45 protein-coding genes and 1 riboswitch (2 of these 46 only partly in view) are annotated in these 57671 nt (G+C 66.7%); of the genes, 22 read left to right on the forward strand and 23 right to left on the reverse strand.

Translation table 11 applies throughout. The features are described from left to right. Nucleotides 1-115, reverse strand: the 5' end (the start) of a protein-coding gene (locus ACSYAO_RS16470; protein ID WP_032127817.1) for a DnaJ C-terminal domain-containing protein. The gene continues 779 nt to the left of window position 1, outside the view; 115 of the gene's 894 nt are visible here — the first part of the coding sequence; the start codon lies at nucleotides 113-115; its stop codon lies beyond the left edge, outside the window. Between the two features lie 260 nt (nucleotides 116-375). Between ACSYAO_RS16470 and ACSYAO_RS16475 the strand changes: the two genes are divergently transcribed. Both ACSYAO_RS16475 and ACSYAO_RS16480 read left to right on the forward strand, forming a co-directional pair. Next, on the forward strand, nucleotides 376-858 hold the full coding sequence (locus tag ACSYAO_RS16475; RefSeq protein ID WP_049463115.1) for a peroxiredoxin: 483 nt from the start codon (nucleotides 376-378) through the stop codon (nucleotides 856-858). A gap of 29 nt (nucleotides 859-887) precedes the next feature. Continuing rightward, nucleotides 888-1463, forward strand: a complete 576-nt coding sequence (locus ACSYAO_RS16480) for a ferritin-like domain-containing protein (protein ID WP_049421227.1) — start codon at nucleotides 888-890, stop codon at nucleotides 1461-1463. 129 nt (nucleotides 1464-1592) lie between these two features. Here ACSYAO_RS16480 and pbpC read toward each other — a convergent pair whose 3' ends face one another. After that, nucleotides 1593-3974 carry a penicillin-binding protein 1C gene (gene pbpC, locus ACSYAO_RS16485; protein ID WP_149909219.1) on the reverse strand — a complete coding sequence of 794 codons (2382 nt, stop codon included), beginning with the start codon at nucleotides 3972-3974 and terminating at the stop codon, nucleotides 1593-1595. A 64-nt stretch (nucleotides 3975-4038) separates the two neighbouring features. Then, a complete protein-coding gene (locus ACSYAO_RS16490) occupies nucleotides 4039-8946 on the reverse strand; it encodes an alpha-2-macroglobulin family protein (RefSeq protein WP_149909220.1) in 4908 nt (1635 codons plus the stop codon). 502 nt (nucleotides 8947-9448) lie between these two features. Between ACSYAO_RS16490 and ACSYAO_RS16495 the strand changes: the two genes are divergently transcribed. After that, nucleotides 9449-10471, forward strand: coding sequence for a hypothetical protein (locus tag ACSYAO_RS16495; RefSeq protein ID WP_049463112.1), 1023 nt, complete (start codon nucleotides 9449-9451; stop codon nucleotides 10469-10471). Between the two features lie 196 nt (nucleotides 10472-10667). Here the strand turns inward: ACSYAO_RS16495 and ACSYAO_RS16500 are convergent, their stop codons facing one another. From ACSYAO_RS16500 to prpB, 7 genes are all read right to left on the reverse strand, one after another. After that, complete coding sequence (locus ACSYAO_RS16500) at nucleotides 10668-12128, reverse strand: bifunctional 2-methylcitrate dehydratase/aconitate hydratase (RefSeq protein WP_149909221.1); 1461 nt, start codon at nucleotides 12126-12128, stop codon at nucleotides 10668-10670. A 124-nt stretch (nucleotides 12129-12252) separates the two neighbouring features. Then, a complete protein-coding gene (gene prpF, locus ACSYAO_RS16505; protein ID WP_149909222.1) occupies nucleotides 12253-13431 on the reverse strand; it encodes a 2-methylaconitate cis-trans isomerase PrpF in 1179 nt (392 codons plus the stop codon). A 23-nt stretch (nucleotides 13432-13454) separates the two neighbouring features. Beyond that, a complete protein-coding gene (locus ACSYAO_RS16510; protein ID WP_149909223.1) occupies nucleotides 13455-13781 on the reverse strand; it encodes a type II toxin-antitoxin system RelE/ParE family toxin in 327 nt (108 codons plus the stop codon). After that, entirely contained in the window at nucleotides 13768-14025 is a 258-nt protein-coding gene (locus tag ACSYAO_RS16515) for a type II toxin-antitoxin system ParD family antitoxin (RefSeq protein ID WP_032127809.1), read from the reverse strand. Before ACSYAO_RS16515 ends, ACSYAO_RS16510 begins: the two co-directional genes overlap by 14 nt. A 100-nt stretch (nucleotides 14026-14125) precedes the next feature. Then, entirely contained in the window at nucleotides 14126-16744 is a 2619-nt protein-coding gene (gene acnD, locus ACSYAO_RS16520; RefSeq protein ID WP_149909224.1) for a Fe/S-dependent 2-methylisocitrate dehydratase AcnD, read from the reverse strand. 97 nt (nucleotides 16745-16841) lie between these two features. Continuing rightward, complete coding sequence (prpC, locus tag ACSYAO_RS16525) at nucleotides 16842-17999, reverse strand: bifunctional 2-methylcitrate synthase/citrate synthase (RefSeq protein WP_149909225.1); 1158 nt, start codon at nucleotides 17997-17999, stop codon at nucleotides 16842-16844. 36 nt (nucleotides 18000-18035) lie between these two features. Further along, on the reverse strand, nucleotides 18036-18929 hold the full coding sequence (gene prpB, locus ACSYAO_RS16530) for a methylisocitrate lyase (protein ID WP_010482769.1): 894 nt from the start codon (nucleotides 18927-18929) through the stop codon (nucleotides 18036-18038). A 154-nt stretch (nucleotides 18930-19083) separates the two neighbouring features. Here prpB and prpR point away from each other — a divergent pair, with 154 nt between their 5' ends. Beyond that, on the forward strand, nucleotides 19084-20667 hold the full coding sequence (gene prpR, locus ACSYAO_RS16535; RefSeq protein ID WP_149909226.1) for a propionate catabolism operon regulatory protein PrpR: 1584 nt from the start codon (nucleotides 19084-19086) through the stop codon (nucleotides 20665-20667). Nucleotides 20668-20745: 78 nt separating this feature from the next. Here prpR and ACSYAO_RS16540 read toward each other — a convergent pair whose 3' ends face one another. Beyond that, the gene (locus ACSYAO_RS16540) at nucleotides 20746-21093 is read right to left on the reverse strand and encodes a hypothetical protein (protein ID WP_125895329.1); all 348 of its coding nucleotides are present in this window, start codon (nucleotides 21091-21093) and stop codon (nucleotides 20746-20748) included. 9 nt (nucleotides 21094-21102) lie between these two features. Further along, complete coding sequence (gene pdxH / locus ACSYAO_RS16545) at nucleotides 21103-21702, reverse strand: pyridoxamine 5'-phosphate oxidase (RefSeq protein ID WP_032127805.1); 600 nt, start codon at nucleotides 21700-21702, stop codon at nucleotides 21103-21105. A gap of 40 nt (nucleotides 21703-21742) precedes the next feature. On the opposite strand from pdxH, the gene ACSYAO_RS16550 reads away from it, so the two are divergent. Beyond that, complete coding sequence (locus ACSYAO_RS16550; protein ID WP_049461191.1) at nucleotides 21743-22570, forward strand: kinase; 828 nt, start codon at nucleotides 21743-21745, stop codon at nucleotides 22568-22570. A gap of 6 nt (nucleotides 22571-22576) precedes the next feature. On the opposite strand, the gene ACSYAO_RS16555 is transcribed toward ACSYAO_RS16550, so the two are convergent. Next, entirely contained in the window at nucleotides 22577-22780 is a 204-nt protein-coding gene (locus tag ACSYAO_RS16555; protein ID WP_049461193.1) for a dodecin family protein, read from the reverse strand. 99 nt (nucleotides 22781-22879) lie between these two features. On the opposite strand from ACSYAO_RS16555, the gene ACSYAO_RS16560 reads away from it, so the two are divergent. From ACSYAO_RS16560 to mdtD, 5 genes are all read left to right on the forward strand, one after another. Continuing rightward, nucleotides 22880-23422 (forward strand): shikimate kinase, encoded by a 543-nt coding sequence (locus ACSYAO_RS16560; RefSeq protein ID WP_134951195.1) that lies wholly within the window; start codon nucleotides 22880-22882, stop codon nucleotides 23420-23422. Beyond that, nucleotides 23419-24531: a 3-dehydroquinate synthase gene (gene aroB, locus ACSYAO_RS16565; RefSeq protein WP_149909227.1), complete on the forward strand. Its 1113-nt coding sequence runs from the start codon at nucleotides 23419-23421 to the stop codon at nucleotides 24529-24531. Before ACSYAO_RS16560 ends, aroB begins: the two co-directional genes overlap by 4 nt. Before the next feature lie 143 nt (nucleotides 24532-24674). Then, on the forward strand, nucleotides 24675-24914 hold the full coding sequence (locus ACSYAO_RS16570) for a WGR domain-containing protein (protein WP_032127800.1): 240 nt from the start codon (nucleotides 24675-24677) through the stop codon (nucleotides 24912-24914). Between the two features lie 25 nt (nucleotides 24915-24939). Beyond that, nucleotides 24940-26022 (forward strand): uroporphyrinogen decarboxylase, encoded by a 1083-nt coding sequence (gene hemE, locus ACSYAO_RS16575; protein ID WP_149909228.1) that lies wholly within the window; start codon nucleotides 24940-24942, stop codon nucleotides 26020-26022. Between the two features lie 92 nt (nucleotides 26023-26114). Continuing rightward, nucleotides 26115-27524: a multidrug transporter subunit MdtD gene (gene mdtD, locus ACSYAO_RS16580; protein WP_010482759.1), complete on the forward strand. Its 1410-nt coding sequence runs from the start codon at nucleotides 26115-26117 to the stop codon at nucleotides 27522-27524. A gap of 630 nt (nucleotides 27525-28154) precedes the next feature. Here mdtD and ACSYAO_RS16585 read toward each other — a convergent pair. Then, on the reverse strand, nucleotides 28155-31682 hold the full coding sequence (locus tag ACSYAO_RS16585) for a hybrid sensor histidine kinase/response regulator (RefSeq protein WP_149909229.1): 3528 nt from the start codon (nucleotides 31680-31682) through the stop codon (nucleotides 28155-28157). A 96-nt stretch (nucleotides 31683-31778) separates the two neighbouring features. Next, entirely contained in the window at nucleotides 31779-35324 is a 3546-nt protein-coding gene (locus tag ACSYAO_RS16590; RefSeq protein WP_149909230.1) for a hybrid sensor histidine kinase/response regulator, read from the reverse strand. A 165-nt stretch (nucleotides 35325-35489) separates the two neighbouring features. On the opposite strand from ACSYAO_RS16590, the gene ACSYAO_RS16595 reads away from it, so the two are divergent. Genes ACSYAO_RS16595 through ACSYAO_RS16605 form a run of 3 tightly spaced genes read left to right on the forward strand, consistent with a single transcriptional unit; the run spans nucleotide 35490 to nucleotide 37281 of the window. Beyond that, nucleotides 35490-36122: a YceI family protein gene (locus tag ACSYAO_RS16595; RefSeq protein ID WP_049461928.1), complete on the forward strand. Its 633-nt coding sequence runs from the start codon at nucleotides 35490-35492 to the stop codon at nucleotides 36120-36122. 10 nt (nucleotides 36123-36132) lie between these two features. Next, on the forward strand, nucleotides 36133-36705 hold the full coding sequence (locus ACSYAO_RS16600) for a cytochrome b (RefSeq protein WP_005410672.1): 573 nt from the start codon (nucleotides 36133-36135) through the stop codon (nucleotides 36703-36705). 3 nt (nucleotides 36706-36708) lie between these two features. Next, on the forward strand, nucleotides 36709-37281 hold the full coding sequence (locus tag ACSYAO_RS16605; protein WP_010482754.1) for a YceI family protein: 573 nt from the start codon (nucleotides 36709-36711) through the stop codon (nucleotides 37279-37281). A gap of 98 nt (nucleotides 37282-37379) precedes the next feature. Here ACSYAO_RS16605 and ACSYAO_RS16610 read toward each other — a convergent pair whose 3' ends face one another. After that, the gene (locus tag ACSYAO_RS16610) at nucleotides 37380-37610 is read right to left on the reverse strand and encodes a glutaredoxin family protein (protein WP_149909241.1); all 231 of its coding nucleotides are present in this window, start codon (nucleotides 37608-37610) and stop codon (nucleotides 37380-37382) included. 100 nt (nucleotides 37611-37710) lie between these two features. On the opposite strand from ACSYAO_RS16610, the gene ACSYAO_RS16615 reads away from it, so the two are divergent. Both ACSYAO_RS16615 and ACSYAO_RS16620 read left to right on the forward strand, forming a co-directional pair. Continuing rightward, on the forward strand, nucleotides 37711-39093 hold the full coding sequence (locus ACSYAO_RS16615; protein ID WP_024956918.1) for an L-serine ammonia-lyase: 1383 nt from the start codon (nucleotides 37711-37713) through the stop codon (nucleotides 39091-39093). Nucleotides 39094-39214: 121 nt separating this feature from the next. Next, a complete protein-coding gene (locus ACSYAO_RS16620) occupies nucleotides 39215-40210 on the forward strand; it encodes an alpha/beta fold hydrolase (RefSeq protein ID WP_149909231.1) in 996 nt (331 codons plus the stop codon). Between the two features lie 48 nt (nucleotides 40211-40258). Here ACSYAO_RS16620 and ACSYAO_RS16625 read toward each other — a convergent pair whose 3' ends face one another. Genes ACSYAO_RS16625 through metX form a run of 3 tightly spaced genes read right to left on the reverse strand, consistent with a single transcriptional unit; the run spans nucleotide 40259 to nucleotide 43586 of the window. Further along, nucleotides 40259-41326 carry a homoserine dehydrogenase gene (locus ACSYAO_RS16625; RefSeq protein WP_032127793.1) on the reverse strand — a complete coding sequence of 356 codons (1068 nt, stop codon included), beginning with the start codon at nucleotides 41324-41326 and terminating at the stop codon, nucleotides 40259-40261. Further along, the gene (locus ACSYAO_RS16630; RefSeq protein ID WP_032127792.1) at nucleotides 41323-42558 is read right to left on the reverse strand and encodes an O-succinylhomoserine (thiol)-lyase; all 1236 of its coding nucleotides are present in this window, start codon (nucleotides 42556-42558) and stop codon (nucleotides 41323-41325) included. Before ACSYAO_RS16630 ends, ACSYAO_RS16625 begins: the two co-directional genes overlap by 4 nt. Beyond that, on the reverse strand, nucleotides 42555-43586 hold the full coding sequence (metX, locus tag ACSYAO_RS16635) for a homoserine O-succinyltransferase MetX (RefSeq protein ID WP_049401407.1): 1032 nt from the start codon (nucleotides 43584-43586) through the stop codon (nucleotides 42555-42557). Before metX ends, ACSYAO_RS16630 begins: the two co-directional genes overlap by 4 nt. Nucleotides 43587-43663: 77 nt before the next feature. Continuing rightward, a riboswitch (SAM riboswitch) is annotated at nucleotides 43664-43782 on the reverse strand. A 149-nt stretch (nucleotides 43783-43931) separates the two neighbouring features. Between metX and ACSYAO_RS16640 the strand changes: the two genes are divergently transcribed. The 4 genes from ACSYAO_RS16640 to ACSYAO_RS16655 all read left to right on the forward strand — a co-directional run bounded on the left by ACSYAO_RS16640 (nucleotide 43932) and on the right by ACSYAO_RS16655 (nucleotide 49397). Further along, nucleotides 43932-44816 (forward strand): M23 family metallopeptidase, encoded by an 885-nt coding sequence (locus ACSYAO_RS16640; protein WP_121504649.1) that lies wholly within the window; start codon nucleotides 43932-43934, stop codon nucleotides 44814-44816. A 66-nt stretch (nucleotides 44817-44882) separates the two neighbouring features. Then, nucleotides 44883-46487: a peptide chain release factor 3 gene (locus ACSYAO_RS16645; RefSeq protein ID WP_014038155.1), complete on the forward strand. Its 1605-nt coding sequence runs from the start codon at nucleotides 44883-44885 to the stop codon at nucleotides 46485-46487. A 214-nt stretch (nucleotides 46488-46701) separates the two neighbouring features. Next, complete coding sequence (gene trhA / locus ACSYAO_RS16650) at nucleotides 46702-47340, forward strand: PAQR family membrane homeostasis protein TrhA (protein WP_005410682.1); 639 nt, start codon at nucleotides 46702-46704, stop codon at nucleotides 47338-47340. Between the two features lie 83 nt (nucleotides 47341-47423). Continuing rightward, a complete protein-coding gene (locus ACSYAO_RS16655; protein WP_149909232.1) occupies nucleotides 47424-49397 on the forward strand; it encodes an AsmA family protein in 1974 nt (657 codons plus the stop codon). A 492-nt stretch (nucleotides 49398-49889) separates the two neighbouring features. Here the strand turns inward: ACSYAO_RS16655 and ACSYAO_RS16660 are convergent, their stop codons facing one another. From ACSYAO_RS16660 to mtgA, 3 genes are read right to left on the reverse strand one after another with little or no spacing between them, the layout of a single operon-like run. Then, on the reverse strand, nucleotides 49890-50321 hold the full coding sequence (locus ACSYAO_RS16660; protein WP_019336409.1) for a CBS domain-containing protein: 432 nt from the start codon (nucleotides 50319-50321) through the stop codon (nucleotides 49890-49892). Further along, complete coding sequence (locus tag ACSYAO_RS16665) at nucleotides 50281-51300, reverse strand: glycosyltransferase family 2 protein (RefSeq protein ID WP_049401430.1); 1020 nt, start codon at nucleotides 51298-51300, stop codon at nucleotides 50281-50283. Before ACSYAO_RS16665 ends, ACSYAO_RS16660 begins: the two co-directional genes overlap by 41 nt. Before the next feature lie 57 nt (nucleotides 51301-51357). Then, a complete protein-coding gene (mtgA, locus tag ACSYAO_RS16670) occupies nucleotides 51358-52107 on the reverse strand; it encodes a monofunctional biosynthetic peptidoglycan transglycosylase (protein ID WP_049463535.1) in 750 nt (249 codons plus the stop codon). A gap of 77 nt (nucleotides 52108-52184) precedes the next feature. On the opposite strand from mtgA, the gene hslO reads away from it, so the two are divergent. From hslO to ACSYAO_RS16685, 3 genes are all read left to right on the forward strand, one after another. Then, on the forward strand, nucleotides 52185-53078 hold the full coding sequence (gene hslO, locus ACSYAO_RS16675; RefSeq protein WP_032130068.1) for an Hsp33 family molecular chaperone HslO: 894 nt from the start codon (nucleotides 52185-52187) through the stop codon (nucleotides 53076-53078). A 116-nt stretch (nucleotides 53079-53194) separates the two neighbouring features. Then, nucleotides 53195-54043 (forward strand): XOO1806 family protein, encoded by an 849-nt coding sequence (locus tag ACSYAO_RS16680; RefSeq protein WP_049420960.1) that lies wholly within the window; start codon nucleotides 53195-53197, stop codon nucleotides 54041-54043. Between the two features lie 382 nt (nucleotides 54044-54425). Next, the gene (locus tag ACSYAO_RS16685; protein ID WP_049401415.1) at nucleotides 54426-57179 is read left to right on the forward strand and encodes a TonB-dependent receptor plug domain-containing protein; all 2754 of its coding nucleotides are present in this window, start codon (nucleotides 54426-54428) and stop codon (nucleotides 57177-57179) included. Between the two features lie 138 nt (nucleotides 57180-57317). Here the strand turns inward: ACSYAO_RS16685 and ACSYAO_RS16690 are convergent, their stop codons facing one another. Beyond that, on the reverse strand, nucleotides 57318-57671 hold the 3' portion of the coding sequence (locus ACSYAO_RS16690; RefSeq protein WP_006464233.1) for a TetR/AcrR family transcriptional regulator. It continues 249 nt past the right edge of the window; only the last 354 of its 603 coding nucleotides appear in the window; its start codon lies off the right edge, out of view; its stop codon occupies nucleotides 57318-57320.

Raw genomic sequence — 57671 nt, forward strand, 5'->3', positions numbered from 1 at the left:
CCTTGCTGACGTCCGGGTGGTACTTGCGTGCCAGCCGGCGGTAGGCGGTCTTGATCTCCGCCTCGCCCGCGCTCGGTTCCACCCCCAGGGTGGCGTAGTAATCCTTGAATTCCATCCAGCTACCTCGATCTGCTTCGGCCGCGCCGGTGGCGCCGCCCCGGGTTCATTCTACGCGCCGGCATGCTACGCCGCCCCTCGTGCGGCCCCGGTGAGGCCGACTGATCCTGCGCAATGCGGCTGCCATCCCCATGCGCCACGCTGTGGCTGGAAGCCCCCGCCGCAAAGCCTGAAGATGGGGCCTGCACACGGGTTTTCCAATGTCTTGACGCCCCTGTCCCATCCGGCCCACTAGCCTGCCCCAGCAAGGAGTTCCCCATGACCATCCATGTCGGCGACCGCATTCCGGAAGTGACCCTCAAGCGCATCCGCGAGGGCATCGAAACGCTCGATACGCATTCGCTGTTCGACGCACGCAAGGTGGTGCTGTTCGCCGTGCCCGGCGCGTTCACCCCGACCTGCTCGGCGCGCCACCTGCCCGGCTACGTCGAGAAATTCCAGGCGTTCCGCCAGCACGGCATCGATGTCTACTGCATGGCGGTCAACGACCCGTTCGTGATGAAGGCCTGGGCTGCCGACCAGAGCGTGCCCGACGGCCTGCTGATGCTGTCCGACGGCAATGCCGAACTGACCCGTGCGCTCGGCCTGGAGCTCGACGCCAGCGCCTCGGGCATGGGCATCCGCTCACGCCGTTTCGCCCTGTACGTGGTGGATGGCGTGGTGCGTGCGGCCTGGATCGAGCAGCCCGGCCAGTTCGAAGTGTCTTCGGCCGAATACGTGCTGGAGCACCTGCCAACCTGATCTTCCACCGCAAGAGGAAACGGCCAGCCATGTCCACCAAGCCAGCCAAAGCCGCAAAGCCTGCCGCAAAGGTGCCCGGTATCAGTGACCGCAAGACCCTGCGCGAACGCGCCCGTCGCAATATCGAAGACGGTGCGATCACCGACAGCTACAGCGCCGACCGCAAGGTCGTGATCAAGCTGCTCAACGATGCGTTGGCCACCGAGTACGTATGCGTGCTGCGCTACTACCGGCACTACTTCATGGCCAAAGGCATGCTGGCCGACGCGGTGAAAGCCGAATTCCTCGAACATGCACAGCAGGAACAGGCGCACGCCGGCAAGCTGGCCGAGCGCATCGTCCAGCTCGGCGGTGAGCCGGACTTCAACCCCGATACGCTGACCGCACGCTCGCACGCCGAGTACAAGGAAGGCAGCGACCTGCGCGACATGGTCCGCGAGAATCTGGTGGCCGAACGCATCGCCATCGACAGCTACCGCGAGATGATCAACTTCATCGGCGACCGCGATACCACCACCAAGCGCATCCTTGAAGAGATCCTCGCGCAGGAAGAGGAACACGCCGACGAATTCGCCGACCTGCTGGATGGGTGGATCGGGGAATAGCGGCCCCGCATACGCCTTGGTAGATGCCCACCTTGGTGGGCGCATTAATCGCGTGCCAACCAAGGTTGGCACCTACCAGAGCACGGCGGTGTCGTTGGCGTTGGACCGCGCGCCGACCTAGGTCGGCATCTACCGGAGAACGTTGAACCGCACCTGCGTCCACGCGCCATCGGCCGCCAGCGCGGTCAAAGTGTGTGCGCCCGGCTCGGCGAACTCGCGCTGCATCAACTGCGCGCCTCGGGTCTGCGCGATCCAGCGGCCATCCAGCAGCCAGTCCACCGCCTGCTCGCTGCCCAGCGCGCGCAGTTGCAGGCGCACGCCATGCTCGGCATTGGGTGCACGCGCCAGTGCAGCGCCATCATTGAGGCCATCGATGTGCAGGGCCACGCTGGCCTCACGCCCGTCGTCGCGGCAATCCGGCGACAGCGCCGGCAACTGCGAGGCAGCGCGCGTGGCCTTGGGCAGCCACGGTGACAACAACGCCGGCCAGCGCGCGATCTCGCGCGCTACTTCCTCATGTGGATTACGGCAATCGGCCGATACACGCAGTCCGGTCCGCGCGTCGGCCAGGTAACGCTGCCGCCCCGGCTGCCAGCGCCGCGCCTCGCGCTCGGGGAAGGTCGGTGGTGCCGCGCCGTCCAGCAGATAGGCTGGCATCCGCCGTTGGCACAGCGCCGTCGGCAGGCCTTCGGCGCGTTCGCCGGTGGGCCAGCAGATGTCTTCCTGGCTGACACTTGCCGGCATCGGTGCAGCAGCGGAATCGCCGCGCTGGCGCGGCAGGCTGTCCACCACTTCGAACATCAGCGGCAGCGCGGTCACCGCGCCGTACTGGCCCGGTAGCGGTGTGCCGTCCGGCCGGCCCACCCACACGCCCACGGTGTAGTGGCGCGTGCTGCCGATTGCCCACGCATCGCGGTACCCGTAACTGGTGCCGGTCTTCCACGCCACGCGCGGGCGGCCACCGACATCGAACGTACCGACGCTGTATCCCGGGCGCGGGTTCGATTCCAGCATTTCGCGCACGATCCAGCTGGCGCCGGGCGAGGCCAATCGCCGCTCGATCATCGGTTCGTCATCGGTGTAGCGCACGCGTCCGGCAATGCCGTTGCGGTTGAGCGCGGCGAACGCGCCGACCAGATCTTCCAGCCGCGCACCGGTGCCGCCCAGAATCAAAGACAGGTTGGGCGTGCTGCCCGGCGGGAAGCGCAGCTGGATGCCGGAGTGCGACAGGCGCGCGGCGAAGCGCGCGGCCCCGACCCGCTGCAGCAGGTCCACCGAGGGCACATTGAGTGACAGCCGCAATGCACTGGAGGCACCAATCGGCCCATTGAAGGCCATGTCGAAATTGCCGGGCCGGTAGCTGCCGAAACTCTGTGGCGCATCGACCAGCAGGCTTTCCGAATGGATCAGGCCATCGTCCAGCGCCATCGCATACAGGAACGGCTTGAGCGTGGAGCCCGGCGACCGCCAGGCCTGCACCATGTCGACGTGGCCGAGCCGCTGGCGGTCACCAAAGGACAACGTACCGACGTAGGCACGCGCCTGCAGAGTCTGGTTGTCGACCACCAGCAAGGCTGCCGAGGTGCGCTCGGGCAGCGTCGAGAAATAGCTGGCCACACGCTCTTCCAGCGTGCGCTGCAGTCCGATGTCGATGCTGCTCTGGATGCGTGCCTGTCCTGGATGCGCCGAATGCAGGCGCTGCGCAAGCAATGCGGCGTGCAGCGGCGGCCGCAGCGAGCGCGCCACCACGTTCTCGATACGCGCGTCTTCCACCTCTTCCGGCGTCCACGCCCCCAGTTCGGCCATGCGTGACAGCACCTTGTCGCGCGCTTTCTGCGCGGCTTCCGGGTGGCGGTCTGGGCGCAGCCGGCTCGGTGCCTGTGGCAGTACCGCCAGCAAGGCGGCCTCGGCATGTGACAGCTGCGCCGCCGGCTTGCCCAGATAGGCCCAGCTGGCCGCTTCCACGCCCTCGATGGTGCCACCGTAGGGCGCGCGCTCCAGATACAGGGCCAGGATCTGCTGCTTGCTCAGATGCACTTCCAGCTGCACCGCGCGCAGCATCTGCTTGAGCTTTCCCCAGGGCGTGCGCGTATGCGGGTCGAGGATGCGCGCGACCTGCATGGTCAGGGTCGAGCCGCCGGAAACGATGCGACCACCGCGCAGCAGCTGGCCGCTGGCACGCAGGATGGCCAGCGGGTTGATACCCGGATGGCGCCAGAACCAGCGGTCTTCGTAGGTCAGCAGCGCCTGCAGGTACAGCGGCGAGACGCTGTCGATCGACGCCGGATAGCGCCACACGCCCTCGGCATCGGCGAACGCACGCAGCGGCGTACCGTCGGCAGCCACCACCAGGGTGCTGGTATCGCGCTGCTTCGGCAGCGGCGGCGGGAAGGCGAAATCCAGCACCAGCAGCAGCGCCAGCGTGGCGGCCGTGCCCCAGCGCAGCCACGGCCACAGCGGCCGCAACCGGCGGCGCAGGGCCGCCAGCCGGATCGACATCGTCTTCTTCATTGCAGCGTGCCGGATTGGAGCTTGCCAGCAGGACGGGCCGCGCCGTCGCGGCCCGTCCGCGCGGTCACGGCTGTACCACCGTGATCGTGGTCGGGTTGCTGCGGCCGACGCCACGCAGCTGCGGCCGGTACATGTCTTCCACCAGCGGCGGCGGCACCGAGTAGGTACCCGGGGTCACCGCACGCACCAGATAGAACACGTTGGCCTTGCTGCCACGCGAGAGCTTCAGCGCGGCCACATAGCGGTCGTCGCGGAACTCTTCGTGCTTGGTGTCGGCAGCTTCGCTGCGGTCGCTGATGGTGATGCCATCAACCACCACGTCGGCCCACTGCTTGGCATCGCCCAGGTTGAAGTTCTCGATCTCCAGGCCCGCCGGCAGCAGGTCGGTCAGCAGTGCATCGGGCATCGTGGTGTCGGCGGTGACGGTGACGCGCACGATCAGCGCTTCGCCTTCCTTCAGCGGACGCGGCGACCACGGCTTGCCATCGGTGCCGAAGTAGCTGCGCTCAATGCCCAGCACGCTGTTGTCCGGCGCCGGCGCGCTGCGCGGGATACCGGCAACGTCGATGCTGGCGAACATCGGCGGCTGCCCCTGCGGGGTGAAGCGCACGCCGCTGGCCAGTTCGCTGGCACTGAAGTTGCGGCCGAACAGCTTGCGCTCACCGATGGCTTCGGTGTTGCCACCGATCACCAGCTCACCGGCCACCAGCGCCTTCTGATTGGCGGCCAGTGCCTTGCCAAGGCGGGCGATCGCTACCTGTTCCTGCGTGCTCAGCCACATCCAGCCGGCATTGCGGCGCGCATCCAGGCCACGGCCGAGGTCAACCGCACGGGCATCCCAGGCCGGCTTGGCCAGCTTGTTCTCGTGCGTCAGCGCGATCATCAGCGCGTCATCACGGATGGCGCTGCCATAGTCGCCGAAGTATGACGGACGTTCGCTGCTGGACTTGGCGAAGGCTGCGGCCAGCGCCGCCTGACCGCGCTTGGCGTCACCCTGCAGCGACAGCGCCACGCCCAGATGGACCAGCGACAGGCCGCCGACCGCCTTGCTGCGCTCGTTGTCATACAGCGTGCGCAGCGTCCCCAGCGGAGCGCGGTTGACCCGGGCCAGCACGTAGCCCGAATAGGCCTGGTTGGCGAACTTCAGCTTCTCGCGGTCGTCCTGGCCATAGAACTGGTTGCCACCGGACAGCAGATCCTCGCTGAGGCGGTTGAGCGCCTTCTGCAGCACGTTGTCGGGCACCGCAAAACCGGCGTCCTTGGCATCGAGCAGGAACTCGGTGATGTACGGGGTCAGCCACGGGTTCACGTAGCCGTCGTCACCCCACATCGAGAAGTTGCCATTGGCCACCTGCATCGACGCCAGGCGACCGAACGCACCTTCCATGCGCTCGCGGCGGGTCTTGGCATCCAGCCCGTCCGCTCCGAGCATCGACGACGTCGCCTGGTCCAGGATCAGCGCGGCGTAGCCCTTGCTGGTGGTCTGCTCGGCACAGCCATAGGGGTAGTTCAGCGCGCCCTGCAGCGCACTGGCGAACGGAATCGGCGGCAGCGGGCTGACCAGCAGGCGGGCATTCACCGACTCGGACATCAGGCCATCGGTCAGGCTGTTGTCGAGGCTGACCGCCGCCAGCGGATCCAGCGTGCGCACCTGCGAACGCAGCACCTGCGGCCACGCCGCACGCACCGGCAGCTCGTAGCGACGGTCGGCCTTGAAGCCGTTGCCGTCCACACGTACGCGCACCTTGGCCACGCTGTGGCCCTCACGCGCGGACAGCGGGAAACTCAGCGTTGTCTTGGCATCGGCATTCAACTGCACGCTGCGGCTGCCCTCGCCCAGGTTCAGCGGGCCTTCGCTTTCCACCTTCACGTTGAACTGGCCCGGCTTGCCGGTGAAGTTCTGCACGTCCAGGGTCACGGTGCTGCGGTCGCCCGGGGCGAGCACGCGCGGCATGCTGGCTTCGGCCAGGATCGGCGCGCGCACCACGGTTTCCACATCGCGCTTGCCGTACTGGTCATCGCTGTAGACCAGTGCCGACACCCGCAGGGTGCCGTTGAAGTCCGGCACCTTCAGGCGGATGCGGGCGATGCCCTTGGCATCGAGCTGCACCGGGCCGGAGAACAGGTCCACGGTCTGCACGCGCGCAGTCGGGCGCTTGGCCTGCGGCAATGCCTGCAGCGCCATGTCGCCACCGAACTTCAGCTTGCCGGCACCGCCGTCAAAGCTCTCGATCACCCGGCTGTAGATGTCATAGGCATCAATGCCGAGGCGACGCTGGGCGAAGAAGTGCGCACCGGCATCGGGTACCGGGAAGCGGGTGATGTTGAGGATGCCCACGTCCACCGCCGAGACGGTGACGTGCGCCATCTTGCCAGCCAGCTGCGGCGCGCTGACCGTCACCGGCAGGTCCTGCTCCGGTCGCATCTGCTTGGGCGCTGCCAGGCCGACCGCCACGGTGCGGCCCTTGCGGTCCATCGGCACATGCACCACGCCCACGGCACGGGCCGGAGTGATCTTGCTCGGCGCACTGCCGCCACGGAACACCAGCGCGGTGATGTAGACGTCGTGCCGCTCCCAATCGGCGGTGACCGGAATCTTGAAGGTCGAACCCGGCTTGGCGTCGATGTCCTGCACGTACAGCATGCGGTCGGTCTCGACCATCAGGATGCCCTTGCCGGCATGCGGCGGGGTCACCGTCACCTCCAGCGTGTCACCGGCCTTGTACCCGGTCTTGTCCAGGCCCAGCTTGACCTTGTCCGGGCGCGCGTCCAGGCCGCGGTTGTCATCGCCCCAGCTCCAGCCGGCACGGAACGGGTAGCGACTGGTCAAGCCGGTGGACGGATCGAACACGTCCACCCGGTACTCGCCCCACTCCACCGGGAAATCGAAGGCGACCGCGCTGCTGCCGGCGTCGACGGTGCGCGTTTCCTTGTTCTCGAAGCGGCGGGTGAAATCGTAGTCCCAGCGGTTGTCGTTGAAGGTCCAGTGGTAGTCGCGCAGCTCGCGCACCAGGGTGATCTTCAGGCCCTTGGCCGGCTGCGGCTTGCCGGCGGCATCCACGCGCATCAGCTCGAAGCGTGCATTGCCGTTGGAGTCGGCGCCATCCTCGGGGTTGAACAGCGGGCGCACGCCGACCAGCGCGTTGGCCGGCCACATCACCCGCTTCAGGGTACGGGTGACGGTACGGCCACCGGTTTCATACAGGCTGCCGGACAGCACCACGGCGATCGGTGCCTTGGCCTTGGCGGCCTCTTCCGGCAATGCCACATCCTCACGCAGCTGGCCGTTGCCCGGCAGCGTGGTGTCGATCACGTCCTTGGCTTCGCGCGGCAGCTGCAGGGTCGGGTCACCGAAGAAGTAGCCCGGCAGGCCTTCGACCGGCTGCTGCTCGGCGGCCACCGCCATGCGCGCAGTGAAACGGTTGCCGTCCGCCGGCGCACCGTACAGGTAGGCACCATTGGCCTGCAGACGCAGGTCCTCGCCCGGCTTCAGCGTCTTCTGCGCGCTGTCCAGGTCCAGCTTCATGCGCTCGGGCAGGAACTCCTCGATGCGCAGGGTCATGCCCTGGATCGCTTCCTTGCTGGCCGGGTCGGTGCGGAACTCGACCTGCCAGCGCCCGGTCGGCGCCTCGGCGGGGATCACCTGCTCGAAGTTGATGTAGCCCTGCTCGCCCGGCTGCAGCCGGGTCTCGCGGAAGGTCTTGCCATCGGGCTGCTTCAGACGCAGGAACACCGGCTGAGCCTTGACCGGCTTGCCGTCGTTGTCGCGCAGCAGCGCGGACAGGCGCACGGTTTCGCCCGGGCGATACAGGTCGCGCCCGGACCAGGCGTAGACGTCGAACCAGGCATTGTCACGGCCGGCCACGGCGAATTCGCTCAGGTCCAGCGCCGGCTGGTTGAACGGCAGGAAGCTGGTGTCCTTGCCCGTGCTGGCGACCAGCACGTGAGTGGCATCCAGCGTGTAGTTCAGCAGTGCATTGCCATTGCCGTCGGTGCTGCCCTTCAGCACAACCTCGCCCTTGGCGTCCAGCACGCGCAGGTCGATGCCCTTCAGCGGCGCGCCGTCCTTGAGGCCGGCGGTGTGCACGAACAGCTTGTCCTTGTAGGCGCGGGTATGCAGGCCGATGTCGCTGACCGAGAAGAACGCGGTATCGAACTCGCCTTCATAGTCACCGGTGCGCTTGAGCAGGGCGAAGTACAGGCCCGGCTCCTGCAGCTCCTTGATGTCCTGGGTCGGCAGGTAGGTCAGCACCCGCTCGTTTTTCTTGCCCCCCAGGATGAAGCGGTTGACGTAGACCGGCTCGGCCAGCTTGTTGATCGGGCTGCGCTCGTAGTCGCTGCTCAGTTCCCAGCTGCCACGGCGGCCGCCGCGCTGGTACTGGCTGAAGAAAGTCGGCAGGTCCTTCTCGCGCACGCGCAGGAACTCGACGTCGACCTCCGGCACGTTCACCGAGACCACCGGCAGGCCACGGCTGTCCTTGGCCGGCAGCACGCTGCCCTGCGAGGCGAAGCCAACCACCGGCTTCAGCTCGCCGCTGAACACCTTCTGCTTCAGTTCCTTGCCCAGCCGGCTGCCATCGGCGGCCAGCAGGTCCGGCGAGACCACCAGGCTGAACTCCTTGCCGGCCTCGACGAACGGGTAACGCAGGGTCAGGCCGTCATCGGACAGCGTCCAGCTGCTGTCGTCGGTGCCGACCTTCTCTTCGAAGCGCACCAGCTTGTCGAAATCCTGGGTGCCGACCAGTGGGCGCGAGAACTCCAGCGCCAGCGACAGGCCGTCATTCTTCTGGTCCGGGTAGGCGCGCAGCAGGGTGAATTCCTTCACCTGCTCGGCTTTGGTGGTGATCGCCTCACCACTGGCCTTGGGCAGCTGCCCGCCGTCGTTGCGGCAGCCGGCCAGGCCCAGCAACAGGCCTCCTGCCAGTACCGCCGCCGCCCATCCCCACCGCTTCCGCCGTGCCGGACCGCTCATGTCGTCACTCCTTGATCGAGGCGGCCATTATAGGCAGGCCGCGTCAAGGTGTTGACGCGAATTCGGCAATTGCCCGGGCGGGTAGTGCCGGCCGCTGGCCGGCGGAACCGGTAGCCGCCAACCTCGGTTGGCGATAGCCGTGGCAACCAAGGTTGGCACCTACCCAAGTGCCCCTCCCCCGCCGCGCCAGGCACAGGCCGATGCCGGCAACCTGTCTGGCTTGGGATCGGGCGCTCCCCCAATCGTGGCGCGCAATGTCCCGGCGGAGAGAAGGCCGAAGTCGCCCCAAAGTGACGGGTTCAACCCTCGATTGAGCGACTTCCCAATCGGCCTTCAGTCGCCGCTGTAGCATCGGCATCAGGCCTTCTGAACAGCAGTGAACATTGCAATGACACGAGTACGCATGATTCAGGATCCAGCGACCGGTAAGGTCTGGGGTACGCGATGTGACCGAGGTACTGTCGAAGTCACCTCCGGAAGCCCCGGGAAGCTGAAGTCACAGTTGAAAGACTTCCCGAGTCCCGACGAGGCACTGAAATGGGCCATCAAACAGGAGTGGTCGCGGCTGAAAAAGGGCTTCGTACTCGTGAACCCTGCTGCTGCCGCAGGCGAACCCTGCATGCATCGTTACATTGGCGGGGGGTACACGGGAGCCCTGATGATTGCGGGTTGCAATGGGAAGCTGGCGACCAATCAGCACCAGGACGAAGACACGCATGGTGCGGCAACCGACATGTTGCTGCTCATTGGTGAAGACGCTGAGATCATCCATGGTTGGCGATCAAGCAAGACGGACCTTGCCTGGTCGGCACTACCTACGGATGACCGGACAGGATTCCTGATTCGATTCGACTCTGGAATCTACCTTTGGACTTCAGATGGCAGTCCTCCCCAGCGGATCAGCGATGCATCCGTACTGTCATCGCCCTTCCTGACAAGGTCCAACGGGCATGCCGCATGGCATGACGGTGAGCAGGTAACGGTAATGAGACTCGACGATGGAAGGCACATCATGCAGCTGGCGCGCTCCCCTGCGATGGTTGGCGGGCATTCCGAGCAGATGATGGGCACGCTCTCAGCGGATGCCACGATGCTTGCCTGCTGTGCCAATCCGGGTGAGATCGAGTACATCGATGTCGCCCAGGCCAAGACCGTGCGCCGACATCAGGCTGATTTTGAAATGATCGTCAAGATGGAGTGGAGCGCGGATGGGCGCTGGTTGTTGGCGTTGGAAGAGTATGGACGGTGGCGCCTGCTGTGCCTGGACGCGGCAACAGGCGAATCCCGCCCCGGGTGGCCGGAGTTCGCTGACATGACACGAACTGACTTTGCACTGGATAGCGATAGCAAGCGACTCGCCATCCTGCACCGTGGACATATTGCCCTTCATGACTTCACGGATATGAGGGAAATTCGACGCTTTCCCGTCGATCATGTGGTGCGTACCGCGCATATTGCATGGACGGGAGACAATGCCATTTCGGTACGCACCGACTATGGATGCCTTTCCACATATGCGATCTGATCCGGCTTAGTCTATCGCTATCGCGGGATTACACTATCTCTGAGGAACCTCTGCAGACTGCAGCGTGGACCAAAGCATCCCGGTAGATGCCAACCCTGGTTGGCGTCGGCCGTGCCAACCAAGGTTGGCACCTACCAAAGCAGGTGCAGCCACGTGCCCGGCGAGCAGGCGTGGTGTCAGATCCACCAAAGCGTTGCTACACCGGCAGGTACAGGTCCACGTAGTCGGTCACCGGCATTGCCGCCAGGGCCACCGGGTCCAGCGATGCGGCCAGGATGCGCTGCTGCTGGCTGGTCGGGAAGCGGTGGGCCAGGTGCCGGCGGAATTTGTCCATCAGCAGTGGAATGCCCTCCTCACGTCGGCGCGCGTGGCCCAGCGGGTATTCCACCAGTACCTCGGGCAGCTCGGTGCCATCGGTGAAGCGCACGCTCAGGCCGTTGGCGATGCTGCGCTTTTCCGGGTCCAGGTAATCGGCGCTGAGCTGCGGGTCTTCATGGCAGGTCATCTTCGCGCGCAGTGCGTCGATTCGCGGGTCGGCGGCAACGTCGTCCTCGTAATCCTCGGCCGTCAACCGCCCGTGCAGCAGCGCGATGGCGACCATGTACTGCACGCAGTGGTCGCGGTCGGCCGGGTTATGCAGTGGGCCCTGCTTGTCGATGATGCGGATGCAGGCTTCCTGGGTCCGGATCGCAATGTGCGCGATGTCCTCGACCCGCCGCCCCATCGCACGCAACTGCTGGTGCAGCATGACCGCGGCCTCCACTGCGGTCTGGCCGTGGAACTCGGCCGGGTAGCTGATCTTGAACAGCACGTTCTCCATCACATAGCTGCCCAACGGTCGCCCCAGCGTCAGTGCCTGACCGCGCATGGACACGGCCTCGAAGCCCCAGGTTGGCGCGCTGAGCACGCTGGGATAGCCCATCTCACCACTGGCCGCCATCAAGGCCAGGCGCACGCCACGACTGGTCGCATCGCCGGCCGCCCAGCTCTTGCGCGAGCCGGTGTTGGGAGCGTGCCGGTAGGTGCGCAGCGCTTGGCCATCGACCCAGACCAGCGACAGCGCATTGAGCATGCGCTCGCGGTCCAGCCCGAGAAGTTGGGCGACCACGGCAGTGGTGGCCACCTTGACCAGCACCACGTGGTCGAGCCCCACCCGGTTGAAGGAGTTCTGCAGCGCCAGCACGCCCTGGATCTCGTGCGCCTTGATCATCGCCAGCAGCACATCGTGCACGGTCGGCGGCGGACGACGCAGGGCCTGCGCGTTGCGCCCCAGCCAATCGCAGACGGCAAGGATGCCGCCCAGGTTGTCCGACGGATGGCCCCATTCGGCCGCCAGCCAGGTGTCGTTGAAATCCAGCCAACGCACCATTGCGCCGAGGTTGAAGGCGGCCTGCACCGGGTCCAGCACGTAGTGCGTGCCCGGCACGCGCGCGCCGTTGACCACGCTGATGCCCGGCACCAGTGGACCGAGCAGCTTGCTGCAGGCCGGGAAGGACAGCGCTTCCAGCCCGCAACCCAGCGTATCAAGCAGGCAGTGGTGCGCGGTCTGGAACGCCAGCGGTGAGTCGATACGGGCGTCGCGCACGTAATCGACGATGTCCACCAGCAGCGCATCCCACGCTACACGCTCGTTGGATGGGGTGGGGTTATCGGACATCGTCGATCTCCTCGTTACGGTGCACGGTTGCCCGTGCACCATGCCAACCAAGGTTGGCATCTACCAAAGCAATTGGTCACTGCGGCCCGGTAGTCGCCAACCTTGGTTGGCGTTTACCAACGCATCACTCGGCCGGCACCCGCACCTTGCCTTCCATCAGCACGCGGGCACTGCGGCTCATGATGGCCTTGCTTACTGTCCACTGGCCGTCAACGAGGCCGGCCTGCGCGCCCACGCGCAACGTGCCGGAAGGGTGGCCGAAGGTCACCGCCTCGCGTTCACCACCACCGGCCGCGCGATTGACCAGGGTGCCCGGAATCGCCGCCGCAGTACCGATCGCCACGGCGGCGGTGCCCATCATCGCGTGGTGCAGCTTGCCCATCGACAACGCGCGCGCATGCAGGTCGATGGCCGACGCCGGGATGGCCTTGCCACTGGACGACACATAGTCCTGAGCCGGTGCAACGAACGCCACCTTCGGCGTGTGCTGGCGCGTCGCCGCGTCCTCCAGGTTCTTGATCAGACCCATGCGCAAGGCGCCGTAGGCGCGGATCTTCTCGAAGCGCTCCAGCGCGCCCTTGTCCTCGTTGATCGCCGGTTGCAGCTCGATACCGGTGTAGCCGAGGTCGGCGGCGTTGAGGAAGATGGTCGGGATGCCGGCGGTGATCATGGTCACCTCGAAGCTGCCCACGCCGGGCACGTCCAATGTATCGACCAGATTGCCGGTCGGGAACATCGCGCCCGCATCACCGTCATCGGACGGATCGATGAATTCCAGCTGGATCTCGGCCGCCGGGAAGGTCACGCCATCCAGCTCGAAATCGCCGGTCTCCTGCACTTCGCCATCGCGCATCGGCACGTGGGCGATGATGGTCTTGCCGATGTTGGCCTGCCAGATGCGTACGGTGCACAGGCCATCGCGCGGCACCCGGGCCGGATCGATCAGCCCATGGGCGATCGCGAACGGACCCACCGCGGTGCTGAGGTTGCCGCAATTGCCGCTCCAGTCGACGAAGGCGGTATCGATCGAGACCTGGCCGTACAGGTAGTCCACATCGTGGTCCGGCACCGAAGCGGTGGAGATGATCACGCATTTGCTGGTGCTGGACGTTGCACCGCCCATGCCATCGGTCTGCTTGCCATACGGATCGGGCGAGCCGATCACGCGCATCAGCAGCGCATCGCGTGCGGCGCCCGGCACCTGCGCGGCCTCGGGCAGGTCCTGCAGGCGGAAGAACACGCCCTTGCTGGTGCCACCGCGCATGTAGGTGGCGGGAATTCGGAGTTGCGGAAGAAAATTCATCGTCGGATCCAAGCGTTTGGATTTCAGGAAATGTCTTGCATCAGTGCGTCAAGGCCACGATCAACGCACCACACCCGCATGACGTCCACGCGGTCCAGCAGATCGAGGTAGTAGACGAGATAGCGTTCAAAGCCCGGAACCTGCATGAAGCGCAGGAGTGCCGGCAACTGTGCGGCGAGGTCGGCATGGCGGACGGAACCTGACGCAGGGAACATCGCAATACGTTGAAGCGTGGCCTCCAGCTCGGCGAGAAAGCGCTGACCCAGTGCCAGCCCTCCCTGTCGTGCGTACCACAGCGCGGCGTCGGCTGCGTCTGTCTCGGCCCGGGGCCTCCATTCAATCGCCTTCACGCTCCATCCTTTCGGTCAGCTCGCGACGCATCCGCTCGAATGTGGCCGCAGTCACCGGAACGGCAGGCCCAGAAGCCAGCCCCTCGGCAATCAGCTGCTTGAGCAGTGCTTCGGCCTTGCTGCGCTGGCGCTGGCGGATCAGGTCACGCACATAGTCCGACGTACTGGAGTAGCCGCCTTCGCGCACTTCCTCGTCCACGAACTGCTTGAGCGGATCGGTCAGCGAAATGTTCATGGTGGCCATGAAACTCTCCTTTGGCAGTTTTTGCCAAGCCAGTGTGCGCCCTGCCCTGGGGTCGGACAAGCCCGCCCCCGCTCTTCGGGGGCAGGCATTCAGCCCGGCATCACGCCACCCTGGCCCCTTCCAGGAAGTCCTGGGCGAAGCGCTGCAGCACGCCGCCGGCTTCGTAGATCGCTACTTCCTCGTCGCTGTCCAGACGGCAAGTGACCGGCACGATCACGTCCTGGCCGTCGCGGCGGTGGATGACCAGGGTCAGCTCGGCACGCGGGGTACGCTCGCCGATCACGTCAAAGGTCTCGGTACCATCGATCCCCAGGGTCAGACGGGTGGTGCCCGGCTTGAACTCCAGCGGCAGCACGCCCATGCCGATCAGGTTGGTGCGGTGGATGCGCTCGAAGCCCTCGGCCACGATCGCCTCCACGCCAGCCAGGCGCACGCCCTTGGCGGCCCAGTCACGCGAGCTGCCCTGGCCGTAGTCGGCACCGGCGATGATGATCAGCGGCTGCTTGCGCTCCATGTAGGTCTCGATCGCCTCCCACATGCGCATCACCTTGCCTTCCGGCTCCACGCGCGCCAGCGAACCCTGCTTCACGCTGCCGTCGTCATTGCGCACCATTTCGTTGAACAGCTTCGGATTGGCGAAGGTGGCGCGCTGCGCGGTCAGATGGTCGCCGCGATGCGTGGCGTAGGAATTGAAGTCCTCTTCCGGCAGGCCCATCTTCGCCAGGTATTCGCCGGCGGCACTGGACGCCAGGATCGCGTTGGACGGCGACAGGTGGTCGGTGGTGATGTTGTCCGGCAGCACCGCCAGCGCGCGCATGCCTGCCAGCGTGCGCTCGCCGGCCAGTGCGCCCTCCCAGTACGGAGGACGGCGGATGTAGGTGCTCTGCGGGCGCCAGTCGTACAGCGGGCTGACCGCCGCACCGTGCTCCACGCGCACGTTGAACATCGGGTTGTAGACCTTGCGGAACTGCTCGGGCTTCACCGAGGCCTTCACCACCGCGTCGATCTCGGCATCGCTGGGCCAGATGTCCTTCAGGCGCACTTCGTTGCCGTCGGCGTCCACGCCCAGCACGTCCTTCTCGATATCGAAGCGGACGGTGCCGGCGATGGCATAGGCGATCACCAGCGGCGGCGAGGCTAGGAAGGCCTGCTTGGCGTACGGATGGATGCGGCCATCGAAGTTGCGGTTACCCGACAGCACGGCCGTGGAATACAGGTCACGGTCGATGATTTCCTGCTGGATCTTCGGATCCAGCGCACCACTCATGCCATTGCAGGTAGTGCACGCGAAGGCGACGATGCCGAAGCCGAGCTGCTCCAGGTCCGGCAGCAGGCCGGATTCTTCCAGGTACAGCTGCACGGCCTTGGAACCCGGTGCCAGCGACGACTTCACCCACGGCTTGCGCTGCAGGCCACGCGCGTTGGCGTTGCGCGCCAGCAGCGCTGCGGCGATCACGTTGCGCGGATTGGAGGTGTTGGTGCAGCTGGTGATGGCCGCGATGATCACCGCGCCATCGGGCATCAGGCCCTGCGCCTGCTCGGCCTTGCCCGCTTCCAGCTTGGCCTCGTCGGCGATGCCGCGCTCGGCCAGCTCGGCAGTGGCCACGCGCTTGTGCGGGTTGGACGGGCCAGCCATGTTGCGCACCACGCTGGACAGGTCGAAGCGCAGCACGCGCTCGTACTGCGCGGTCGCCAGATCGTCGGCCCACAGACCGGTGGTGCGTGCGTAGTTTTCCACCAGCGCTACCTGCGACTCCTCGCGCCCGGTCAGGCGCAGGTAATCGGTGGTCTGCGCGTCGATGTAGAACATCGCGGCGGTGGCCCCGTATTCCGGGCACATGTTGGAGATGGTGGCACGGTCACCGATGGTCAGTGCCGCGGCACCCTCGCCGAAGAATTCAAGCCACGCGCCGACCACGCGTTCCTTGCGCAGGAACTCGGTCAGCGCCAGCACCACGTCGGTGGCGGTGATGCCCGGCTGCGGGCGGCCACTCAGTTCGACACCGACGGTGTCGGGCAGGCGCATCCACGACGCGCGGCCCAGCATCACGTTCTCCGCTTCCAGACCACCCACACCAATGGCGATCACACCCAGCGCATCCACGTGCGGGGTGTGGCTGTCGGTGCCCACGCAGGTATCCGGGAAGGCCACGCCGTCCTGCACGTAGATCACCGGAGACATCTTCTCCAGGTTGATCTGGTGCATGATGCCGTTGCCCGGCGGAATCACGTCCACGTTCTGGAATGCCTGCTTGGTCCAGTCGATGAAGTGGAAACGGTCTTCATTGCGACGATCTTCGATCGCGCGGTTCTTCTCGAACGCCTGCGGATCGAAACCACCGCACTCCACCGCCAGCGAGTGATCGACGATCAGCTGCACCGGCACAACCGGGTTGACCTTGGCCGGGTCGCCACCCTTGTCGGCGATCGCATCACGCAGGCCGGCCAGGTCCACCAGCGCGGTCTGGCCGAGGATGTCGTGGCAGACCACGCGCGCCGGGAACCACGGGAAATCCAGGTCGCGACGGCGCTCGATCAGCTGCTTCAGCGAATCGCCGAGCGTGGCCGGATCGCAGCGACGCACCAGGTTCTCGGCCAGCACGCGCGAGGTGTACGGCAGGGTGGCGTAGGCGCCGGGCTGGATCGCATCGACAGCGGCACGCGCGTCGAAATAATCCAGCGCGCTGCCGGGGAGGTTCTTGCGGTAATCGGTATTCATGGGCTGGCGGAGTACTTGGGGCGGGCCGGGTGCCGGCGGTGCGGCGGCGAAAGCACCCGGCCGGCACGCGGCCGGCCGGATGGGTACGGCAGGTGGATCAGACGCGCTTGTCGATGGCGACGAAGTCGCGGTCTTCCGGACCGATGTAGTTGGCGCTCGGGCGGATGATCTTGCCGTCGATACGCTGCTCGACGATGTGCGCGCTCCAGCCGGCGGTGCGGGCGATCACGAACAGGGGAGTGAACATCGCGGTCGGCACGCCCATCATGTGGTAGCTGACGGCGCTGAACCAGTCCAGGTTCGGGAACATCTTCTTGATGTCCCACATCACCGATTCCAGGCGCTCGGCGATGTCGTACATCTTCATGCTCGACTGCTCTTCGGACAGCTCGCGGGCCACGTCCTTGATCACCTTGTTGCGCGGATCGGAGACGGTGTAGACCGGGTGGCCGAAACCGATCACCACTTCCTTGCGCTCGACGCGGGCCTTGATGTCTTCCTCGGCCTCATCGGGACTGTCGTAGCGCTTCTGCACTTCGAACGCCACTTCGTTGGCGCCGCCGTGCTTCGGACCGCGCAGCGCGCCGATGCCACCGCAGATCGCGCTGTACATGTCGCTGCCGGTGCCGGCGATGACGCGGCAGGTGAACGTCGAGGCGTTGAACTCGTGCTCCGCGTACAGGATCAGCGAGGTGTGCATCGCCTTCACCCACGATTCCTGCGGCTTCTCGCCGTGGAGCAGGTGCAGGAAGTGGCCACCGATCGAGTCATCGTCGGTTTCCACGTCGATGGCGCGGCCGTTGTGGCTCCAGTGGTACCAGTACAGCAGCATCGAACCGAGGCAGGCCATCAGCTTGTCGGCGATGTCGCGCGCGCCCGGATGGTTGTGATCATCCTTCTCCGGCGCCACGCAGCCAAGCACGGACACGCCGGTGCGCATCACGTCCATCGGATGCGCCGACGGCGGCAGCTCTTCCAACGCCGCCTTCACCGCAGCAGGAATGCCACGCAGCGACTTCAGCTTGGCCTTGTACGAGACCAGCTCGGCGCGGGTCGGCAGCTTGCCGTGCACCAGCAGGTAGGCGATTTCCTCGAACTCGCTGGTGTTGGCCAGGTCCAGGATGTCGTAGCCGCGGTAGTGCAGGTCGTTGCCACTGCGGCCCACGCTGCACAGCGCGGTGTTGCCGGCAGCGGTGCCGGACAGGGCGACGGACTTCTTCGGCTTGAAGGTCGGGGTTGCGGTCGTATCGTTCATGTTTCCCTCCGAAAACTTGATGGTGCAGGGTACTGCTTATTTCTTGGCGGCGAACAGTGCATCGAGCTGCTGCTCGAAGGCGTGATAGCCGATGCGGTCATAGAGTTCCTCGCGGGTCTGCATGGTCTCCACCACATTGCGCTGATGGCCATCACGGCGCACCGCCTGGTAGACGTTCTCGGCCGCCTTGTTGGCGGCGCGGAAGGCCGACAGCGGGAACAGCTGGATGGCAACGCCGGCCGAAGCCAGTTCATCGCGGCTGAACAGCGGGGTGGCGCCGAATTCGGTGATGTTGGCCAGCACCGGCACCTTCACCGCGTCGACGAAGCGGCGATAGGTGTCCAGGTCGTAGGCCGCCTCGGCGAAGATGCCGTCCGCACCGGCCTCGACACAGGCGATGGCGCGCTCGATGGCCTTGTCCACGCCGTCCACCTGGATGGCATCGGTACGCGCGATCAGGAAGAAGTCCGGATCGGTCTTGGCATCGGCAGCCGCCTTCACGCGGTCGACCATTTCACCCTGCGAGACGATTTCCTTGCCCGGGCGGTGACCGCAGCGCTTGGCGCCGACCTGGTCTTCGATGTGGCAGGCGGCCGCGCCGGCCTTGATCAGCGACTTCACGGTGCGCGCGATGTTGAACGCGCTCGGGCCGAAGCCGGTGTCGATGTCGACCATCAACGGCAGGTCGCAGACATCGGTGATGCGGCGCACGTCCACCAGCACGTCTTCCAGGGTGTTGATGCCCAGGTCCGGCAGGCCCAGCGAGCCCGCGGCAACACCGCCGCCGGACAGGTATATGGCGCGGAAGCCGGCGCGCTTGGCCAGCAGGGCGTGGTTGGCGTTGATCGCGCCGATCACCTGCAGCGGCGATTCGGCAGCCAGCGCCTCACGGAAGCGGGCACCGGCGGAGAAAGGAGTGGAAGCGGTCATGCGGCAATCCAGGTTGAAGTACGGGATAGAGAGCGCAAACACCATGCCAAGCTGCAAGCCGTTGATTTCACGGGAATGACGCCCACGCAACAGTGAAACACATGAAACATTGAAACAGATGTATCATGAAACATCCCGTCCAACGCGCGCCGCCATGTACCTGCCCCGCTCGCCCTTGCGCCACGCCGATGCCGACCCCAGTCGGCCGGTGATCTGGACCGTCAGCGTCTCGCGGCTGACCGGTCTTCTCGGCGACGTCATTCCCGAGTTCGATCGCCGCGCGCGTATCGAGCAGATCAACCTCGGCTTCGAGGAAGCGGTGGACGTGATCGGCCAACGTCTGCGTCGCGAGCACTGCGACGTGGTCATCGCCGGCGGCTCCAACGCGGCCTGGCTGCGCAGCCGGCTGGAGCTGCCGCTGGTGCCGATCCAGGCCAACGGCTTCGACCTGATGGAAGCCTTGGCGCGCGCACGGCGGATCGCCGGCCGTATCGGCCTGGTCACCCACGCCAGCGACGTGCCGGTGTTCAGCAACTTCCAGCAGAGTTTCGGCCTGGATATCGAGCATCGCCGTTTCGTAACCCGCGAGGATGCGCGCGACTGCATCGCCGATCTGCGCGCCAACGGCATCGAAGTGATCGTCGGCACCGGGATGGCCATCGACCACGCCGAACAGGCCGGCCTGCCCGGCGTGCTGCTGTATTCGGCCGACTCGGTGCGGCAGGCGTTCGAACATGCGCTGGAACTGACCCAGACCCTGGCACGTTCCAGTGGCAATCGGCCTAGCCCACGCCGGCGCCCGGCAGCGCGTGCCGATGCGCATGAACTGCTCGGCGACAGCGACGCGATGGCGCGGGTGCGCGCGCAGATCGCGCTCTACGCCCCACATGACAGCACCGTGCTGGTCAGCGGCGAAACCGGCACCGGCAAGGAACTGGTCGCGCGGCAGCTGCACGCCGCCAGCGGCCGCCGTGGACGCTTCGTGGCACTGAACTGCGGCGCGATCAGCGAATCGCTGCTGGAGGCGGAACTGTTCGGTTACAGCGACGGCGCCTTCACCGGCGCACGCCGTGGCGGCCGTGTCGGCCTGGTCGAAGCCGCAGACGGCGGTACGCTGTTCCTGGATGAGATCGGCGAACTGCCGCTACCGCTGCAGACCCGCCTGCTGCGCGTGCTGGAAGAACGCGAGGTACTGCGTGTCGGCGCCACCGAACCGACCCCGGTGGACCTGCGCGTGGTGGCCGCCACCCTGCAGTCGCTGGAACAGCGCGCGGCAGCCGGCAGCTTCCGGCGCGACCTGTATTACCGCCTGGCCGCGCTGCGCATCGCCCTTCCGCCGCTGCGTGCGCGGCGCGCGGATATCCCCTTGCTGGCACAGCACTTCTTCCGCCAGCTGCGCGGCATCGATGCCCCCCTGGATGAGGATGCGCTGGCGATACTGACCGCCGCCAGGTGGCCAGGCAACGTGCGCGAACTGCGCAATCTGGTGGATCGTCTGCGCATCCACTGGCAGCCGGGCGAAGGGCTGATCGATGCGGCGCGCCTGCTGCAGCTGGCGCCCGAACTTGTGAATGAGGGCATTGCAGCATTGCCGGTGGAAAGCAACGGCAAGCGCCCACCGCGTGCGCAGTTGGAAACGCTGTTGCAGGAACACCGCAATGATCGCGAGGGGATGGCGCAGGCGCTGGGCGTCTCACGCACCACGCTATGGCGCTGGCTGCGCGCGGAGGGGTTGTAACCACTCGTTGCCTGGTGGGTGCGAACCTTGGTTCGCACCGCTCTTCCGTCAAGCATCTCATCCACGCATGGCGTGGATCTACCTGGCCAGCAGCAGCTCGATTTCCTCCACCTGCACCACCGGCACCTGCCACGGGTGATGCGGCACGATGCCCTGTTCGAAGATGCGCTGCAGCCGCTGCGGATTCCGAGGCAGGCAGAATTCCAGGCGCACGCTGTCGACCACTTCGGTGCGGCCCGCCTCACCCTGCACGGGCGACGCACCCACGCGCGGGCGGAACTGCTCGAACCCCGGCGCCGACCACCACATCCCGTGCTCGTAGTCGCCGGCCGCCAGCGCGTCCACCGCGAGGATGCCCTGCTTCACTGCATCCAGTGCTGCCGACGGCACGAACACCACCACACGGTACAGCGGCAGGCGTTGCATCAGGTTGCCTTACGGGTACAGCAGGCGCTTGCTCCAGCGCCCTTCGGCACCGGCTTCATAGCACCAGCGTTCGTGCAGGCGGAACTGCGCGCCGTACCAGAACTCGATGCGATCGGGCACCACCCGCAGGCCACTCCAGCCGTCCGGGCGCGGCACGTCCTTGCCCTCGAAGCGGGCTTCGATCTCGGCCACGCGCGCGTCGAATTCCTCGCGCGTCGCCAGCGTCTTCGACTGCTGCGAGGCCCAGGCGCCGATCTGGCTCATGCGCGGGCGGCTGGCGAAATAGGCGTCGGCCTCGGCATCGGCAACCTGCTCGACACGGCCTTCGATGCGCACCTGGATGCCGGCCTCGCGCAGGCTGCGCCACAGGAACAGCAGCGCGGCCTGCGGATTGGCCTGCAGCTCCTGGCCCTTGTGGCTGTCCAGGTGGGTATAGAAGACGAAGCCACGCTCGTCGAAGGCCTTCAGCAGCACGGTACGCGCCGAGGGACGGCCCTGCGTATCGGCGGTGGCCACGGTCATCGCATTCGGCTCGACCTCGCGGCTCTGCTTGGCCTCGTCGAACAGGCCGGCAAACGTGGACAGGGCTTCGGCGTACAGGTCGCTCATGATTGCGTTCTTCTCACACGGATTGGGCTATTGTGGCTTCATGGCCGCTGCTGCGTATATGCCCCAGGTGAAAGGATTCCCCGAAACATTGGCCGAACAGGCGCTGGATGATGCGCTGGGCAGCGGTGCAGCGATTCCAGTATTGGCGATCAGCGGCCTGCAGGGGAGCGGCAAATCGACGCTGGCCGCGCAGGTGGTGGCGCGCGCCCAGGCACGCGGCCTGAACGCGGCCACGCTGTCGATCGATGACGTCTACCTCACCCGTGCGCAGCGCCAGCGACTGGCCCGCCAGGTGCATCCGCTGCTGATCACCCGCGGGCCGCCCGGCACCCACGACCTGCCGCTGGCCCACGCCGTGCTGGACGCGGTGGCCGCACTCCAGCCCTTCGCGATGCCACGATTCGACAAGCTGGCCGATGAACGCCTGCCCGAGGCTCAGTGGCCGCAGCTGCAGCAGCCATTGGACCTGCTGGTGTTCGAAGGCTGGTTCCTCGGCACACCGGCGCAGGATGACAACGCACTGGACAGCCCGCTGAACGCACTGGAGCGCGAGGCCGACGCCGATGGCCGTTGGCGCCGCTGGTGCAACCAGGCGCTGGCCCGCGACTACCCGGCGTTGTGGCAGCGCTGCGACCGCCTGTGGTTCCTGCAGCCGCCGGATTTCTCGGTGGTACCACGCTGGCGCTGGCAGCAGGAGCAGAACCTGCAGGCCGCGCAGCCGGGCCGGCACGGCATGAGCCGGCCACAGCTGGAGCGCTTTGTGCAGTACTACGAGCGGGTCAGCCGGCAGGCACTGCGCGCCCTGCCCGCCCTGGCCGACCACGTGGTGGTGCTGGACGGCCAGCGCCAGGTGCAGGACGTACGCTGAGCACGCCTATTCCACCAGGAAGGTCACCCGCAGATTGACCCGCCATTCGGTGATTTCGCCGTTGCCATCGGTCACCACCTTGGTTTCGTTGACCCAGGCGCCCTGGATGCCCTTGACCGTCCCGGACACCTTCTTCAAGCCACTGCGCACGGCATCCTCCACGCTCTTGGGCGAGGACGCATTGATTTCGATGACCTTGGCGACCGTCATGGCTGCTGCTCCGTCAGGCGCGGGAAACCCCGCAGGAACCCACACCGTGACGTGAAGAACGTAAAGGCCAAGGCACGGAGGTGTTAGGATCAGAGGGGCATGAATCCTGCTCCGAACCTGATCCTGATCGGCCCGATGGGCGCCGGTAAAACTTGCATCGGCCGCCGCCTGGCCGAGCGCTTCACGCTGGACTTCGTCGATGTCGACCAGGCCATCGTCGATGCCGCCGGCGCCAGCATCCCGACCATCTTCGAGCACTCGGGTGAAACCGGCTTCCGCAGCCATGAGCGCGAAGCCTTGGCCCGTGTGCTGGAAGGCCGCGGCCAGCTGGTCTCCACCGGTGGCGGCGCCGTACTGGATCCGGACAACCGTGCGCTGATCGCCCGGCGCGGCTTCGTGGTCTACCTGCGGGTCAGCGTGGCCGCGCAGCTGGAACGCCTGGCCCGCGACAAAGGCAGGCCACTGCTGCAGCGCCCGGACCGCGAGCAGGTGCTGCACGATCTGGCTGCTCACCGCGACCCGCTGTACCGCGAACTGGCCGACCTCACCCTTGATACCGACCCGTATACCGCTGCCGACGCGACCGCCCACCTGGTGGTCAAGCTGGCCACGCAATGGCAGCGCCAGGACCTGACCGCATGACTTCCCCCGCCCTGCTGCAGGTCGCCGTTGGCGGCGACCGCCCCTACTCCATCACCATCGGCGCTGGTGCCCAGGCCGACGGCACCGCGCTGGCCTCGCATGTGCGCGGCCGCCACGTGCTGCTGCTCAGCGACAGCGAAGTGGCTCCGCGCTACCTGGCAGCCGTGAAGCAGACGCTGCTGGCCGCACGCCCCGACCTGATCGTCGGCGAGCACGTGCTGGCCGCCGGCGAAGCCTCCAAGACCCTGGCCGAATTCGGTCGTGCGATCGAAGCGCTGGCCGCGCTCGGCGCCACCCGCGACGCCTGCGTGTTCGCCCTCGGCGGCGGCGTGGTCGGTGACCTCGCCGGTTTCGCCGCCGCCTGCTGGATGCGCGGCGTGGACTGCGTGCAGCTGCCGACCACCCTGTTGGCGATGGTTGATTCATCGGTGGGCGGCAAGACCGCGGTCGACATTCCGGCCGGCAAGAACCTGGTCGGCGCGTTCCATCCGCCGCGCGCGGTGATCGCCGATACCCGCGTACTGACCACCCTGCCGCCGCGCGAGCTGCGCGCCGGCCTGGCCGAAGTGGTGAAGTACGGCGCGCTGGGCGATGCAGTGTTCTTCGAATGGCTGCAGCAGCATGCCGATGCACTGCTGGCCGGCGAGGATGCGGTACTGTCCGAAGCCATCGCGCGCAGCTGCCGGCACAAGGCCGCCATCGTCGAGCGTGATCCGTTCGAGAAGGGCGAGCGTGCCCTGCTCAACCTCGGCCATACCTTCGGCCATGCCATCGAGACCGAACAGGGCTACTCGGCCCCGGGCCGCGATGCGCTGAACCACGGCGAAGCGGTGGCGGTGGGCATGGTGCTGGCGGCAACGCTGTCCACCGACCTGGGCCTGGCCGACGATGCCGACCGCGTGCGCCTGCAGGCACTGCTGGAACGCCTCGGCCTGCCGGTGGCGATCCCGGCGGGGCTGGACCCGCAGGCCCTGCTCGGCCGCATGCGGCTGGACAAGAAGAACGTGGCCGGCCGCCTGCGCCTGGTGCTGTGGCGTGGCATGGGCCGCGCCGAAGTGGTGCCGGACGTGGATGAGGCGGCGGTGCTGAAGGTGCTGTCGGTCCGGTAGTGCCGGCCGCTGGCCGGCAATCCTGCCGCGCAGCCTGGTAGTGCCGGCCGCTGGCCGGCTTCCCCGCTCATGACGTTGCCGGCCAACGGCCGGCACCACCGCGTTGCGGCCGGGGTCACCCTGGCCCCGCTACAATCGGCGCCATGCACGTCTACCTGCAACATCCCGACGCCGGTGCGCAGGCACCGCGCTTCCTGCGCCTGAGCCTGCAGCCGGATCTGTTCGGCGGCTGGGAACTGCTGCGCGAGAGCGGTCGCGTCGGCAGCCGCTCGCAGCTGCGGCGCGAGCTGTTCCTGCAGGCCGACGAAGCCCGCCACGCCTTCGAGAAGGCCCGCGATGCCGAACTGCATCGCGGCTTCCAGATCCTTTCGCACGGCGACTGACGCCGCTGCCTCATTCGCCCAAGGAATGCCCATCGTGACCAGCCCTCTCCGCAACGATCGCCTGCTGCGCGCCCTGCGCCGCGAACCGGTGGACTGCACCCCCGTCTGGCTGATGCGCCAGGCCGGACGCTACCTGCCGGAGTACCGCGCGACCCGGACCAAGGCCGGCAGCTTCCTGGCCATGGCCAAGAATCCGGAGATTGCCTGCGAGGTCACCCTGCAGCCGCTGCGTCGCTTCCCGCTGGATGCGGCCATCCTGTTCTCGGACATCCTCACCATTCCCGATGCGATGGGCCTGGAGCTCTACTTCGTCGAAGGCGAAGGCCCCAAGTTCCGCCACCCGGTACGAGATGAAGCGGCCATCGCCAGGCTGGCGGTGCCGGACATGGAACAGGACCTGGGCTATGTGATGGACGCGGTGCGCCTGATCCGTCGCGAGCTGGACGGCCAGGTGCCGCTGATCGGTTTCTCCGGCAGCCCGTGGACGCTGGCCTGCTACATGGTGGAAGGCGGCGGCAGCAAGGACTTCGCGCGGATCAAGGCGATGGCACTGAACCATCCGCAGGCCCTGCACCGCCTGCTGGAGGTCACCACCGAGGCGGTGATCGCCTATCTCGGCGCGCAGCGCGCGGCCGGTGCACAGGCGCTGCAGGTATTCGATACCTGGGGTGGCGTGCTGTCGCCGTCGATGTACCGCGAGTTCTCGCTGCGCTACCTGCAGCGGATTGCCGAGGGCCTGGAGCGCGGCGAAGGCAACGAGCGCACCCCGCTGATCCTGTTCGGCAAGGGCACCGGCCTGCATCTGGAAGCGCTGTCGCAGACCGGTGCCGATGCGCTGGGCCTGGACTGGACGCTGGATCTGGACGAGGCGATGCGCCGCACCGGCGGCCGCGTCGCCCTGCAGGGCAACCTCGACCCGACCACCCTGTACGCCTCGCCGGATGCGATCGCCGCCGCTGCAGCACGCGTGCTCGACACCTATGCCGCCGGCAACGGTGGTTCGCGCGAGGGCCATGTGTTCAACCTCGGCCACGGCATGTCGCCGGACATGGACCCGGCGCACGTGCAGGTGCTGGTCGACGCGGTGCACGCGCACAGCCAGCGCTGAACAATGCCCATGCGGTTGCGGCGCGATGTTGATCGCGCCGTGACCCGCAGTGCGCGATCATGGCGTCCCCCACGCTGCACCGGCCGCACCCCATGTCCACATCGCCATCGACCTACAACCGCCAGCGCCCCCTGCTGTGGCTGGTTTCGTTGGCGATCTTCATGCAGATGCTGGACTCGACCATCGTCAACACGGCCTTGCCGGCGATGGCGGCCAGCCTGGGCGAAAGCCCGCTGCAGATGCAGTCGGTGGTGTTCAGCTACGCGCTGGCGGTGGCCACTTTCATCCCTGCCTCCGGCTGGATTGCCGACCGCTACGGCACGCGTCGTACCTTCCTGGTAGCGATCATCCTGTTCACCCTTGGCTCGCTGGCCTGCGCGCTGGCCCAGCACCTGCACCAGCTGGTTGGGGCACGTGTGCTGCAGGGTATCGGCGGTGCGATGCTGCTGCCGGTCGGACGCCTGGCAGTGATGCGTTCGGTGCCGCGTGAGGATTTCCTGCGCGCGATGAGCTTCATCGCCATTCCGGCACTGGTCGGCCCGTTGATCGGCCCCACGTTGGGTGGCTGGCTGGTCGAGATCGCATCGTGGCACTGGGTGTTCCTGATCAACCTGCCAATCGGCGTGATCGGCTTCATCGCCGCGATGAAGATCATGCCCGACCACTACGCCAGCCATCGCACCCGTTTCGACCTGCGCGGCTACATCATGCTGGCCTTTGCGATGGTGGTGCTGTCGCTGGCGCTGGACGGCATCTCCGGGCTCGGTACGCCACATGCGCTGGTGATGCTGATGACCGTGGCCGGCCTGGCCGCACTGGTCGGTTACTGGCTGCATGCCGCCAACTCCACCGCGCCCTTGTTCTCGCTGGCCCTGTTCCGCGTGCCCAGCTACCGCATCGGCATCCTTGGCAACCTGTTCTCGCGCATCGGCAGCAGCGCCATGCCGATGCTGATCCCGTTGCTGCTGCAGGTCGGCCTGGGCCTTGGCCCGATGAACGCCGGCCTGATGATGGTGCCGGTGGCGGCGGCCGGCATGGTGTCGAAGAAGCTGGCGGTGAAGCTGGTCGAGCGCTACGGCTACCGCCGCGTGCTGATGGTCAACACCGTGCTGGTGGGCCTGGCGATGGCCAGCTTCATCCTGATGACACCCGGCCAGCACCTGGCCTGGCGCCTGCTGCAGCTGGCGTTCTTCGGCGCGGTCAATTCCCTGCAGTTCACCGTGATGAACACCGTGACGCTGCGTGATCTGGATCGCGAGTTCGCCAGTTCCGGCAACAGCCTGCTGTCAATGGTGATGATGCTCGCCGCCGGTTTCGGTGCCGCGGCGGCCGGCAGCCTGCTGGCCGCGTTCGGCAATCACCTGGACAGCAACAGCGCCACCGCGGCACTGCATGCGACGTTCCTGTGCGTGGGCGCGATCACCCTGACCTCGACGATGATCTTCTGGCAGCTGCCGGACACCAAGCCGGAGCCACGGCAGGTCGAGCACGTCGCGGAGTGAGGGGGTTCGGCAGGGTTGCACCCTGCACCCGCAGAGGCCCAACCCGAAGCAACAGCAACAGCAACAGCAACAGCAACAGCGAGCATTCCGTGGGATGGCGGGGCAGTGTGGGCTTGCAGGACACGCCGTAAACCCGTCCATGGGGGCTCGATGGCGCCATCCATGGCGCCAACGGTCCTGCAAGCCCACACCGCCCCACCTCTGACAGGTTCACGCGGCTGTGGGTAACGGCGACTGTTGGAACGCGCGGTTGTTGGTAGGTGTCGACCTTGGTCGACACACCTGTCAGATATCGAATTCCAGATTGGGGTCAGAGCCCGTTGCGCGCCAACGGGATCCGACCCCGTGCTCCGACAGATCGCGGAAAACTGTCGAAGGCGGGGTGGGTTCGGTTGTGGGGGCGTGAGCCGCATGGGCCCGAGGCATGCCTCGGGCGAGTTGGGCAGGAGGCCCAACCCCGGTCTTGCCGTGTGCGCAGGACAGCGCACACGAGCAAGCGGCGACCGAGCTTACATGGACGTACTTGCAGCGTCCCCCGCAACCGGACCCACCCCGCCATCCCACGGATTGCACGCTTTTGACGTTGACGTTGCTTCTGCAGGTGCAGGGCTGCAAGCCCTGCAATAATCCCTACCTTCCCATCACCCTGGCAATCGCTTCCACCAGCAGTTCCCCGGTCACCGGCTTGCGCAGGAAGCCACCGATGCCGGCCGCCTCCACCTGCTGCTGCAGGTCCGGGTCGGTACGTGCGGTCACCGCCAGCAGTGGCAGCATGTAGCCCTGGTTGCGCAGATGCTGGGCCAGCTCGAAGCCGCTCAGGCCCGGCAGGTCGAGATCCAGCAGGCCGACGTCGAAATCACCGGCACTGATCTCACGCAGTGCCGCCAGCGCATGGCCCGCATGTACCACCTCGTGCCCGCGCGCACTCAGCAGCCCGCGCACCACATCGGCCACAGTCGCGTCGTCCTCCACCAGCAGTACCCGCAATGGCGGCATGTTGGCCGCGTCCTCGCGGTGCGTTTCACCATCTGCTTCGGCATCGGCATCGACCACCATCGGCAACGGCAACGTCACGCCGAAGCAGGTGCCGCGACCGAGCTGGCTCTCCACCTGGATCCGCCCCTGCATCGCATGCGCCAGTTCGCGGCAGATCGCCAGGCCCAGGCCACTGCCGCCGTACTGCGCCGCGGTACGTGCACCATCGGCCTGCTCGAAGCGGCGGAACAGGCGTTGCTGTTGCTCCTGGCTGATGCCGGGGCCGGTGTCGCGCACTTCGAAATGCAGAGATCGCAGCTCGGCGTCGCTGCGCGCGTGCAGGGTGATGGTGCCGCGGCTGGTGAACTTGACCGCATTCGAGAGCAGGTTCAGCAGGATCTGCCGTACCCGCATCGCGTCGCCGGTGGCCTGCAGGCCGGGCGGCAACTGGTTGTCGAGGGTGAAGCGCAGGCCCTTCTGTGCAGCCAACGGGCCCATCAGCGCCGCCAGGTCCTGCAGCAGGCAGCTCAGCGCGAACGGCTTGGACTGCAACTCCAGACGGCCCGATTCGATCCGCGCCAGGTCCAGCGCATCGTTGACCAGATGCAGCAGGTGCTCGCCGGCGTGGCGGATTGATTGTGTATAGCCGCGCTGCTGCGGATCCAGCGGTGAGGACAGCAGCAGCTCGCTCATGCCGAGCACACCGGTCATCGGCGTGCGGATCTCATGACCAAGGTTGGCCAGGAAGCGGGTCTTGGCCGCCGACGCCTGCTCGGCCAGCTCCTGCTTGTGCAGCGCCAGCTGATAGGCGTGGCGACGCTGCAGGCGGCGACGGTACAGCCAGGCGAACCAGCTGGTCAGCAGCAGCGCGAACGAGGCCAGCACCAGCAGGCCGGACAGGCTGCGCCACCACGGTGGCTGCACGCGGAATTCCAGGCTCTGCACCCGTGACCAGACATGGTCGGCCGACCGCGCCTGCACTTCCAGCCGATAGCTGCCCGGTGCCAGCCGCGAGAACAGGCGCTCACCGGCCGGTCCCACTTCCACCCAGTCCGGGTCATAGCCGGCCAACCGGTAACGATAGGTATTGGACGCCGAATCGGCGAACGACAACAGGCGCGCGACGATGCGCAGATCGCGGTCGCCATCGGCGATCTGCAACGGCGTGTCGTGGGTGAGGTCCAGCACCTGCTCGTTGCGGCGCACCTCCACCCGCTCGATCACCAGCGGCGCACGCCGCATCGAGGGCCGCACCTGCTCCGGGTCGAACACCACCACACCGGCCGGCGTACCCGCCACCAGATGGCCGTCTCCCGACATCACCAGCGTGTGCTCGCGGAATTCCTGGCTCGGCAGGCCGTCATGCACGCCATACAGGCGCACGCTCTGGCCATCGGCGCCGATGCGCACCAGGCCACGCGCGCTGGTTGCCCACGCCACCCCCTGTGCATCGACCACCAGCCCCGAAGCGGAGATCGCCAGGTAGCCCTGCTCGGCACCGATCACGGCCTGCCGCTGCAGCCGGCCCTGGCTCCAGCGGTAGCGCGACAGGCGGCCATCCTCGGACAGCCAGACCTGGCCATCGCTGCCCACGTGCAGTGCATGGATCGCGGTCGCCGGTGCGCCCGGCACCGGCTGGAAGCGCTCGCTTTCCGGCAGCCACTGCAGCAGGCCTCGGCTGCTGGCCAGCCAGATATGATCCTGCGGCCCGCATTCCACATCGAGATTGAGCTGGCCCTGCTGCAATCCGCGCTGGCCATTGTCCAGCTGGCGCCGCAGGCGCCCATCCAGATCGCGCTGCTGAAGACCCGACGGCAGCATCAGCCAGAGGCTGTCACCATCACAGGTCATCATCGATTCGATGACCCCTTCCATGGTCGCGTCGGCGCCGGCATCCCGGCCCCAGCGGCGCAGATCTCGCCGCTTCGGGTCGTAGCGCAGCAGCGCGTCGTTGGAGCCGATCCAGACCTGGCCGCGGCGATCCTCGCGCACCGAGGTCAGCCAGTGCATGCCGTTGACCCAGGTGCGGTGCTGTTCGATGCGGCCGGTCTTCGGATCGAAGCGGTCCAGCGCGCCGTGGCTGCCGACCGTCCAGATGCCGCCGTTGCTGGACGGGCTGGTACCCAGCACGAAGGCATTGCGCAGCGAGCGCGGGTCGTCCTCCAGCCGCGACAGCACCGAGAACTGCCACCAGCGCGGCAGCAGGTGCCACAGGCCGGCGTTGGTGCTGGCCAGCCAGATGCCCCCCTCGCGATCCTCGTAGGCGCCGGTCCAGTTCGGGCGTACCGGGCCACGCGCCACCGCGCTGTACAGCGGCACGGCCTGGTACTGGCCATCGACCGCGCGGCCAAGGCCGGTGCGGGTGTCCAGCCAGTGCCCGCCCTGCTCGTCGCGCAGCATCATGCCCAGCACCTGTTCGCCTTCGGGCAGCTTCCAGGACGGTGCCTCGAAACGACCATCGGGACGACGCACGATGGCACCGGCCATCGTGCTGATCCAGAGGCTGCCATCGGGCTCGGCCGTCAGGCCATTGATCAGCAGGCTGGGAACAATGCCGGCCCCAACCCGTTCAAAGTCCGTGCCGGTCCAGCGCGCGACACCATGCTTGGTGCCGATCCACAGGCTGCCATCGGCCAGGGTTGCCAGATAAGGCACCGATGCGGCGGGCAGGCTGCGTGGGTTGTTCGCTTCGGGCAGGAAGCGCTGCAGCCGGTCCTGGTTGTCCAGGCGGTACAGACCACCTTCGTGGGTGCCGAACCAGACTGAACCATCCGGCGTGGTGGCCAGGCTCCAGACCGTGTTGGTGCCCATCAACGGCTGGCTGCTGCGGTCGTAGAAATGCAGCTGGCGGCGATCGGCCGACATCCGCACCAGACCGGCGTTCTCGGTGCCGATCCAGAGCTGGTTGCGGGCATCGACCAGCACCGTCCAGATGCGGTTGTCGCGCAGGCCGTCTTCCGAGCGCCAGATCCGGTAGTTGCGCCCGTCGTAGCGGGCCAGACCGTCGTTGGTGGCGATCCAGAGGTAACCGTAACGATCCTCGGCCATGCGGTTCACGGTATTGGACGGCAAGCCGTCGAACACCGTCACCTGGCGCGGGCTCGGTGGCACCGGCTGCGCCGCAGCGGGCGACAGGCAGCACAGGAGGACCAGCAGCAGCATCGCCGCCCGCAGATACACCACCGATTGCCTCCTCACGCTGCTTCTGATGATTCCCGCACTACGGGCGTCGGCATGGTAAACCGAAAGTCGCGCCGTTCACGCCCGGCGCTGGCGCATTCAAAGGGCGGTTTGTCGTTTTGCGCGCGCCTGGGCAATGGCAGTCACCAGCATGTCACCGGTCACCGGCTTGCGCAGGAAGCCATCGAACCCGGCCGCCAGGACCTGGGTCTCGGCGTAGGCATCGGAGCGCGCGGTGACCGCCACCAGGGGGAGTTCATAGCCCATGGTACGCAGCTGGCGAGCGATGGCGGTGCCGTCCAGCGCGGGCAGATCGAGATCGAGCAGGCCCACGTCAAAACCATCGGTGGCAATCTCCGAAAGCGCGCCCAGGCCATGCAGCACATGCACCACGTCGTGGCCACGGCCACGCAGCAGGCCGGCGATGACCTCGGCCACGGTCGCGTCATCTTCCACCAGCAGGATGCGCAGCGGCGGCAGCACCGGCAGCACCGGCGACTCGCCCGGCGCATTGGCGGCCTGCCGGATCCAGGGCAGCGGCAACCACACCCGGAATCGCGCGCCCTTGCCCGGCTGGCTGTCCACTTCGATGCGTCCGTTCATGGCCACGGCCAGCTCCTGGCAGATCGCCAGGCCCAACCCGCTGCCGCCATAGCGCGACGCGGTGCGCGGGCCGTCCGCCTGTTCGAAGCGATGGAACAGCCGGTCCTGCTGCTCGGCGTTGATGCCCGGGCCGGTGTCATGCACTTCGAAGCGGAGTCCGCCACCGTTCTCTTCCAGGCGCACGGCCAGGCCGACGTGCCCGCGCTCGGTGAACTTGATTGCATTGCCCAGCAGGTTGAGCAGGATCTGCCGCACGCGCATCTCGTCGCCGCTGACGCTGATCGGCCCCGGCGGATCGCCCCCACGCTGGAACCCCAGGTTGCGCTGCTTCGCCATCGGCTCCATCAACGCCTGCACCTGGTCGAGCAGGCCAGCCAGATCGAACGGGCGCAGGTCGAGCTCCAGCCGGCCGGCCTCGATGCGGGCCAGATCCAGTGCGTCATTGACCAGCCGCAGCAGGTGGCTGCCAGCCTGCTGGATCGAGCCTGCATAGCTGCGCTGCACCGCATCCAGCGGGGTGGCCAGCAGCAACTCGCTCATGCCGAGCACACCGGTCATCGGCGTGCGCACCTCATGGCCCAGCGTGGCCAGGAACCGGCTCTTGGCCTGGGAGGCCTGCTCTGCCAGTTGCTGCTTGTGCACGGTCAACTGCCATTGCTGGCGGCGGCGCAGGCGCGCACGGATCGACCACACCAGGATAAGCAGCAGCAGCGAGCCGATCAGCAGGTAGCCGAAGATCGCCATGCCGCTGCGCCACCAGGGTGGCAGCACCTTCACCTGCAACCGCTGTGAAGGCGTCCACGTGCCACTGGCCGTTGCCGCCTGGACTTCAATGACGTAGCTGCCGGTCGGCAGCCGCGACAGCGTGCGCTGGCCGTCACCGCCCTGCTCCACCCAGTTCTGGTCGTAGCCCTGCACCCGGAAGCGGTAACGGTTGCCCTGCGGATTGGCATAGGAAAGCAGTCGCGCATCGATCTGCAGATCACGATCATCCGGCCCCAGCAACAGCGTGCCGGTGGTCGGCAGCGGTTGCCAGCCGCGGGCATCATCACGCCGCACGCGGACCTCGGCGATCACCAGCGACGACGGCGGCAGCACCGCATCGGCAGCATTCACATCGAACACGACCAGGCCGGTCTGGGCCACCGCGAGCACGCGACCATCGGCATTCACCGCCGGCGGCCTGCTGGTGAACTCTGCGTCGGGCAGGCCATCGCGTTCGTTGAACTGCTGCAGGCGGCGCGTCTTCGGGTCCCACCGCAGCAGGCCACGTGGCGTGGTCGCCCACAGGCGGCCGTCTTCGGCAAGCGCCAGTCCGCCCATGCTGACCGAGGGCACGCCAGCACTGCCATCGATGCGCTGGATCAGGCGCAGGCTCATGCCATCCCATTGGTAGCGTTCCAGCGCGCCCTGCCGGGCCAGCCACAGCTGCTGCGGATCCACCCACACCAGATCGTAGATCAGCCCGCGCGAAACACCCGGCACCGCTTCGAAGCGCCCGGCCTGTTCACGCCAGATCCCCATGTCGCCCATCACCCAGGCCTTGCCCTGTGCATCAAAGCGGATCTGCTCAACCGGTGAATCGGCGGTCTTGCGGAGATCCTCCAGCGGGTAACTACGCAGCACGCGGCCATCGGCGCTGCGCTGCTGCAGGCCCAGGTTCATCACCGACAGCCAGACCGTGCCATCGGGGGCCTGCCGCATCAGATCGATGCGCTGGCGCAGATCGGCTCCCCCATCGATATGCCAATCGTGCAGCGCGCGGGTGGCCGGGTCGTACACGCTGATGCGGCCGGCACGCCCCAGCCACAGGCGCCCGTCCGGCCGCGGCAGCACCGACCACACCGCCCCGCTGCCGATCTCGCGATCGCTGGCCAGCAACTTCAGTACTCCCTGCGCGTCCAGCTGGTACACGCCATGCGCTGAGCCGACGTAGTAATTCCGACCATCACTGGCTGCACTCAGCAGGTACTGGCTGTCCAGCGGCTTGCCGTCGAGCTGGTTCCAGATCGAAAACCGGCGCCAGTCCGGCGGCAGGTAGGCCAGGCCCTGGGTCAGCAGCGCCACCCACAATCCGCCCTCATGGTCCTGCATCAGATCAAGCACACCGCTCTGGGCAGTGAGGAAGCCACTGCCGCGGTCGCCGTCGAGCCGCCGCAGCATGCTGGCATCTCCACGCAACAGGCCATCGGAGGTGCCCGCCCAGTAACCGCCCTGGCGATCGGCCAGCACCAGTGCCGAACGCAGGTGTGCACTGTCGGCCCAGCGCGGACGGCTGACCCGGTCCTGCGCGTCGATACGGTAGAGGCCGTCATTCTGGCTGCCGGCCCAGATCGAGCCATCGGGGTCGCGGCTCAGGCGCAACACACTCAGCGCCCCCAGTTCGCGCGGCGCGACAGCCTCGAATCCAGTCCCGTTCCAGCGCGCAATGCCCGCCTCGGTGCCGATCCACAGTCGCCCCTGCGCGTCGACAAGGCTGCTGTAGATGGTATTGCTGGGCAACCCGCCAGGACGGGCCGGATCATGCTCGAAGAAGCGCAGGCTGCCGTCTTCACCGAAACGGCAGACGCCATGGCCACTGGTGCCGATCCACAGTGCATCCTCGGCGTAGGCCAGCGTCCAGAACTGGCTCATGCAGGGGCCGTTGACCGCATCGAAGGTCTTGAAGCGTTCGCGGTCGGCATCCAGCCGGGCCACGCCCTTGCCATTGATGCCGACCCAGACGCGGTCCAGGGGATCGACCAGCAGGGTCTCGATCTCGTTGCCGGGCAGCGAGCCCGGCTGCTCCGGATCATGTTCCCAGACCCGCAGGTTGCCGCCGTCATAGCGCACCAGGCCACCATCGGTGGCCGCCCAGATATGGCCCTGGCGGTCCTCGGCCAGCGCCAGCACCATGCGCGAGGGCATGCCTTCAGCTGCACCGAAACGGCGCAGGCGCGGTGTTTCCGCCATGTCGAGGGCCGTGGCCGCCGTGGCGAACGCCATCAGCAGCAGCCCCATTCCCGCGATGCCTCGGCACCACAGGCGCCAACCGCTCGTCATCCTGAACCCCCTGTCCTGTCCCGATTGTCACACAGGGCCGGGTTCATGGCTGCAACAGCCTGTTTCCACCGGTGGACCCACCACGAACTGTTGCAGCCATGCACGCAACGTTGGCGGGGGGCTGTGCGTATGATCGCAACGTCCCCCTTCCGGAGCCCGCCATCGATGCGTCCCTGCCTGGCCCTGCTGCCGATGCTGCTCGCCACCGCCCCCGCCTGGGCGGATGCAGATACCTATCGCCTCGATCCGGTGCATACGCGTGTGCTGTTCACCATCGACCACGCGGGTTACTCGCAGGCGATGGGGACGGTCTCCGGCAGTGAGGGCCGCCTGCAGTTCGATCCCGACAACTGGCGCGAGGCCACACTGGATGTCGAGGTCCCCGTGTCGCGATTGGACCTTGGTGATGCCAAATGGAATCAGGCCACGCTGGCCCGCAGCCTTCTGGATGGCGAGCGTTTCCCGAAGGCACATTTCGTCTCCAGCCGGGTCGAACCGATCGATGCCAGGCGCGCCCACGTGATCGGTACCCTGACCCTGCGCGGCGTCAGCCAGGAAGTCACCCTGGACGTGACCCTCAACGCCATCAAGCGCTACCCCCTCCCCCCGTTCCGACGCACCGCCGGTTTTTCCGCCAGCACCACGCTGAGCCGGCGCGCGTTCGGCATCACCGCCTGGCCGGGCGTCATCGGTGATGCAGTACAGCTGAGGATCGAGGCTGAAGCCACCCTCGACCGCAGCGACGCCCCGGGAACTCCCGCTCCCGTTCCGCACTCCGACCCCAAGACGGCCCGCTAGAGGACCTTTCATGACCGCCAAGAACACCCCCGCCGCCTGGGGGAGTGTCAGCCAGATCCTGCATTGGTTGATCGCACTGCTGATCCTCGCCCTGGGCGTGGTCGGCCTGACCATGGGCGAACTGCCCAAGACGCCCAAGTACTTCTGGGTCTACACCGCACACAAGTCGATCGGCATCACCGTACTGGCGCTGGTGCTGTTCCGCCTCGGCTGGCGCCTGTACGCCGGCGCCCCCAAGCCGGTGCCGGGCGTGCCCAGCTGGCAGGAGCGCATCGCCAGCGCCACCCACGTGCTGTTGTATGTGCTGATGTTCGCCATCCCGCTGTCGGGCTGGCTGTACGACTCGGCCAGTGGCCTGCGCCCGTTCCGCTGGTTCGGCCTGGTTGATGTGCCCAAACTGAGTGGCCCGGATCCGCAGGTCGTCGCGGTGTCCCACGCCATCCACGAATACGGCTTCTGGCTGTTGATCGCGGTGGTGCTGGCCCATGCCGGCGCTGCCTTCTACCACCACCTGTTCCAGCGCGATGCAACGCTGTCCCGCATGTTGCCGCGCGGCTGGCTCGCCTCCCCTCAGAAGGACTGACCGATGAACCTGAAACTGACCACTCCGGCCGCCGTGGCCGCCGCCCTGGCCGGCATGCTGGCCACCGCCCCGGCGCTCGCCGCGGACTACGCCCAGGCCCCCGGCGCCGGCTCGATCCTGGTGTTCGCCACCAAGTACGACGGCGAAGTGTTCACCGGCAGCTTCCCGGGCTTTGCCACCAAGCTCAGCTTCGACCCGGCCAACCCGGCCGCCGGTTCGCTGGACGTGGTGATTCCGCTGGCCGGTGCCAAGAGCGGCAACAGCGACCGCGACTCGACCCTGCAGACCGCCGACTTCTTCAACGTCGGCAAGTTCGCCACTGCGCGTTACACCGCCAAGGGCTTCCGTGCGGTGGGCAACGACCAGTTCGCCGCCGACGGCACGCTGGAGCTGCGCGGCGTCAGCAAGCCGGTCACCCTCACCTTCACCTGGAAGCCGGGCACCCAGCCGGTGTTGACCGGCAAGGCCACCGTCAAGCGCCTGGACTTCGGCGTCGGCAGCGGTGACTGGGCCGACACCAAGACCATCCCGGACGAAACCGCGATCAGCACGATCGTGAAGTTCGACGCGAAATGATCAACAGGCCGGGCACCGCCCCGGCCATCATCTCCGGTGGTGCCGGCCGCTGGCCGGCAACCTCACCGATGCGGGCAGGTGCCGGCCAGCGGCCGGCACTACCGATCGACGGCCAGCCACGCCCGAACCGCAGCCGCATCGAACGGCCAGTCCAGCTCACGGTCGCCGCGCTCGTCGCGCAGCACCGGCACCCGCGCGCCGTAGCGCGATTCCAGCGCTGGCTGGTCATCCAGGAACACCGATTCGAATTCCGGCGCCCGGGCCTTGGCCAGCTCGGCCAGCGCCATGTCGCACAGGTGGCAGTCGTCACGCTGGAACAGAGTCAACACCGGCAGGGTCCCCTTGGTGGAAATGCTGCGCCGCAGCCATTGAAGTGCGGCGTGAACCGCTAGAATAGCGGTCTCTTCCGGTACCCGCAGTACGGCAACCATGGCTGTCAGCACGTTCGACGTTTTCAAGATCGGCATTGGCCCGAGCTCCTCGCACACCGTCGGGCCGATGAAGGCCGCCGAGCGATTCATCCACCGCTGGCTGCTCGACCCGGGCCGCCTGCACGAGGTCGCGCGCATCCGCGCCGATGTCTATGGCTCGCTGGCGCTGACCGGCCGCGGCCATGGTACCGACAAGGCGATCCTGCTCGGCCTGGAAGGGCAGCGGCCGAACCTGATCGACCCGGACATCATTCCGGCGACGCTGGAGCGCATCCGCAGCAGCAAGCGCATCCAGCTGATGGGCCAGCACGAGATCGCCTTCGACGAAAAGCGCGACCTCGGCATGAACAAGCGCCAGAAGCTGCCGTACCACACCAACGGCATGCGCTTCACCGCGTACAACGCCGAGGACGAAGTAATTGCCACCCGCGATTACTACTCGGTCGGTGGCGGCTTCGTGGTCAACCAGGACGACGCGGCCGATGACCGCATCGTGCCCGACGAGACCCCGCTGCCCTACCCGTTCAAGAGCGGCGACGAGCTGCTGGCGCAGACCGCACGCAGCGGCCTGAGCATTGCCCAGTTGATGTTCGAGAACGAGAAGTGCTGGCGCAGCGAAGACGAGATCCGCGCCAACCTGCGCGAGATCTGGAGCGCGATGCAGTCGTGCGTCGCGCGTGGCATCCGCGAGGAAGGCGTGCTGCCGGGTGGCCTGAAGGTCGGCCGTCGTGCACCGGCGCTGTACCGCGAGCTGTCGTCGAAGCCGGAAGCGGCGATGCGCGATCCGCTGACGACGCTGGACTGGGTCAACCTGTACGCACTGGCGGTGAACGAAGAAAACGCCGCCGGTGGTCGCGTGGTGACCGCGCCGACCAACGGTGCAGCCGGCGTGCTGCCCGCCGTGCTGCATTACTTCGACCGTTTCTGCCCCGGCGCCAACGAGCAGCGCGTGTTCGACTTCCTGCTGACCTCGGCGGCGATCGGCATCCTGTACAAGGAAAACGCTTCGATCTCCGGTGCCGAAGTGGGTTGCCAGGGCGAAGTGGGCGTGGCCTGCTCAATGGCGGCCGGCGGCCTGGTCGCGGCGCTGGGCGGCAACCCGAGCCAGATCGAGAATGCTGCTGAAATCGGCATGGAACACAACCTGGGCCTGACCTGCGACCCGATTGGTGGACTGGTGCAGATTCCGTGCATCGAGCGCAATGCGATGGGTGCGGTGAAGGCGATCAATGCCTCGCGCATGGCGATGCGCGGCGACGGCAAGCACAAGGTGTCGCTGGACAAGGTGATCAAGACCATGCGCGATACCGGCCGCGACATGCAGGACAAATACAAGGAAACCAGCCGCGGTGGCTTGGCGGTGAACGTCATCGAGTGCTGATGGCCGCAGCCAGGCATGGCCTGGCTCTACCCTGCAGCCGGGCGTGAGCCCGGCTCAACATCGGACGACGTCGTCACCGCGTTCCGGTTAGGCTCGGGGCTCCCTCGCCCCGGACTGCCCCATGCGCGTGATCGCTGCCGCCCTGCTTGCCTGCCTGCCACTGCCTGCGCTGGCCGCGCCCACTTACGGGCCGCGGCTGGAGGGTTTCGACTACGGCTATCCGGTGAAGACCTTCGGGCTGGAATCGCAGCGGCAGCCGCTGGAGATGGCATACCTGGACATCGCGCCGAAGAAGGCGCCCATCGGCGTGGTGGTGCTGCTGCACGGCAAGAACTTCTGTGCCGCCACCTGGAAGGAATCGATCAAGCCACTGGTCGCCGCCGGCTACCGGGTGATCGCCCCGGACCAGGTGGGCTTCTGCAAATCCAGCAAGCCCGAGCGCTACCAGTATTCGTTCGCGCAGCTGGCCGCCAACACCCATGCCCTGCTGCAACAGCTGCAGCTGGGTGATGTACCGGTGCACCTGGTCGGTCATTCGATGGGCGGCATGCTGGCGGTGCGCTACGCGCTGATGTTCCCGCAGGACCTGCGCAGCCTGTCACTGGTCAATCCAATCGGGCTGGAAGACTGGAAGGCGCTGGGTGTTCCCTGGCGCAGCGTGGACACGTGGTACGCCGGCGAAATGAACATCAGCTATGACAGCATCCGCCGCTACCAGCTGGACGTGTACTACGACGGCAAATGGAAGCCGGCGTATGAACCGTGGGCGCGGATGCAGTCGGGCATGTATGAAGGCCCGGGCAAGCAGGTCGTTGCGTGGAGCCAGGCACTGGCATCGGACATGGTGTTCAACCAGCCGGTGGTCTACGAACTGAAGAATCTGCAGGTGCCGACCACGTTGTTCATCGGCCAGAAGGACCGCACCGCGATCGGCCGTGACCTGGCGCCGCCTGCGGTGAAGGCGACGCTGGGCAATTATCCGGTGCTGGGCAGAGCAGCGGCGGCGGCCATTCCGGGCGCGACGCTGGTCGAGTTCGCCGAACTGGGCCATTCGCCGCAGGTGCAGGACCCGAAGCAGTTCAATGCGGCATTGTTGAAGGCGTTGAGGTCGCGTTGAGATTGCGGGCCCGCCGGGCATGGCCCGGCGAGCGCAGCAGCACGGACATCAACCCACGATCCGCAGCACGTCATCCAGCAACGCGGCCGCAGTGACTTCCGCACCCGCGCCCGGCCCCTGGATCAGCAACGGCTGGCGGCGGTAGCGATCACTGTGGATGGCCACGCGGTTGTCGGTGCCCGCACCCTGCGCCAAGGGGTGATCGGCCGGCAACTCGCGCAGACCTACCTGCGCACCCTCGCCATCAACGCGGCCGACGAAACGCAGCACACGACCATTGTCGCGTGCCTGCTGCCAGCGCGCCTGCAGCGGCGCGTCCAGCTGCTCAAGCGCAGCCACCGCATCCTCCAGCGGCAGCGCTGCCAGCGCTTCAGGCACCAGTGAATCCACCTGCACCTGCGAAGCATCCAGCGCCAGCCCGCTGCTGCGCGCCAGGATCAGCAGCTTGCGGCGCACGTCCTCGCCGGACAGATCCAGACGCGGGTCCGGTTCGGTATAACCGGCCGCCAGCGCCTCGCGCACCGCCGCCGAGAACGGCGATTGGCCGTCATAGCGATGGAACAGCCACGCCAGCGAGCCGGACAGCACGCCCTCGATGGCGTGGATGTGGTCGCCACCGGCTACCAGCGCGCGCAGGCTGCTCAGCAACGGCAGGCCGGCACCGACGGTGGCGCTGTCGCCATAGCGTGCGCCACTGTCTGCGCAGCTCTCGGCGATGGCCGTGGCACGTGCCAGCTGCGCACCGCGGCCCAGCTTGTTGGCGGTGACCACGTGCACCCCCCGCGCCAGCCACTGCACGTGACGTGCGGCCACATCTTCGCTGGCAGTGGCATCGACCACCACGTCACCCCGTTCCAGCCCTTCGGCGCTCGCCCATGGCGGTGAGCTGAGACCGTCACGCGGTGCGCGTCGTGCCAGCTCCAGCGGCAACGCCAGATCACGGTCGATCGCCAGTGCGGTGCGCGAATTGGCCAGCCACTGCACGCTGGGCAGTTCCAACCCGCGTGCCTGCAACGCCTGGTAGCGCTGCACGAAGGCGGAGCCCACCGTGCCGGTGCCGAGCAGCGCCAGGCGTCCCACGCCCAGCGCAGGAATGTCAGCGGCGAGCGCGCTCATGCATCCACCACCTGTTTGCGGCGCGCAGCCGCATCGATCACGGCTTCGGCGCGCTGCAGCGCTGCGCCGAGATCAGCCAGCAGGTCACGCTCGGCCTCGATGCCGACCGACAGGCGCAGCAGGCCTTCACTGATGCCGGCGGCCGCGCGCGCTTCAGCGGTCATCGCCGCATGGGTCATGGTGGCCGGGTGCGCGATCAGGCTTTCGACGCCACCCAGCGATTCGGCCAGGGTGAAGCAGCGCAGGCCATCGACGAAGGCACGCACTGCGGCATGTGGATCATCGCCTTCGCAGTCGGCCAGTTCGAACGACAGCATCGCGCCGAAGCCGCTTTGCTGGCGCGCGGCGATGGCGTGGCCCGGGTGATCGGCCAGGCCCGGGTAATACACCGCGCCGACCGCCGGATGCTGGTCCAGCAGGGCAACGATCGACGCGGTGTTCTCCTGGTGCACGCGCAGGCGCGCATCCAGCGTGCGCAGGCCGCGCAGGGTCAGGAACGCATCGAACGGCGAGCCGGTCAGGCCCAGCGCGTTGCCCCACCACACCAGCTGCTCGTGCAGCGCCGGATCGCGCGCGACCACCGCACCACCGACCACATCGCTGTGGCCATTGATGTACTTGGTGGTGGAATGCAGCACCAGGTCGGCACCGAACGACAGCGGCTGCTGCAGTGCCGGCGACAGGAAGGTGTTGTCGACTACCACCAGTGCACCGGCCTTGTGCGCGGCCTCGATGACGAAGCGCAGGTCGGTGATGCGCAGCAGCGGGTTGGACGGGGTTTCCACCAGCACCAGCTTCGGCTGCGTGGCCAGCGCCTGCGCCAGTGCGCGCGGATCGGTCAGGTCGGCGGTGACCAGTTCGAAGTGGCCCTTTTTCGCCAGCGCATTGAACAGGCGCCAGCTGCCGCCGTATGCATCGTGCGGCACCACCAGGGTGTCGCCCGGCTGCAGCAATGCGTTCAACACCAGGTTGATCGCACCCATGCCGGTGGCGGTGATGACGCCGCCGGCGCCGCCCTCCAGTTCCGCCAGCGCCTCGCCGAGCAGGTCACGGGTCGGGTTGCCACTGCGCGTGTAGTCGTACTGGCGCTTGTTGCCGAAGCCTTCAAAACTGAAGTTCGACGACAGCACGATCGGCGGCGTGACCGCACCATGCGCGGTGTCCCGATCGATGCCGGCACGGACGGCGGCAGTGGTGCGACTACAGGACGGCTCGTTTGCGTGCAGGCTCATGCGGACTCTCCAGAAGTGCGGAAGGCGGTGGCGAGGATCGCGTCGATGCGATCGGTTTCTTTGAGGAAGGCGTCGTGGCCGTAGGGCGAGCGCAGCACGCGCAGACTGCCGCGCGGGCCCAGTCCTTCGACCAGACCGACCAGGTCGGCCAGCGGCACCAGGCGGTCACCCTCCACCGCGACAACTACGGTGGGCGGCAGGATCGCGGTGGGGTCGACGCGGTGCAGGTCGATCGATTCGGACAGGCGCAGGTAAGCAGTCACCGGCGTGCGCGCGACGTACTGCGCACCGGCAGCGTCGAGATAGTCTTCGGCGGCCACGCGCACGCGGCCATTGATCACTTCCGGCGCGGCATCGAAGCGCTCGCCGAACTCTTCCGGGGTGCGGTAGCTGAGCATGGCGAACTGCCGGGCCAACGCCAGACCGTGGTCTTCGCCGCACTGCAGCTGGCCCAACGCGACCGCGCGGCGCTGCAATGCGCGCCAGGCGGCGGCATACGGATGCGGGCGATGCGCGCCACTGGCCAGCACCAGCTGGCGCACGCGTGCACGGTGGCGGATCGCGAACTGCTGGCCGACCAGCGCCCCGTAGGAGTAGCCCACGAACGCCTTCAGCGTGCGGATGCCGAGATGGTCCAGCAGCAGCGCCAGTGCATCGGCCTGGTCGGCGGTATCGATCGGCACATCCAGTGCACCATCGGCGCCGATGAAGTCGAAGGCCAGTACACGCAGCTGCTGCGGATCCAGCGCGCGCCCGCTGCCGACCAGGTCTTCGGCCCAGCCCTTCTCGCTGAACTGTGCATTGGACGCCACGTGGCGATGGGCGGAAATGCCACCGGCCAGCACCACCACCGGCGCATTGGCCGGGCCGACCCACTCATAGCGCAGGCGCACCGGGCTGGGGCCGGCGTGACGCATCGACAGCACCGCGGCGAACTCACCGCGCTCGGCATGCACGCGGTCTTCGACCGGCACGCTGACGGGGACAAAGGGTTCGGGGCGAAGCGCGGTACTGGCGGCGAAGCTCATGGCGGGATCCGGTTGGGAAATCGGCCATCGAGCCTTCGCGGGGCCCGCGTTCGAGATGCACGTGGGGTGCATGGTTCGAACCATCTTTCGGTGGACGCCACGGTCCCCGCAGGATTTGGCACCTACGCAGACGCTTTCGCATCCGCGGGCTGCCCCGGCTTCAAAGGGCCTGTCCCTCTGCCGGTCTCGATGGTGGAGCCACGATGCCAGCCCTTTCCGGCACTGTCAATCCCTTCATGCGGATAAAGCGATGAATATTTTCAACGCGACTATGCGAAGGCGGTCGCGGTCGTCCTGTTCAGGATCGGCTACAGTCCCGGCGGTCCCTACCCTCTGGAACCACTGATGCTGCGCCTGCCCCTGACCTGCCTGCTGATGTCCCTGCTGGCGAGCACGACGGCCAGCGCCGGTGACTGGCGCCAGGGCTGGGGACTGGTTTCCCCCGCCACCCCAACCACCCACGCTGGCAGTGCCGAGGGCGCCGCCCCCATGGCCCGGCTGCGCCTGCAGCCGGTCGGCACGCAATGGCAGGCCCGGATCGACAATGGGCTGGCAGGACCGCTGCAGATCGAACTGCGCGCTGCACCCGGACGCCCGGTCGAAGGGCTGCCGCTGCAATCGCTGATCCAGGGCGACAGCAGCCTGGTGGTCGGCCACCTGCCCGCCCCGCTCGATGGCCGCACGCTGGATCTGCGCCTGCAGTCGGTGCCGGGCAACCCGGCCGCACAGGCCGAAGATGTCGCCTATCGCCTGCCTTTCGATGCGGCCCGTCCGCGCGTGGACCAGGCGCCGCAGGGCCGGTTCAGCCACGATGACGAGGAGAACCGCGACGCGGTGGACTTCGCACTGCCGGAGGGCACGCTGGTGCTGGCCGCGCGCGAGGGCACGGTGATGCAGATCCAGGATGGCTTCCGTGGCAACGGCCAGGACCGCGAACGTGATGGTGCCCGCGCCAACTTCATCCGTGTGCTGCACAGCGACGGCAGCATGGCGCTGTACGGCCACCTGCAGGCCGGCGGCATGCGCGTGCGTCGCGGCCAGGCGGTGGGGGCCGGGCAGCCGCTCGGCCTGTCCGGCAACAGCGGCTTCAGCAGCGCGCCGCACCTGCACTTCGTGGTGCAGGTCAACCGCGGCATGGGCCTGCGCTCGGTGCCGGCACGGATCTTCGCCGAACAGGGCCAACTGCAGTTCGCCCGCCAGGACGAGGTCGAGGGCGGCATCGGGCGCTGAACGGCCCCGGCCGGTATAATCGGGCGCTTATCTCTTTGAAAAGCGCCCCGGGCGGGCGCCACTGCCATGTCCGAAGTCGCCAACGAAGCGTCGCGTCGCCGCACCTTCGCCATCATCTCCCACCCTGACGCCGGCAAGACCACGCTGACCGAAAAGCTGCTGCTGTTCGGAGGCGCGATCCAGATGGCCGGTTCGGTCAAGGGCCGCAAGGCCGCCCGCCACGCCACCTCCGACTGGATGGCGCTGGAAAAGGAGCGCGGCATCTCCGTCACCTCCTCAGTGATGCAGTTCCCGTACGAAGGCAAGATCGTCAACCTGCTCGACACCCCCGGCCACGCCGACTTCGGCGAGGACACCTACCGCGTGCTGACCGCGGTGGACTCGGCGCTGATGGTGATCGACGTGGCCAAGGGCGTGGAAGAGCGCACCATCAAGCTGATGGAAGTCTGCCGCCTGCGCGACACCCCGATCATGACCTTCATCAACAAGCTCGACCGCGAGGGCAAGGACCCGATCGAGCTGCTGGATGAAGTGGAAACCGTGCTGGGCATCCAGTGCGCGCCGGTGACCTGGCCGATCGGCATGGGCCAGCGCCTGAAGGGCGTGGTCCACCTGCTGACCGGCGAAGTTCACCTGTACGAACCGGGCCGCAACTTCACCCGCCAGGACTCGACCATCTTCCCGTCCATCGATGCGCCCGGCCTGGCCGAGAAGATCGGTGCACAGATGCTGGCCGACCTGCGCGACGAACTGGAACTGGTGCAGGGCGCCAGCCATCCGTTCGACCTGGACGCCTACCGCGCCGGCAAGCAGACCCCGGTGTTCTTCGGCTCGGGCGTGAACAATTTCGGCGTGCAGCCGCTGCTGGACTTCTTCGTCGAACATGCCCCGTCGCCGCAGGCGCGTTCCACCACCGGCCGCGAGATCGCCCCGGAAGAGAACAAGCTGACCGGCTTCGTTTTCAAGATCCAGGCCAACATGGACCCGCAGCACCGTGACCGCGTGGCGTTCATGCGGGTCTGCTCGGGCCGCTTCAGCGCCGGCATGAAGACCTTCCACGTGCGCACCGGCAAGGAAATGAAGCTGGCCAACGCGCTGACCTTCATGGCCAGCGACCGCGAGATCGCCGCCGAGGCGTGGCCGGGCGATGTGATCGGCATCCACAACCACGGCACCATTTCCATCGGCGATACCTTCACCGAAGGCGAAGCGGTCACCTTCACCGGCATCCCCAACTTCGCCCCGGAACTGTTCCGCCGCGCACGCCTGCGCGATCCGCTCAAGCTCAAGCAGCTGCAGAAGGGCCTGGCCCAGCTGTCCGAAGAAGGTGCGACCCAGTTCTTCCGCCCGCTGACCAGCAACGACCTGATCCTGGGTGCGGTCGGCGTGCTGCAGTTCGACGTGGCCGCCTACCGCCTGAAGGACGAGTACGGCGTGGAAGCCACCTTCGAGCCGGTCAGCGTGACCACTGCGCGTTGGGTCCACTGCAGCAACGAGAAGAAGCTGGAAGAGTTCCGCGAGAAGAATGCGCTGAACCTGGCGCTGGATGCAGCCGGCCACCTGGTCTACCTGGCACCGACCCGGGTCAACCTGCAGCTGGCGCAGGAACGCTCGCCGGATGTGCGCTTCTCGGCCACCCGCGAAGCGGCGCATACGGTTTCGGTGGGCTGATGCCAGCGGGCCGGATCCCTTTCCGCAAGGAAAGGGCTCTGCCCCCGGCCGTCGCGGGTGGTTCATCCACGCATGGCGTGGATCTACCGCTCACGGATTCATCGGCGCAACGCAGGGATTCACCCACCATACGGTGACGGGCGTGCACACGGCGGCCATCGCGGCGATGATAGGGGGACGCGGGTCCCCCTCCCCGTGAACGATGCCCATGCCCATGTCCACGACGTCCATTGCTTCGATCCGTGAAGAAATCGCCAGCGCCCTGACCCATGGCCTGGGCGCGGTGTTCGCCCTGGCAGCCAGCGCGGTGCTGATCACCCTGGCTGCGATCTACGGCGACGGCTGGCAGCTGGCCAGCGCGATCGTATTCGGTATCGCGCTGTTGCTGCTGTACACCGCCTCCACGCTGTATCACGCCATCCAGCATCCGGTCGCCAAGGGCCGCTTGAAGGTGTTCGACCACTGCGCGATCTACGTGCTGATCGCGGGCACCTATACCCCGTTCACCCTGATCGGCCTGCGTGGTCCGTGGGGCTGGGGCCTGTTCACCGCGATCTGGGCGCTGGCGCTGGGCGGCGTGGTGTTCAAGCTGTTCTACACCGGCCGCTTCAAGGTGCTCTCAACGGTGATCTACATCGCCATGGGCTGGCTGGTGGTCGTGGCGATCAAGCCGATGTGGGCTTCGATCGACGGCGGCACCCTCACCTGGCTGTTCGCCGGCGGCCTGTCGTACACGCTGGGGACCTACTTCTACCACCGTGAATCGATCCCGTATTCGCATGCGATCTGGCACCTGTTCGTGATCGGTGGCAGCGTCTGCCACTTCGTCGCAGTCACCATGCAGGTGCTGTAAACCAGCGTTCGAACGCGGCGTGTGCACACCACGCACATGGACGCTTCGCGCCCTGTCCACGAAGAGGGGGCAACCATGGCAGCGTGAATGCTGCCGCCTCCCCTGCCACAAAGCGCACGACCCGCTGGCGCCTCCGCCGCCCCGGCCCACGAGGCCGGCGCTGGCTCACGATCCTGATCTTCCTGCTGGCGGCACTCCTGCTGCTGATCGCGTTGTGGGACTGGAACTGGTTCAAGGGGCCGGTTGAGCGTGCGGTGCAGGCACGTACCGGCCGTGCGCTGCACATCGGGAACCTTGATGTCGACCTCGGCCGCACCAGTACGATCCGCGCCGATGCGATCACCTTCGCCAATGCCAGCTGGGCGAAGCAACCCGATATGGCCACCGCAGACCGCGTCGAGATCGACGTGCGGGTGTGGCCCCTGCTGCGTGGCAGCGTGCAGCTGCCCGAAGTACGCCTGACCCGGCCGGACGTGCTGCTGGAAACCGCCCCGCGCAAGGGCGAACCGGGCAATTGGGATTTCCTCGGTGGCAGCGCCGGTGGGACCAGCCCGCAGCTCAAACGGTTGCGCATCGATGACGGTCGCCTGCAGTTCCTCGACGCGCTCGGCCGTACCGATATCCGCGTGGACGTGCGCAGCGGCCAGCCGAAACAGGCCGATGCGGCGCCACCGCTGCTGGTACAGGGCAAGGGACACTGGCAGGGCAATCCGTTCACCCTGCGTGGCGGCACGGAATCACCGCTGGAGCTGACCGACAGCGACCATCCGTTCCGCATCCATCTCGATGGCCGAGCAGGCGCCACCCACGCGGTAGCCAGTGGCACGCTGACCAATCCCTTCCAGCTGCGCGTGTTCGATCTGCAGTTTGCGCTCAGCGGCCAGGACCTCGCCGACCTCTATCCGCTGCTCGGCATTGCCATTCCGCCGTCGCCGCCCTATGCGTTGAACGGCCGGCTCAAGCGTGACCACAACGTCTGGCGCTACGACGCCTTCACCGGCAAGGTCGGTGACAGCGACCTCGGCGGCAATCTGCAGTTCGAAGTGGGCGGTGCGCGGCCGCGGCTGACCGCCACGCTGGAATCCAAGCGCCTGGACTTCGATGACCTTGCCGGCTTCGTCGGTGCCCCACCGAAAACCGGCGGCGGCGAAACCGCCAACGCTGAACAGAAGGCCGAGGCCGCACGGGTTGCCGCCCGCGCACGCGTGCTGCCCGACACGCCCTACAACCTCGGCAAGCTGCGCGCGATGGATGCCGACGTGCGCTGGAAGGCCCACCGCATCAACGCGCCATCACTGCCGCTGGACGACATGGACGCGCACCTGTTGCTGGATGACGGCGTACTGCGGCTGGACCCGCTGAACTTCGGCGTGGCCGGAGGCGATATCCGCAGCACGATCCGCATGGACGCGCGCCGTCCGCAGATCAGCACCGCCCTGAAGGCCAGCGTGCGCGGCGTGCAGCTCGGCCAGCTGTTTCCGGACGCGAAACTGGCCGAGCAGGCCAAGGGCGGCATCGGCGGCGAGGTGGACCTGAGCGGGCGCGGCAACTCGATCGCCGCGATGCTGGGCAGCAGCGATGGCAAGGTCGGCCTGGCGATGGGCCGCGGCCATGTCGGTAACCTGGTAATGGAACTGGCGGGGCTGGACATTACCGAATCGCTGAAATTCCTGGTGACCGGCGACAAGCAGATCCCGCTGCGCTGCGCCTTCGCCGACTTCGGCGTGCGCGACGGCCTGATGACCAGCCAGGCACTGGCGGTGGATACCACCGACACGATCCTCATCGGCGAAGGCACGGTCAGCCTGCGCGACGAGAGCCTGGACCTGCTGCTGAAACCTCGCCCGAAGGACAAGAGCATCCTGGTTCTGCGCTCTCCGCTGCGTATCAGTGGCACGTTCAAGGACCCGTCGTTCCGCCCGGACTTCAAGGCGCTGGGTATTCGTGGCGCCGTGGCCCTGGCGCTGGGCAGCATCGCGCCGCCGGCGGCGTTGCTGGCGACGATCGAACTGGGGCCGGGGAAGGATGCCGACTGCGGGGGGCAGTATGCGAAGTAGGTTTACAGCGTTGTTCGCGGCGCCTGCATTGATCGCGGCCTGAGGGGGACGGGTGACGCAGGCAGGACACGCCGCAAGTACGTCCCTGTAGGCTCGATGGCGCCATCCATGGCGCCAACGGTCCTGCCTGCGTCACCCGTCCCCCTTCCGACAGTTTCCTGCGCGCGCGGAACGAGAGCGGAAATTCAAAGTCAAAAGAAAAAAGCAAAGTCAAAAGCTGTTGCCAACCAAGGTTGGCAGCTACCAAGGGCGAGGCACCGCGCATGTACGCACCGCGCTCGCAGAAATGTGTCCAGAGGCGGAGGGTGCGGCTGGGCAGGACCGTTGGCGCCATGGATGGCGCCATCGAGCCCCCATGGATGGGTTTACGGCGTGTCCTGCCCAGCCGCACCCTCCGCCTCCCAACGTATCAGGAAGGCGCTGCTGTGGCTTTGGCTGTGGCTCTGGCTTCGAAAAGCGGGCCGGCGGGCCGCAGGCCCGCCAGCGACACCCTCACCCGGCGACGATGTACTGCTGCAGCTGATCCAGCTCGCGCCGCTGCGCATCAATCACCGATTTCACCAGGTCGCCGATGGAAATCACCCCCAGCACCTGCGCCCCCTCCACCACCGGCAGGTGGCGGATGCGGTAGTCGGTCACCAGCTGCAGGCAATGCTCTACCTGTTCGCCCGGCGAGACCGTCACCACCTTCGCCGTCATGATCTCGGCCACCGCCGTATCCCGCGACGAACGATCACGCAGCACGATCTTGCGCGCGTAGTCGCGCTCCGAAAGGATCCCGACCAGCCGCGGACCGTCCATCACCAGCACCGCGCCAATGCCCTTTTCCGCCATCAACCGGATCGCATCGATCACCGCCGCATCCGGCGCGACCGCATGTACTTCAGGAGACTTGCCGTCCAACAGTTGCCGTACCGTGGTCATCTGCCTGCCCTCCGAGGGTGGGTTGCAGGGCAGAGTCTGCCACGGCGGATGCTAGCCAGGCGTCAACCAGGTACAACGGGCGCTGCTTGGATTCCTCGTACAGCCGTCCCAGGTACTCGCCGATCAGGCCCAGCGCGATCAACTGCACCCCGCCCAGGAACAGGATCACCGCCATCATCGTCGGCCAACCCGCCACGCGGTCACCGTACAGGGCCGCCTTGGCAATCACCCACACGCCGAATACGAAGGCCACCGCCGCCGTTGCCAGGCCCATGTAGGTCGCCGCCCGCAGGGGAACGGTCGAGAACCCGGTGATGCCCTCCAAGGCGAAATTCCACAGCCGCCACAGACTGAACTTGCTGGATCCGGCCACCCGCGCGTGACGGTGGTAGGGCACAGCAATACGCTTGAATCCGACCCAGCTGAAAAGGCCCTTCATGAAGCGGTGGCGTTCACGCATCTCGCGCAGCGCACTCAGCGCGCGTGGCGACAACAGGCGGAAGTCACCGGTGTCGGCAGGGATCGGCGTGCGTGACAGGCGACCGATCACCCGATAGAACGCCGCCGCCGTGGCGCGCTTGATCCAGGCTTCGCCATCGCGGGCCATGCGCGTGCCATAGACGTTGTCATGGCCCTCGCGCCAGCGCGCAACGAACTGCGGCACCAGTTCCGGCGGGTCCTGGCCATCGGCATCCAGGATCATCGCCGCGCCGTCGCGCACCAGATCCAGGCCGGCAGTCAGCGCGGCCTCCTTGCCGAAATTGCGCGACAGCTTCAACGCCGATACGCGCGCGTCGTCCTGCGCCAATCCTGCGATCACCTGCCAGGTACCGTCGTGGCTGCCATCGTCCACATACAGGATGTGGCCATCGATGTCGGGCATTCCGTCCAGCACCGCACACAGGCGGGGATGCAGGCACGGCAGCGCCTGCTCCTCGTTGTAGGCGGCGATGACGAAAGTAAGGCGTTCGCGGTTCATGCCCGGATTGTACGTTGCCTGCAGGTGCATGGCCTGCCGCCCCGAGGGCAGGTGTCCTCAGTCTTCCGACAGGTAAGCCGCGCCGCCCAGCTGCCGGGCCTGGCGCTGGATCCATGCCGCACGCCGCTGCACATACGGCCCCGGTGCCGCCGCGTTGTAGCGCCGCGGTGCCGGCAGCACCGCCGCCAACCGCGCGCTCTCGGCCGGGGTCAACCTGGCCGCATCCTTGCCCCAGAACGTCTGCGCCGCTGCCTGCGCGCCATACACGCCATCGCCGAACTCGGCGATGTTGGCGTACATCTCCAGGATGCGCTCCTTCGGCCACAGTGCTTCGATCAGCACCGTGTACCAGACTTCCAGGCCTTTGCGTACCCAGCTGCGGCCCTGCCAGAGGAACAGATTCTTGGCGACCTGCTGGCTGATCGTGCTGGCCCCCCGCAGGCGTCCGCCCTTGGCGTTGTGGTCGCGGGCCTTCTCGATGGCCTGCAGGTCGAAGCCATTGTGGTCGGGGAAGCGCTGGTCCTCCGCGGCCACCAGCGAGATCGGCAGGCTCGCTGCCATCTGGTCCAGGTCGCACCACTGGTAATGCAGGCGATAGGACCAGTCGGCCTCCCCCAATGCCTCGCCATAGCGCCACAGCATGACCGTGGATACCGGCGGGTCGATGAACCGCAGCACCAGTACCTGCAGGCAGCTGAAAGCGGCCAGCAGCAGCGGCAGCCAGAGCAGCCGTTTCCAGCGCCAGCGCCTGCGGCGCGGGACTTCCGCGATGGCCTCCACCTTGTGCTGCTCTCCCCCTGCCCCCATTACTGGTGCATCCTTCTTCTATCCGGTTGTCGGCGCATTATCCGGCAACCGCCCTCGTTTACGCGCGATGTGAGCCGATGACCGCCAACCCCGATTCCCTGATCCGCTTCCTGCTTCCCGACGCTGGCGTCCGTGGCGTCCACGTGCGCCTGCAGGCTACCTGGCAGGAGATCCTGTCCCACGCCGAGTACCCGGATACCGCCGCCGAACTGCTCGGCGAGGCCTGCGTGGCCTCGGCGCTGTTCACCGGCCACACCAAGATCGATGGCCGCCTTTCGATCCAGCTGCGCAGCAGCACCGCGCTGCGCACCCTGTTTGCCGAGTGCACCGCCGCCGGTACCCTGCGCGGCATCGCCCAGCTCAGCGACGGCGCCGATGCGCCGCGCGACCTGTCCAGCCTGGGTGATGACGCCCTGCTCGCGATCACCATCGAGAACCCGGGCCTGGACCCGCGCGAGCCGCAGCGCTACCAGAGCCTGGTCGCGCTGACCGCACCGGAGCTGGACGAGGCCTTCGAGGACTACTTCCGCCAGTCCGAACAACTGCCGACCCGCCTGCTGCTGGCCGCCGACCGCAACGGCGCCGCCGGCCTGCTGCTGCAGAAGCTGCCGGGTGACGAGGGTGACGAAGACGGCTGGGCGCGTGCCAGCGCCCTGTTCGAGACCCTGGGCAAAGCCGAGCTGCTGGCGACCCCGGCCGAGCAGCTGCTGCACCGCCTGTTCCACGAAGAGAAGCCGGAACTGATGGGCGGCAAGCCGCTGTCCTTCGCCTGCTCCTGTTCCCGCGAGCGGGTCGCGTCGATGCTGCAGTCGCTGGGCGAGGACGAGGCCCGTGCCGCAGCCGCAGACACCGGCGCCGTCGAGGTCCGTTGCGAATTCTGCGGGCGGGAGTATCACTTTCCTTTGACGGAGTTCGGCATACTGTTCCACGGTGCCGAGGGGACTGTACCGGCGCCTGAACGGCTTCAGTAAACGGCTTGTCTTGCATCTGGGGGGATCAAGGCTTGTTAAGAATTCATAAACACCCTAGGATCAAGTTCCCGTCTCCGCGGGAACTTCCGTTGTCCGTCCCTGTCTGAACTGGTCCGATGCGTACCTTCCTGCGTCTACCGCTGGCCCTGCTGATCGCCCTTGGCGCGATCACGGGCGTGCACGCGCAGAGCAAGGACACCCGGACCGTGCTGCCGGTATGGAACAAGGGCAGCGGCAAGGTCGAGGCCCTGCTGTACCTGGAGCCCACCGGTGAACAGGCCGCCGGCGCCCGCTGGCACTTCGGCCGTAACTCGCTGGATGCAGCCTTCGGCCTGTCCTCCGGCGATTCGCTGGGCCTGCTCTGCAACAGCAGCAGCGGGACCAGCATGAGCGGCCTGGCCAGTCACTGCATGCTGGCCAGCCTGGGTGACGACGACGACCTCAACAGCCGCCGCTTCACCGGTACCGCTGCGCTGAACCGCGGCAGCAGCCGTCTCGGCATCACCGCCGGCACCGGCCGTGAAACGCTGCCGGCGTGGCTGTCCGGCCCGAACAAGACCCCCTCGCTGCGCGCCGAGCAGAACGACCTGACCGTATTCGCGCAGAAGAACATCGGCCGCGAGGGTTTTGTCTCGATCGCCGGTACCTACGCCAAGGCCCGCCTGGTACCGCTGGCCGATGCCGCACCGTCCATCGTCGACCGCTGGGACAGCAAGAGCCTGAGCATCGGCGCCGGCTACGGCAACTTCACCGGCAGCATCATCGGCCGCGTGATCGACGTGCCGGGCAAGCCCGGCAAGTGGGAGGGCCTGGGCATCGGCCTGACCTGGCGTACCCCGTGGTCTGGCCAACTTACCGTTGGCGCCGAGAACGTGATCAGCCGCGGCAAGAATCCGTTCTCCCCGCGCAATGAAAGCAATGACGACGGCACCGTGCCGTATGTGCGTTACGAACAGGATCTCTGACCCCACCTCCTGGGTCTTCCTGCAGTGACTTCTCCCGGGCGCCGAAAGGCGCCCGTTGCGTATGCGCGTTCGTGATACACGCAGAGCGCTTTTCGACGAATTGGATACCGCGCAATTCACGTCGACACACTGCGATACACATCAACGGAAACTTTTTTCGTCACTTTGCGCTAACAAACGAGACAGAGTGATGTCACCTGCGATTCAACCCCTTGATTTCGTGCATCAATTTTCATTTTCACCAAAATCATAGACTTGATTAACGCAGCTTTAATTCTTGGCGAACGCCCGCTACTATCGGCTCAGCCTCGCGATTTGGGAGCGCTTTTCGCTCCCCCGCCGGGCATTAACCCAGCCAAGATTTCTTGGAGAGAGAGAGCCAATGAATTTCCAGTCCAACAAGCTGCGCGATGCCGTTCTGGTCGCGCTCGTTGCCGGTGTGGCGTCCACTGCCACTGCCCAGGCCCAGGAAGCGACCAACCTTGACCGCATCTCGGTCACCGGTTCGCGCATCAAGAGCACCGACATCGAAACCTCGCAGCCGGTCCTGAGCCTGACCCGCGCCGACATCGACAAGCAGGGCGTGACTTCGGTCGCCGACATCCTGCAGCGCGTTGCCGCCAACGGTGCCGCCCTGAACCGTACCTACAACAACGGCGGTGACGGTTCGGCCGGCGTCAGCCTGCGCAACCTGGGTTCCGAGCGCACCCTGGTACTGGTCAATGGCCGTCGCTGGACCACCGGCCTGGATGGCAGCGTCGACCTGAACACCATCCCGACCGCGATGATCGAGCGCATCGACATCCTGAAGGACGGCGCATCGACCATCTACGGTTCGGACGCGATCGCCGGCGTGGTGAACATCATCACCAAGCAGAACTTCGATGGCGCGGAAGCCAACTTCTACAAGGGCCAGTACAGCGCCGGTGACGGCGACCGCGAAGCGGCCGACTTCACTCTGGGCACCACCACTGACCGCGCTTCGCTGGTGCTGGGCGTCTCCTACGTCAACGAAAAGGCCGTGATGGCCGGCGATCGCAAGATCTCCGCCGGTGGCCCGCCGTTCTTCAGCGGCCAGAGCAGCACCGGTATTCCGGGTTCGTATCTGCGTAACGACGAGCGTTACATCATCCTCAACGGCGTGGAAACGCCGTTCGATCCCAATGTTCACGGCTACAACACCGCGCCGGACAACTACCTGCTGACCCCCAACGAGCGCACCTCGCTGTTCGCGGTGGGTTCTTACAACGTTACCGACAACATCACCTTCCGCACCGAGGCGATGTACAACGAACGCAAGTCAGAACAGCTGCTGGCTGCCATGCCGGTCACCGGCCAGCGCCTCAGCGCGGGCAGCATGTACAATCCGTACGGCGTTGACCTGACTGGCGTCGCGCGCCGCTTCAACGAAACCGGTGGACGTTCGTTCAACCAGAACGTCAAGAACTGGCACTTCTACGGTGGTTTCGAGGGCTTCTTCGAATTCGCCGACCGTAATTTCGACTGGGATGTCGGCTACCGCTACGACAAGACCGACCAGAACGATCTGACCTACGGTCTGTTCAACAAGCAGCGTCTGGCCGAGGCATATGGTCCCTCGGCGATCCGCGATGGCAAGGCAGTGTGCCTCAACTCCGCTGGCGCAATCATTCCGGGCTGCGCCCCGATCAATCCGCTGGGTGGGATGGGTTCGATCTCGCAGGAGGCACTGGATTACACCTCGTTCACCGCGCATGACTCCGCCAGCCTGGTGTCCAAGGGTTATTACGCCAACATCTCCGGCGAAATCGTGCAGCTGCCGGCGGGTGCATTGGGCTTCGCAGCTGGTTACGAATATCGCAAGGAAACCGGTCAGTTCGATCCGGACGCCTTCATCGCCTCTGGCCTGAGCACCGGCAACGGAGCATCGCCCACCAAGGGTAGCTATGACCTGGACGAGTTCTTCCTGGAACTGTCGATCCCGGTGCTGGCTGACCTGCCGGGCGCCAAGCTGCTCGACTTCAGCGCGGCAACCCGCTACTCGAAGTACAGCAACTTCGGCAACACCACCAACAACAAGTTCGGTTTCCGCTGGAAGCCGATCGACGACCTGATGGTGCGTGGTAACTACTCGGAAGGCTTCCGCGCCCCGAGCATCAACAACCTGTATCGCGGTGATGCTGACTCGTTCGAGAGCTACATCGATCCGTGCTCCTCAACGTCTGGTCGCCGTACCGGCGCTATCGCGGCACAATGTGCGGCAGAGGGCGTGCCGATCGGCTTCGTTCAGCCGGGCGCTGGTAGTGGTGCGAAGCAGACTCCTGAGCCGTTCACCTGGCAGGCCAACCCGAACCTGAAGCCGGAAACCTCGACCAGCAAGACGCTGGGCCTGGTGTGGAGCCCGAGCTTCGTGCAGGGTCTGAACGTGACCCTGGACTGGTGGCAGATCAAGATCGAGGACGCCATCACCCGTCCGGCCATCCAGGACATCATGGATCGTTGCTATGGCGGCACCGCGCAGGAGCAGGCAGCCAACTGCGGCCTGATCACGCGTGACCCGAACTACGGCAGCACCAACCAGCGTTACACCATCACCAACGTCAACATGCCGCTGCAGAACCTGGCGTCGTACAAGGTGGAAGGTTGGGATCTGGGCATCCTGTACAAGTTGCCGGAAACTTCGATCGGCCAGTTCACCATCACTCTGGACGGCACCTACCTGTCCAAGTGGGATACCAAGTCGACCCAGGATGCTCCGATCGAGGGTCGCCAGGGACGCTATCTCGACCAGGATCCGTACTGGCGCATCCGTTCCAATCTGTATGTGGACTGGTCCTACGGGGACTTCGGGGTCAACTACGGCATTCGTTACAAGTCCGGCATGACCGAACCGTGCCCGTTTGATCCAGTCAAGGAACCGGAAACCTTCGCATACTGCTCTGATGGCGCGAAGGGAACGAACCACATTGGTGCCACGACCTACCACGACATCCAGTTCCGCTACAACACGCCGTGGAAGGGCACCATCATGGTCGGCCTGAACAACGCGTGGGACAAGAGCCCGCCGGTTTCGTACTACACCTCGTACAACATGTTCGACCCGCAGTACGACCTGCCGGGCCGCTACATGTACATGCAGTACAAGCAGAAGTTCTGATCGATCCACTGATCAGCTGATGCAGCAACGGCCCCGCAAGGGGCCGTTGTTTTTTTGTGCCTGCCAGATCGCGGCAGCACCAACGGAAAAGGCCGCGGCATTGCCGCGGCCTTTCTGCATTCAACGCAGCAACGACGCTCAACCGTTCGGAATCAGCGTCTCGATGAGATGCTCGACATAGGCCTCGAAATCCTCGCGCGCCTGCTTGGGCTGCTGCAGCTGCAGCGACAGCTGCAGGAAGCCGACATAGGCCGCGTACGCCAGGCGTGCGCGGTGGCGCGCATCGGTCGAGCTGAGCCCAGCCTGGCGGAACGAGGCGATCAGATAGTCGAGGCGGCGCTGCGACACGCGGTCGATCACCGGACGCACCATCGGATGGTCCAGTGCCTTCAGCAGCTCGCTGTAGATGATGTGCGGCTGCACTTCATGCGCCACCATCTGGAACAGCTGGCGCAGGCGCACGCGCGGGTCCGGCACGTCTTCCAGGCTGCC

It is taken from the genome of Stenotrophomonas sp. STK16_22 (assembly GCF_051984505.1).
In the GTDB taxonomy this organism is placed as follows: Bacteria; Pseudomonadota; Gammaproteobacteria; order Xanthomonadales; family Xanthomonadaceae; genus Stenotrophomonas; species Stenotrophomonas maltophilia_A.

Excerpts from the sequence above, each read along its gene's own strand:
- ACSYAO_RS16475 (WP_049463115.1), top strand. The coding sequence starts at position 376 with ATGACCATCCATGTCGGCGACCGCATTCCGGAAGTGACCCTCAAGCGC.
- ACSYAO_RS16480 (WP_049421227.1), top strand. The coding sequence starts at position 888 with ATGTCCACCAAGCCAGCCAAAGCCGCAAAGCCTGCCGCAAAGGTGCCC.
- pbpC (WP_149909219.1), bottom strand. The coding sequence starts at position 3,974 with ATGAAGAAGACGATGTCGATCCGGCTGGCGGCCCTGCGCCGCCGGTTG.
- ACSYAO_RS16490 (WP_149909220.1), bottom strand. The coding sequence starts at position 8,946 with ATGAGCGGTCCGGCACGGCGGAAGCGGTGGGGATGGGCGGCGGCGGTA.
- ACSYAO_RS16500 (WP_149909221.1), bottom strand. The coding sequence starts at position 12,128 with ATGTCCGATAACCCCACCCCATCCAACGAGCGTGTAGCGTGGGATGCG.
- prpF (WP_149909222.1), bottom strand. The coding sequence starts at position 13,431 with ATGAATTTTCTTCCGCAACTCCGAATTCCCGCCACCTACATGCGCGGT.
- ACSYAO_RS16515 (WP_032127809.1), bottom strand. The coding sequence starts at position 14,025 with ATGGCCACCATGAACATTTCGCTGACCGATCCGCTCAAGCAGTTCGTG.
- acnD (WP_149909224.1), bottom strand. The coding sequence starts at position 16,744 with ATGAATACCGATTACCGCAAGAACCTCCCCGGCAGCGCGCTGGATTAT.
- prpC (WP_149909225.1), bottom strand. The coding sequence starts at position 17,999 with ATGAACGATACGACCGCAACCCCGACCTTCAAGCCGAAGAAGTCCGTC.
- prpB (WP_010482769.1), bottom strand. The coding sequence starts at position 18,929 with ATGACCGCTTCCACTCCTTTCTCCGCCGGTGCCCGCTTCCGTGAGGCG.
- prpR (WP_149909226.1), top strand. The coding sequence starts at position 19,084 with ATGTACCTGCCCCGCTCGCCCTTGCGCCACGCCGATGCCGACCCCAGT.
- ACSYAO_RS16540 (WP_125895329.1), bottom strand. The coding sequence starts at position 21,093 with ATGCAACGCCTGCCGCTGTACCGTGTGGTGGTGTTCGTGCCGTCGGCA.
- pdxH (WP_032127805.1), bottom strand. The coding sequence starts at position 21,702 with ATGAGCGACCTGTACGCCGAAGCCCTGTCCACGTTTGCCGGCCTGTTC.
- ACSYAO_RS16550 (WP_049461191.1), top strand. The coding sequence starts at position 21,743 with ATGGCCGCTGCTGCGTATATGCCCCAGGTGAAAGGATTCCCCGAAACA.
- ACSYAO_RS16555 (WP_049461193.1), bottom strand. The coding sequence starts at position 22,780 with ATGACGGTCGCCAAGGTCATCGAAATCAATGCGTCCTCGCCCAAGAGC.
- ACSYAO_RS16560 (WP_134951195.1), top strand. The coding sequence starts at position 22,880 with ATGAATCCTGCTCCGAACCTGATCCTGATCGGCCCGATGGGCGCCGGT.
- aroB (WP_149909227.1), top strand. The coding sequence starts at position 23,419 with ATGACTTCCCCCGCCCTGCTGCAGGTCGCCGTTGGCGGCGACCGCCCC.
- ACSYAO_RS16570 (WP_032127800.1), top strand. The coding sequence starts at position 24,675 with ATGCACGTCTACCTGCAACATCCCGACGCCGGTGCGCAGGCACCGCGC.
- hemE (WP_149909228.1), top strand. The coding sequence starts at position 24,940 with ATGCCCATCGTGACCAGCCCTCTCCGCAACGATCGCCTGCTGCGCGCC.
- mdtD (WP_010482759.1), top strand. The coding sequence starts at position 26,115 with ATGTCCACATCGCCATCGACCTACAACCGCCAGCGCCCCCTGCTGTGG.
- ACSYAO_RS16590 (WP_149909230.1), bottom strand. The coding sequence starts at position 35,324 with ATGACGAGCGGTTGGCGCCTGTGGTGCCGAGGCATCGCGGGAATGGGG.
- ACSYAO_RS16595 (WP_049461928.1), top strand. The coding sequence starts at position 35,490 with ATGCGTCCCTGCCTGGCCCTGCTGCCGATGCTGCTCGCCACCGCCCCC.
- ACSYAO_RS16600 (WP_005410672.1), top strand. The coding sequence starts at position 36,133 with ATGACCGCCAAGAACACCCCCGCCGCCTGGGGGAGTGTCAGCCAGATC.
- ACSYAO_RS16605 (WP_010482754.1), top strand. The coding sequence starts at position 36,709 with ATGAACCTGAAACTGACCACTCCGGCCGCCGTGGCCGCCGCCCTGGCC.
- ACSYAO_RS16615 (WP_024956918.1), top strand. The coding sequence starts at position 37,711 with ATGGCTGTCAGCACGTTCGACGTTTTCAAGATCGGCATTGGCCCGAGC.
- ACSYAO_RS16620 (WP_149909231.1), top strand. The coding sequence starts at position 39,215 with ATGCGCGTGATCGCTGCCGCCCTGCTTGCCTGCCTGCCACTGCCTGCG.
- ACSYAO_RS16625 (WP_032127793.1), bottom strand. The coding sequence starts at position 41,326 with ATGAGCGCGCTCGCCGCTGACATTCCTGCGCTGGGCGTGGGACGCCTG.
- ACSYAO_RS16630 (WP_032127792.1), bottom strand. The coding sequence starts at position 42,558 with ATGAGCCTGCACGCAAACGAGCCGTCCTGTAGTCGCACCACTGCCGCC.
- metX (WP_049401407.1), bottom strand. The coding sequence starts at position 43,586 with ATGAGCTTCGCCGCCAGTACCGCGCTTCGCCCCGAACCCTTTGTCCCC.
- ACSYAO_RS16640 (WP_121504649.1), top strand. The coding sequence starts at position 43,932 with ATGCTGCGCCTGCCCCTGACCTGCCTGCTGATGTCCCTGCTGGCGAGC.
- ACSYAO_RS16645 (WP_014038155.1), top strand. The coding sequence starts at position 44,883 with ATGTCCGAAGTCGCCAACGAAGCGTCGCGTCGCCGCACCTTCGCCATC.
- trhA (WP_005410682.1), top strand. The coding sequence starts at position 46,702 with ATGTCCACGACGTCCATTGCTTCGATCCGTGAAGAAATCGCCAGCGCC.
- ACSYAO_RS16660 (WP_019336409.1), bottom strand. The coding sequence starts at position 50,321 with ATGACCACGGTACGGCAACTGTTGGACGGCAAGTCTCCTGAAGTACAT.
- ACSYAO_RS16665 (WP_049401430.1), bottom strand. The coding sequence starts at position 51,300 with ATGAACCGCGAACGCCTTACTTTCGTCATCGCCGCCTACAACGAGGAG.
- mtgA (WP_049463535.1), bottom strand. The coding sequence starts at position 52,107 with ATGGGGGCAGGGGGAGAGCAGCACAAGGTGGAGGCCATCGCGGAAGTC.
- hslO (WP_032130068.1), top strand. The coding sequence starts at position 52,185 with ATGACCGCCAACCCCGATTCCCTGATCCGCTTCCTGCTTCCCGACGCT.
- ACSYAO_RS16680 (WP_049420960.1), top strand. The coding sequence starts at position 53,195 with ATGCGTACCTTCCTGCGTCTACCGCTGGCCCTGCTGATCGCCCTTGGC.
- ACSYAO_RS16685 (WP_049401415.1), top strand. The coding sequence starts at position 54,426 with ATGAATTTCCAGTCCAACAAGCTGCGCGATGCCGTTCTGGTCGCGCTC.